The following is a 57,671-nucleotide window of genomic DNA, read 5'->3' as shown; positions in this document are numbered from 1 at the left end:
GAGCGAATCAGTGGATCATTCTTCATTTCTTCAGGTATGCCACTACCATAGTTCTCCCACTGTCTGAACTGCTCATCAAATGGCAGATGATAGTGATAGCTCAGCTTCTCTGGCTCTTGCTCGCCTTGTCTTACAGCCTCAAGACCTGACAGATAATACCGGGATACTTCAGAACCCGGATCAAGCTTGGACACATGATGCCATAAACGCTCAGCAGCATCATAACGTTCTGTATTATAAGCCGCCACGGCTGCATAGTGAGCAAGTGCCGGATCAGCAGCTGTCTCTTCGTCCTTGAGCAAACGCCGGAAGTGAACATAAGCCGTATCGTGTTGGCCCAGAATTCCCATTGTTGTCGCCAGTTTGTAGACTTGTTCGTGCTGGAATGGCACGATGACCCGCAATTTTTTGATCAGAAGCAGCACTTGATCAGCCCGGTTCTCATTTTGATGGAAAATGGCCAGATTACAGAGTGCATGCAGATTACCTGGTTCCTGTTCAAGCACTTCGGCAATGGTCTCTTTTGCTTTGGGAAACAGACCCATATAATAGTAGGCGAGTGCCAGATTGTTACGGGCAGCCAAGTAATCAGGATAATCAGAAGACATGCCTTCAAGCAATTCAGCAGCCTGTGCAAATTTTCCTTCTTCCAGCAGTTCCCGTGCCTGATCGTGCTCCACTACACCTTTGCGTGATTTGATTCGATTCAGTTTGGTCGGACGATCCAGCTCATAGTACAGAAGCTCCATCATCTCTTCGGCTTCCGTCATGAACTGACCTTGGGTGTCCTCCTCCAGATAGGTAACAAGTGCTTGCTCGGCTTCCTCAAACCGATCCATATTTGCATAATTGTTCGCCATATAGAAATAACATTCCGTCATTGACGGATCTACCACTTCCAGCACGTTAGCCAGAATGGCATTGGAGGCTTCGTAATCCCCCTTCTCCGATAATATACCCGCCATATTACAATGATTTACCGGATTTTCCGGTTCGTATTCAACAGCTTTGCGAAAATATTTTAATGCCTTGTCGACATGATTTCGGTCCAGCGAGCGGACAGCTCTTTCAAAGAAGAAAGAAGCATCCAAGTGAATCGGTATAATATTGGCAAGGTGTCCCTCAGCCCGCACTAGCTTGCCCTTCATCTTCCAAGGCACCTCCTCTTTGCATTTCATTCATACTCTTCAGTATACCACATCTTAAGGCCCACTTCTCAATATGTAGTTTCATGTCGTTTATGAAAAAAATGCAAATAAAGACGACATTCCATCATACACGGATGAAATGCCATCTTTATTTTTTGTAAACAGATATTACTCAGGTAACTACATCAATTGAAACTGCATTAGATCAACTAAAACGATAGACTTTGTTAACATCCGAAGAATAGAGTCTCAATCGCTTTAATTTTTCAACGCCATCGAAGGTGAAAGTGAAATATGAAGGGTCTTATCAAAAGGTGTCATGAAATTGACCAGCACAACCTTACACTTGTCCGGCAGTTTTGCCTCACGTACCGTTGCCGCCAGATGACCCAGTTCGCCCCCGGTGATCTCCAGCCAGTCTTCTCCGCAGGTATAGCGTAATGTACCGCCTTTCCACAAATAATGACCCTCACTCGTTTCAATCGAGTCTTCACAGATCAGCTCACCTTCGCTTCCGAATACAAAGGATAACTGCATCATAATGTCCGCCGGTTCCTGTCCAGATAGATGCATGCTCCATCCGTTTTCCGTTGGCAGTAACTCTGCTCCTACACGGAAGGTCTGCTCATGAGTAAGCTGACGACTCTGATGAGGCAACAAGTACCATGGACTGATGGCTGATGCAGCCGATTCTGGCAGCAGGTTTGCAGGGATTGGGCCGTAGTAACCTTTTTTCTGCTCACCAGTTAGTCGATACCCTTCGGACAGCCTCGTCATTTGCTGCATAGGTACATACCCTGGATTAAAGTAAGAGGCCAGTTGCACAGCCAGCAGGCGCACCTTGCCATGACGAAGAGCGAAGAAAGAAGGAACTTCTGTCATCACAGTCACACTTGTAGCGCCATCCCGAATTCGAGCTACCGGAGCACCAAAGTCCGTATGCATCCGACTGTGCGAGATACGTCCGTGATGCCCTACCGAATCCATCTGCTCCAGATATTCTCCCCGTACAAAATGTTCATTCAGCATGACCTCATACTGTTCCGGTAATGCATCACGTGTATCATTCGTCTGTTGAAGCTCCGGCTCAAGCATTAATCGAATGAGTGTATTCACCGAACATACTCCCGGATCGGTCAATGTATCTCCAGCCCAGGCTGCCATACCTGCAAAAAGTGGATCACCGTCCAGCCGAGCCAAAATGGCATAAGGCAGATAGTAAGGTGACAGATCATGAACACTGCCCAGATCCTGTCGCCCTGAATAATCCGTAACAATTTCACCCGTTGGATGGACCAGATACACCATCATGCGGAGATTAAGCCTCACTGGTTCCAGCAGTTCAGGACGATTGAGCAGGCGTGCGGCATGGATTAACATAATGTCGCTAACTGCGCTGTATATCCCATTGCTCCGTTCTGTCCACTCCCCATCGGGTGTAATATCCATGCCTTCATCTATCCACTGCTCTGCGCGCTGCACAGCTTCCTCCAGATCAAATATTTCATGCAGGAAACCAAGCGCCGCGCATAGCACCCAGCGATGATTGGGCGTATGACAACCTCCTGTAAGCATGGTTGGAATTGTACGTTCCAGAAACAGTCTCATATTGTTCAATACAGGTTGAAGCGGCTCCCATTCTTGCTGCTGAAGAAGCTGATACAACTGTGAATACCCTACAACGACAAATGCGGTATCCGGAGGGGAATGGTAATTGGTCCAGCCAGGCGATATTGAACCGTCGTCGTGCTGGAAGCGAAGTACAAATTCCGTAGCTAACAGCAGTCGATTTAACAACGACTCATCCCGGTAATAGATAGAGTCCGGATTGGAGAGCGCAGCTCCCCAGTAACACATATCCGTGGGTGTTCCAGTCGTATGGTTAACCCAGGCAACACCTGTAAAGGGATCAATTGTCCCTCCATAGTAACGGCTTTCCGGGTCAAGCATCTGCCGGGATATGCCTCTTTCTACCGCTCTGTCATTACTGTCCACCAGTTGTTTGTACATGTGCAGTTCCCCTCCATACCAATGCATTCTCCCGATGTGCGGAGTATGTTGCCTCAGCGCCTTTAATTCAGACCGGAAGCTTACTCATACCGCCCGTAGGTGAGTTCATTTTTCTCGTCAGTATATATCATATTTTTACAGTCGTTAAACACATGCTGTGAACATGCAAACTGTTTCCCACAACACCGCGCCTACTCTGTCACTCCAAGCTTCTTCATAAGCAAGTCATGACTCTCATGGATCTCCTCTGCCTTACAGGCAGACTTCAACTCATACACCTTCACCTGTGCACGGCGAATCATCGGCAGATAGGCATCATAGAAGTTCATATCCTTACTGTGTACATACGGGCACCAGTGATCCGAGAGACCAAGTGTCTCATGGATATGGACCCCTACGATATCATCCATCAGGCCTTGCATTTCTCCCACACTGTCATAAAGGCCCATTCGGTCCATCATGATGGCATGACCGGTATCGTACCAGATACCGACCGGAGCCCCTTTGAGGGCCGTAATGATGGTCTTGGCTTCGGCAAGGGTAGGAATTTGTTGTGGTCTGGATCTCGTCTCGATGCCAAAACGAACATTCAGACCCTTAGCTGCCGCCCGATTGCATACTTCATCCAGACTGGCGATAATTTTCTCCACATACCCTGAACTGAGAGCTTGCCGCCGCTCCATCAGTTCAGCCCATTTGCTGCGATACTTCGGTGAATCCGGACCTTCCTCGTTATAGATCTTTCCAAGGTCTTTGCTGATATCCTCAGGAAAAGGTACTTCTCCCGGGTGTACAACAACAGCTTCTCCCCCATAACGTTGGGCATATTCAGCCGACTCTACCAGCAATTCGATCGCCCGCTTACGTTTCACTTCATCTTCGAAACCGAGCAAGATGGAGTCCGTACCATAATCGGGATCAGGGTCATGTGGAAAAGTGTTGTGGACACTAGAAATTCCGATCTCTCCACGCTCAATCATGGGCTCAATCGTCGTGAGCATTTCCTTCGTCACGTTATAATTGAGCTCCACCCGACGAAAGCCGAGATCCGCAATCTCCCGAATCATATTTTCCCCGACATCATGTTTTCGGATATTCCAACATGTCGAGAATGAATATATGCCCTTATCTATGTGCTGCATCTGATTCCCTTCTCCTTCCCATTGGCTGGAGCTTACCCCGTTTTTAATATCAACCTTTTACCGCGCCAAGCATGGCACCGCTGACAAAATACTTTTGCAGCCACGGATAGACAAGCAGAATGGGTACAGTTGCGAATACAACTGTGGCTGCCTTGAGACTTTCCGGAGTCAGTGGTGTGCGGTTAGCACCTTCCATCAATGTAAGTTCACTCACCATGTTGTTTTGAACCATTTGGAAGAGCTTCAATTGTAGTGGATACAACTTGGGATCATTAATATACAAAAGTGAATCCTGGAATCCATTCCAGCGACCAACCGCATAGAATAGCGCTAAGGTGGCAAGTACAGGCATGGATAATGGCAGTATGATTTTGAATAACGTGTGTACATGTGAGCTGCCGTCAATTTCTGCTGATTCTTCCAGACTTTCAGGAATGCCTCTGAAGAATGAGATCAGGATAATCAGGTTAAATGGACTTACCAATCCCGGTAAGATCAGTGCCCAGACTGAATTAAGCATATTGAGATCACGAATGAGCAAATACTCGGGAATCATCCCGCCACTGAAAAACATCGTAATGATGATGACATACATGAAGAGCTTGCGCCCTTTCAATTTTTTCTTGGTTAACGGGTATGCAGCAGCAAGTGTGAATAACATGCACAACACTGTGGTTGCCACTGTCAACACAGACGTAAAGCCCAATGAGTAGAGCATAGATTGATCAGAGAATACTTGAATATACGCATCCCAGTTAAATTCTTTAGGAAAAATGGTCACTTCTCCCGAAGTAATAGCCCTGTTAGAACTTAGAGATATCGCAATGGTGTGCAAAAATGGAGCCAGACAGAATATAACAAACAAACTGATAAAGGAGATATTAACGATATCAAAAATCCGATTTGAGGTGCGTTCACTCATATGCGCACAGCTCCTTTACTGATGGTCTATAAATACAAGCCGATTGGCGTATCTTTCATGCTTTGATAACTTATAAAATGCCTTCGCCGGTTGCCTTTTTTGAAATATAGTTAGAGCCAAGTACAAAGATTAGCCCTACAACAGCCTGGAATAGTCCTACGACAGTTGCCAGCGTGTATTGTCCTGATTCAAGGCCGACCCTGTATACAAAGGTACTAAGTACATCTGAATATTCACGTACCGCTGTGTTACCGATAATATAAGGTCGATCAAAGCCAATGCTGACCATATGTCCGAGATTAAGAATGAGCAAGGTCACGATGGTTGGTTTGATACTTGGCAGCGTTATGTGCCAGATTCTCTTCAGCCGCGATGCTCCATCGATCTCAGCTGCTTCAAACAATTCCTTGTTGACGCCGGTTAATGCGGCCAGATATAGAATGGTTCCCCACCCTGCACTTTGCCAGACACCTGTGAATAGGTACGTCACAAGCCATGGATTTTTCTCTGTCAAAAATGGTATCGAATTAAAGCCCATACTCTCCAGTACACCGTTAACCATACCGGATTGATTACCGAACAATTGGTATACAATTCCCCCGATGATAACCCAGGAGATAAAGTGAGGAATGTACAGAATCGTTTGCGATATTTTCTTAAACCATTTGAATCGAACTTCATAGAGCATGATTGCCAATATAATTGGAGCAGGGAACGAAACAAGCAGGTCGAGGAAATTTAGCATGAAGGTGTTTCGCAATGTAGTGTAGAAGTCCCGCATTCCAAATACCTCGCGAAAAGCATCGAAACCGATCCACTCACTCCCGTTGATGCCCTGAAACAAGTTGAAATCCTTAAAAGCGATCTGAACCCCGTACATTGGGCCGTAACGAAAGATCAAGAAGTAGATCAGAGGCAGTGAGATGAGCGCATATAATTGCCAATACCTTTTCAAGTATGTGATGGTCAAGTCGGTTTCCTCCTATCAACAGAGAAACGGCTGTGCCGCCCATACTGGCGGCACACGTTCCTTCCAAAGTTATGCGGTAAATTACATATTGATTTAGTATTCACAAGATGAACCTGTTTATTTGATAACGCTTACTGAAGTGCTGATTCAAGCTCTTTCTTCAGTTCTGTGCCACCCAGTGACATGAAATCATTTATTTCTTTTTCATATACCGCTTCGAAGTCTGCCGGTTTAGCCATCGCAGCTTTCACAATAAGCACTTTCAACTTATCATTTAGCGCTGTACCATATTTAGATTCTGCTTCAATTGGTTTGCTGAAGATAACCGGTCCGATCGTATCCGTATTAGCGATATCAATGGACTGTCTCATCAGCTCTTGGTTTCGTTCAGGGAAGCCTGCAATCCATGCGGCTTCATTGGCTGCCTGATCTCCAACTACTTTACCGTTGGCAATGATGGCCATGTCACCACCGTTGTAGACACGATCTTTGACATCCTGTGGTGCATCATCTTTAACAACTGGAACACCATCAACCTTATCGTAATTTTCACCTTCGACACCGGTGTTCATCTCCAGCAAGTTCGTTCCAGAAGCCATCCAGTCTAGGTATTTCACTGCTTCAACCGAACGTTTGCTGCTTTTTGGAATCATGATGTACATACCGTTGCTGCCATAACGTGATTTGATGTGTTTGTTGTCCACATTTGAGTTGGTGTAAGCGTCAACTGCTACAACTTTGCTATCCGGTACATTTTTGGACAAATTATCAAGCATACCATCTGCATACAGAATCTGACCTACGTCCTCAGACATGTAGCCAATATTACCGTTCTGGAAGTCTTTGACCAATTGCGTTTTTTCTTCATCAAGACTGAAGTCTTTGCTGATCAGACCTTCATTGTAAAGCTTGTTAAGGAACTGCATCGCATCTTTGAAGCCATCATGCAACGGTAGCTCGTAACGCTGACTGTACGTAAGCCCATCTTGTACGGGTTTAATAAAAGAGTAAATCAATGTTTCGTACTGCGCTGGGGCAAGTGCCATACCCATTGGGATGTTTTTGCTGCCCAGATTGCCCGGATCTTTCTCTTTGAATGCTTTCAACGTTTCGTACAGCTCATCCGTTGTTGTTGGAGCATTCATGCCGACTTTATCTAGCCAATCCTGGCGAATATATGAGTTGTAACGAGCCGTAATGGCACGTTTACCTGGAATAGCGAATTGCTGACCTTCAAGCTGACCAAATTTCAACAGGTCTTCGCCGAGATATTCTTTTAAGTTAGGTGCATGTTCATTAAGCAGTTCACCTACTTCAGTTAGACCACCTTGCTGAGCATAACGGTAGAACACACTGGAGTCGTATACAAACACAATATCTGGAACGTCGCTTGGGCTGGCCATTAACACGTTGAGCTTGGTTGTTTCTTCTGAACGTTGAACAGGTACGAATTGCACATCAATGTTATTCGGATCGCCGAATTTCTCTTGAACAAATTTAGTTAAGTAGTTGTTCGTGATCGTATGTGGAGAAGGACTGTTACCACGATCGAAAACCTCCACTTTCAAAGTAACACGCTCACCATTAGTTGTTGCCCCGCCTTCTGCTGATTCTTTTTCTGATGCAGACGAGCACCCCGCAAGTAAGGACACTCCCATTACCATCGTAAGTGCCAGACCCATCCATTTCTTCTTACTCCCCTTGGTTGCTTTTCCAATCATTTTGTCATCCCCTTTTACTTTGCGTGAATGTTAAGGCTTGCTCCGAGTATTCCACATCTTTCCGAACTCTAGCAATAAACCAATTTCGGAAGCGCTTACAAACGGATTATGGTTTATATGCTAAGCCTATTTTCGCAGACTGCTTATTTTCTCAAAGCTGCGCGGCCCTAGGCTAAAATGGCTCTCAACGCCTCATGACTCGAAACTGCCTGTCCCCATTCGGATAAACCATTTTCACACACTGCCTATATTCGTACACGGGGAAAAACAGGAATATTAGCTTGCTATCCTGCGAAAATAGTTGCATCCGATCTCGGGCAGCAGAGAACTGTTCAACGAAAACAGGGCGAACCTCTGCAAGCCTGCTCTCCTAGTGGAAAGTGACTGCATGAAATTCACCCTGTGCTATCCTGATGTACAGATCTCAGAATATGATTACTTTTGCGTTACTCTTCGGGTTCTCGATGTTCACGTTTCAAACGACGATAATCTCCTGGTGTAATACCCGTTACCCGCTTAAATACACGTCCCAACGTAATTCCATTTGCATACCCAACCTTCAGGGCAATATCCTGCAAAGAGTAATCGGTATTGAGCAGAAGCTGCTCCGTCTCCTTCATGCGAAGCTCTGTAACAAAATCAACAAACTTCATATTGAATTCTGTCTTGAACAAATAACTCGCATGTTTGCCCGTAATCTGGAATCGATCGCTCAGATGTTTCAATGAAAGATCAGGATTCGCAAACTGTTCTTCGATATAATTTTTCATTTCGTTGACCATGGCTTTGTAACTCTTGGTTTCCGTTACCGCTACATACGTTCTGAACAAGTCCGTCAGACCATCAAACAAAAGACTTTTCACATCCGTAAGCGTCTCTGCCTCTTCCACAGCACTCAACCATCTGTTGATGTTATCTTCGGACAGCTCTTCCTGGAGTCCTTCCGACATCATGGCCACCTCTCGGCTGAGCATCTGTAACATGGCCTGAATCAGAGAACGAATCTCATCATCCGGCAGTTTGTTCTGTTCAAATGCTGTAAAGATATCCTCCAACTGTTCCCGCCACTGTCCACTCGACATCCGGAACCGCTTAACAAAGTCCGCAATCATCTGCAGATAGGTATAGGTATCCAGCAAAGGATGCTGTGTTTCACCGCAGTCCGCTAGGCCGACATCTCCATTCATCAACAGTTTACGTTGCATTACCGCTTCTGCGGCCGCATAGGAATCTCGTATTGAACCGATTCCCTGAGCAATAGGTCCAATGCCAAAGCTTAAGGAAATGCGTAGATTTTGTTCTACCCAAGATTTGCATTCCTCAGCTACAACACGAATCTGCCCAGACATATCCAAGTTGTTATCATTCTGTTCTTTCAACACAAAAAGGATTGCAATTCGATCCACACTAATCCATTCCGTCCAGCATTGGACTCCCGTATTACGTGACAGCTCTTGCAAAACGTTCATCAAGGCAAACTTCAGCGTATTTTGTTCACCTCTCGTGTACCTCTCCTGAAATCCCTTCTCATAACGGTTAATCTCTCCAACAACAACGACAAAACGCGACGAGTCATGCACATCATTCAGTGGAGAGAGCTCCTTTAATTGCTCTGCTGCATTTTCCATATGTTCACCATGCAACAGGGCATTGAACAACTTGCTGCGCTGCATGAGTACATTTTCCCTGCTTTTTTTGTCATAATCCATCATATGATTAATCAGATTCTCAAGCACACCGTCAATCATCTTCATCTCATCCGTGCGAGCACCTGAGTGTTCAAACGCCCGAATCTGATGAGACTCAATCCGGTTCATGATGATCTGAATGGGTTTATAGTTACGGCGAGTAATGTACACGATATATACAATTGCACAGATAACAGTCACAATAGCAATGATTACCCATACATAAGATATAACAGATACCCAGCCAAATAAGTTGCCGGCCTTAATTCCACTGGATACTGTCCAGCCCAGTCTTTCTAGCGATAGCCTATTCAGTTCCTGACCGTCTATCGAGCCCTCTTGGTCCGAGTGTGCATTATACACAACCTTACCGTCCCGATCCGTAATCGTCAGGAATGAGAGCTGACCATTAACCATACTATCTACACTCTGTTCAATGCTGCTCATCTTGATATTAATGACCAATGTGCCCTGTGAGCCAAAAGGCAAAGGCATGTCCTTGTTCACGGTTAATACGCGAATAGGGGTACGTTGAACAGAGTCCGCATCGAATTCCCGGACCGGCTGCCAGCCCGAACCGATAGACCCGGTACCCATCTGATCAATCCATGCCTCATCCGAGAAACCTTCCGCTTCTCTGGAACCACTTATGGTCAGAACATGTTTATTTCGCTTGTCATATAGATAGATGGATTGAATCCATGAGGACGAATTGGATAGCTCACGTAAATTCTGCGCGATTGCATACACCGTGTCCGAGCTGGTCAGGTTTGTGTTATTAAAATAGAGTTTGTATGCCTGCTGACTCTGTACCGTCTCCAGGATGGATAGTTCAATATCCCTGATTGTGCGATCCACCGTGTCGATCATATAACTGGAGGAGATCCGGTCTGCTTTTTTTGTTTCTTCTTTAGAGATGTCATTGATGAATACAAACGCAATGAAAATGAGTATGGTCACCGTAAGAAAAAAAATTGGGAAATACGAAAACAATAACCGGTAGTACCAATTACGAGACAATAGACCCCACTCCTCACTCCACGATGCCAATGTTCTCAGCCGTGGTTCTACTGTTCAGCATCCATCTCACCTTAGAGGTTGAATACTATATGATAACGCTATCATAACTGATTTTATGTTATTATAGCACAAGCCTCTGAGCAGCAAAGCAAGAATTGAATTCTAAGAGCCAAAACAAAAAAACCGTGCTGAGCAGACAACAACTCAGACACGGGACAGTTTATCTGGCAGCACACCGTTATATCCTCGATGCTCTAAATGCCAGAATCCTTAAACAATGTGGCCATGGAGCCACCATCCACAATAATGCGTACGGCGCGGGCCAGCATTGGTGCAACAGGTAACACTTTGAAGCATTCAGGATGGTCATCTGGCAATGCGATCGAGTCCGTAACGACCACCTCTTCAATTGACGGGTGATTCAATTTACTCACTGCCCCATCGGAGAACAATCCGTGTGTTGCACATACATATACATTTTTGGAGCCACGTTCCTTCAACCCTTCCACAACATTCAGAATGGTTGTTCCGGTGTCGATCAGATCCTCAATAATAATAGGTGTCCGTCCTTCTACATCACCAATGACATGGGTAATCACCGATTCATTATGGCTTGGACGTTTCTTGATCATAATGGCAAATGGAGAATCCAGACGGTTCGCTAGCTTCTCTGCCATCGATGCTCGTCCCGCATCCGGGGAGACTACAACAGGGTTCTCAATCCCTTTGCTTAACAGATAATCACTAATCAGATCCAGTGATGTCATATGGTCAACCGGAATGTTGAAGAATCCCTGAATGGCCGCTGCGTGCAAGTCGATCGTTACCACTCGATTGGCACCAGCCGTAGTTAATACATCTGCTACCATCTTGGCCGAGATCGGTTCCCGTGGAGCGGATTTACGCTCTTGACGAGCATAGCCATAATAAGGAACAATGATGTTCACCGTGCGTGCGGAAGCCCTCTTTGCGGCATCAATCATCACAAGCAACTCGACAAACAGCTCATTGATCGGATGAGACAACGACTGTACCAGAAACACATCACAATTACGGATCGTTTCTTCATAATGAACGTATATTTCTCCGCTCTTGAACCTGGACAGCTTGATCTTGCCCAGTTGTACACCCAGCTTGTCACATACCTGTTCTGCCAGCTTAGGGTTCGATGAACCGGAAAAAATACGTAACGAATGCTGCATAATGCCCTCCCGAGGGTTGAAGTCCCTATATAATCCCTTAGCTAAAAGGTTATTTCCCTCATTATACTCCACTGGCTTATACATTTAAAGGAATGAACGAGCGATGACGGCCTTCAAAAACAGCGACTTTCGTACAGCCCAACTCGTGTAAAAGTGCTTCAGCTTCAGGCAAATAATCCCCCAGCTTCAGTGGGTCATGTGCATCAGAGCCCATGGTTAATGGAATACCCAAGCGAATCGCTTCCGTCAGCATTCTGCGACTAGGGAACATCTCGGCACAAGGCTTCGATATCCCGGAAGCATTCAGCTCCATGGCGCAGCCACTTTTGGCAATAGCCTGCAACGCTGCGTTCTCCAGTGAGATACGTTCTTCTGTCTGCTCCGTTGAAGGAACAAAACCAAACCGTTTAATGACATCCGTATGGCCCATAATATCGTACATGCCCGTGGCAGCTGCTTTGCTTACGGCATCGTAGTACTGACGATATACCTCAAGGATGTCTTTGCCCTCCCAGTGATGGGTCTGGCGGAAATCCGTAATGTCCCATTCCCCGAGGAAATGAACAGAGCCAATCACATAATCCCATGGATAACGCTCAATGATTGCACGGATTTCTGTTTCCCAGCCTTCAATATAGTCACCTTCCAGACCAACACGTACGTCAATCTGACCACGGTAACGTTCTTTCAGGGAGAAACACTCCTCCACGTAACGCGGCAGTTCATCCATAGGCATCGCCATTTCCGGATAATATTGAGCCGGATCGACATGCAACAATGGCATGTGATCGGACAATCCAATCTGGGATAGTCCGATCTCCACACCACGTTGCACGTACTCTTCCAGTTTGCCAACGGCATGTCCACACCGCTCATGGTGTGTATGATAGTCTATACGCACGAAACTCGCCTCCTAATCGCGGCGAGGCCGTTCATGACGGCGGCTCAGCTCTGACATAATGTCGTCCAGCGGCAGCTTGCGCTCTTGTAACAGGACGAGCAGGTGATACATCAGGTCACTGACTTCCAGACGAAGCTCGTCATTATCTTTATTTTTGGCGGCGATGATTGTCTCGGACGCTTCTTCACCGATTTTTTTCAGTATTTTGTCTACACCTTTATCAAACAGATATGTTGTATATGCACCCTCAGGACGCTCACGTTCACGCTCTGCAATAACGGATTCCAGTTCAGCCAATACCTCAAAGCGACTTTCGGAACCGGAACTTGCAGAAGCAGATGCCGCACCCGCTTCATCCGAAGCCTTGTCTGCCGATTTCTCTGGCAAACCAATGATCTCATTATGGAAACAAGTTACCGCCCCTGTATGGCAAGCCGGACCGTTCGGTTTCACCTCAACCAACAAGGTATCGCCGTCACAATCATATTTTAGGGAAGTAATCGTCTGCACGTTGCCAGATGTTGCTCCTTTATGCCACAACTCCTGACGCGAGCGTGACCAGAACCACGTCTCACCGGATTCCAGCGACAACTTCAGAGATTCGCGATTCATATAAGCCATCATTAAGACTTCCCGAGTATCCACATCCTGCACAATGGCAGGAACCAATCCGTCACTCCAACGAATGTGTTCCACAACCTGTTCCAAGGACAACTGTTCCTTGATTTCATCGCTCACTTTAGTCACGGATCTCCACCCCTTGTTCTCTCAAATGTTGTTTTAACGCCGGTACGGCGATTTCTTTGTAATGGAAAATCGTTGCGGCCAGCCCTGCGTCCGCTTTGCCTGTGGTGAATACATCATAGAAATGAGACTCCTTGCCCGCACCGCCCGATGCGATGACTGGAATACGCACAGATTCGGATACTGCTGCCGTCAGCTTCAGATCGAAACCGTCTTTTGTTCCGTCCGCGTCCATACTTGTGAGAAGAATCTCCCCCGCGCCCAAGCTCTCAGCCTGTTTAACCCATTCCAACGCCTTGATCCCGGAGGGTTTCCGTCCACCATGTGTATAGACCTCCCACTCGCCCCAAGCTTCGTTATACTTGGCATCGATCGCTACCACGATGCACTGCGAGCCAAAGCGACGTGCACCATCTGCGATCAACTGCGGATTAAGTACCGCGGCTGTATTCACTGCAATTTTATCCGCTCCTGCACGGAGAATCCGCTTCATGTCCTCTACCTTGGAGATGCCACCACCTACCGTAAAGGGAATAGCGATCTCGCCCGCCGTCTGCCGCACGACTTCTTCCATCGTTTCGCGCCCTTCTACCGAAGCGGAGATATCGAGAAACACCAGTTCATCCGCGCCCTCGCGGTCATATAGCGCCGCCAGCTCTACCGGATCACCCGCATCGCGGAGATTAACGAAGTTGACGCCTTTGACGACCCGGCCGTCCTTCACGTCCAGACAGGGGATGATTCTTTTTGCCAGCATGCTACCTCTTCCTCTCTATCCGAATATCCCTTATTTATTTACCGCACGTACTGCTTCAGACAGATCGATGCTTCCCGTATACAGTGCTTTACCCACGATCGCTCCACCAACACCATCATCCGCGTGGCGACTCAGACGAAGCAGATCATCCATTACACTCACACCGCCGGAAGCAATAACCGTCCGTCCGCTCGCCTTGGCTAGAGATACGATTGCTTCCACATTAGGACCCTGCATCATGCCATCACGGGAAATATCCGTAAAGATAAACGTTTCTGCTCCATATGCCGCCAATTCCTTCGCGAGTACCTCTGCTTGTACTTCCGATGTTTCAAGCCATCCGCGGGTTGCCACGTAACCATTACGAGCGTCGATGCCAATTGCCACTTTGTCGCCATAACGTCCCAGTACTTCCTCTGTAAAAGCACGATCCTCAATCGCTGCTGTTCCAATGATCAGCCGGCTAACACCCAGACCCAGCAAACGTTCTACATCCGCTACCGTACGAAGTCCGCCGCCCACCTGAACAGGTACGTTCACAGCCGAGGCAATCCGCCCGATCAGCTCATCGTTAACAGGATGACCCGCTTTCGCACCATCCAGATCCACCAGATGGACATATGTACCGCCTTGTTTCTCCCAGGATAAAGCCACTTGAACCGGGTCATCGTTATACACGGTCTCCTGATTATAATCTCCCTGCACCAGTCTTACACATTTGCCGTCCCGGATATCAATCGCCGGATATAGGATAAAAGATGACATACAAGGCCTCCTGAATATGAATTAGATTTGTACGCTTTCTATAGTAAGAAGAGATGATGCTTTACCTTTGTACAGGTGCTCCTGTCAGAGCCAAAAAGTTACCGAGCAGCTTTATACCAAGCTCGCCGCTTTTCTCCGGGTGGAATTGCATGCCGAAGTTGGATCCTCTGCCTACAATGGCTGTCACCGGATGTCCGTAATCCGTTACCGCCAGCAGATCGTCCCTGTTTTCAGTAAGCGCATGATAGGAATGGACAAAATAGACGTGACCTGCCTCAAGCCCCGTAAATAGCGGATTTTCCGCGTGCAGGAATTCCAAACGGTTCCATCCCATATGAGGAACCTTCAGTTCTCCTGGTGCGAATCGCACCACTTTACCTGGCAAAATATCCAGTCCCTCATGCTCGCCATGCTCTTCACTTGAGCTGAACAACAACTGCATCCCCAGACAGATACCGAGCAGTGGCTTGGAACCGGCAGCGGCTTCCTTCACCACCGTATCCAGTCCACTCTCCCGCAGATGAACCATCGCATCACCAAAAGCACCTACGCCTGGCAGAATGACACCATCTGCGCCAAGAATCTCTTCCCGGTCACCCGTGACCAGCGCTTCGTAGCCAAGACGTTCGACCGCTTTGCCGACGCTGTGCAGGTTACCCATACCGTAATCGACAATTGCAATCGCCATCGTCTACAGCACTCCCTTCGTGGAAGGCACACCCGTTACACGTGGATCAATCATCGTTGCTTCATCCAGTGCACGTCCCAATGCTTTAAAGATCGCTTCAATCATGTGGTGGGTGTTCTGACCATAGTGCACAATGACATGTAACGTAATCCGAGCTTCCAGCGCTAATTTCCACAGGAATTCATGTACCAGCTCCGTGGAGAAACTGCCTACCTGTTGGGAAGGGTATTCTGCACGGTATTCAAAGTGAGGTCGGTTGCTCACATCAATAATGACCTGAGCGAGTGCCTCGTCCATTGGTACAAAAACACTGGCGTAACGCTTAATTCCGCGTTTGTCACCCAACGCTTCACGCAACGTCTGTCCCAGACAGATTCCGATGTCTTCAACCGTGTGATGATCGTCGATGTCGATATCTCCACGGGCCTGCACGTTCAGGTCGAATTGTCCGTGCTTTGTGAACAGATCCAGCATATGGTTCAGGAAGGGTACATCCGTTTCAATCGTGGATTGTCCTGTTCCATCTACATTAAAGGCCAATTGGATATTGGTCTCGTTTGTTTTGCGGTCAACCTCTGCTTGGCGCACTGCACCTTTGTTTTCAAGTTCCACACCATTATTTTGCTTATCCATTGTCCGATTCCGCCTTTCCTTCCTGTTGTAACCGTACAGCAATTGCACGGGCATGCCCTTCAAGACCCTCATGACGGGCCAACTCTATAATAGCCGCTCCGTTCTTCAGCAGCGCTTCTTTACTATAATAGATCAGACTCGATTTCTTGATAAAATCATCCACGTCCACTGGTGAACTGAATCGCGCAGTTCCATTGGTCGGAATAATGTGATTGGGTCCTGCAAAATAATCCCCCACCGGCTCCGAGCTGTACGGGCCGAGGAAAATCGCGCCGGCATTTTCGATCCGGCCAGCGTAAGCCATCGGCTCCTGCACCATGATCTCCAGATGCTCCGGTGCAAGTCGGTTCACCACGTCGATTCCCTCATCAATGGAATCAACCACAATAATTGCGCCATACTGCTCCACGGAAGCAGCAGCGATATCCCGCCGCGGCAGCACTTCAAGCTGCCGCTGCACTTCGCCCTGCACAGCTTCCGCCAGCGTGGCCGAATTCGTGACGAGAATGGCCGATGCCATCTCGTCATGTTCCGCCTGCGACAATAGGTCGGCGGCGACGTACACCGGATTCGCCGTATCATCGGCGAGCACCACAATCTCACTCGGCCCGGCGATACTGTCGATATCGACCGCACCGTACACCTCGCGCTTCGCGAGCGCCACGTAAATATTGCCCGGTCCACAGATCTTGTCGACCAGTGCAATACTCTCCGTGCCGTAAGCGAGGGCGGCGATAGCCTGAGCGCCGCCAACCCGGTACATCTCGCTCACGCCTGCTTCCGCAGCAGCAACGAGGATGTACGGGTTAATACCTTCGCCACCGTTCGTAGACGGCGGCGTCACGAGAACAATCTCCGGCACGCCTGCCACCTGTGCCGGAATCACATTCATCAGCACAGACGATGGATACGCTGCTTTGCCGCCAGGTACATAGACGCCGACCCGCTTCAGCGGTCGGATGACCTGGCCCAGCAGGCTGCCGTCCGGCTGCCAATCCATCCACGAGTTGCGTTTCTGTTTCTCGTGAAACGCACGAATGTTGGCGGCGGCTTGCCGAATCGCCGTCACAAAGGATGGCTCCACGGCTGCATAAGCCGCCTGCAGCTCTTCTTGCGGCACGCGCAAATCCGCGGCCGTCAGCTTTGTGCGGTCCAGCTGCTCCGTGTAACGCAGCAGTGCCGTATCACCCTCACGGCGAATGTCGCTGACAATACGTCGTACCGTTTCATTTTGCTCCGGCGTACCATACTCCACTTCCCGCTTCAGATCAAACTCCCGTGCAGGTACAATTTTCATACGTACAACCTCCTCATCCTCTGTAATACCTGCCTTCATGTGGCCGATTTGCTTCTTTATTTTGTCTCTTACTCTTAATTTTGCTTCTGCTTTGTATGTTTCTCATCTATGTTTCCAACGCAGTAATTTATCCCCGAAAGCTTCCCGCCGATATCTCATTCGATGCCGGTATGACCTGCTGAAGTGCATCACACAAAGCCTGGATTCGTGCATTTTTCATCCGATAACTTACCCGATTGGCGATAAGACGGCTGGTGATGTCCAGAATGCTTGTCATCTCCACCAATCCGTTCTCGCGCAGTGTCTGACCTGTCTCCACCAGATCAACAATCCGGTCTGCCAGACCAATCAAAGGCGCAAGCTCAATGGAACCATTCAGCTTGATCACCTCGACCTGCTGCCCCTGCTCCCGGAAATACTGTGAAGCAATCCTTGGATACTTCGTTGCAACACGTTGTTGGATGCCTGGCTTCCAGTCTGGAAGTCCGATCACAGACATACGGCACTGAGCGATTCCCAGATTCAACAGTTCGTACACGTCCCGATCTTCCTCCAGCAGCACGTCTTTACCAACAATTCCGATATCGGCAACACCGTACTCCACATATGTTGGAACATCTACTGGCTTAGCCATAATGAATTCCATTCCCGCTTCCGGTACTTCAATGACCAATCTGCGTGTATCGTCTACGTCTTCTGGAATATCCAGCCCCGCTTCACGAAACAATTTGGAGGCTTTTTTGTAGATTCGGCCCTTCGGCATGGCCACCTTCAGAATATCCGACATCTCAGCGTCCTCCTTCTTCAGATCCGTAAGTAATAACCTGCTCAGCCTGAGCGGTTCTTGCTTCAACCGATACGGCACTTGCCCCAGCCCCATCTTCAGGAAGAAGGAGTGTCACTACATTTTGTCCCATACTGCGTAATCTTGCCGCTTCTGTTAGTGCCTCAGCCCGACGTTTCGGGGTATATTGGATAAGTACCGGTTTTTTCTCTTCAATGATAATGCCATGAACACCATCAATAATCCGGTTTGTTTTCAAAGCAAATCCTGTAGCTGGCAACGAACGCCCGAATTGTTGTAACAGATTGTCATACCGTCCGCCACTACATACCGGTGAGCCCAGTTCTGCCGCATACCCTTCAAAGGTCATGCCCGTATAATAGGAGAAATCACCGATCATCGTCAGATCAATCAGCACATGCTCGGATACACCGTACGCTTCCAACACTTCAAATACGGCACACAGATGTGCAATCGACTTTGCTGCTTCAGCACTTGAACTTAGCTCTACCGCATGTGTGCATACTTCCTTGCCACCACGCAGACGTAGAATTGCTTCAAGCTGTTCTTTCAACTTCGGCTCCAGATTCAATGCTTCAATGGACTGGCGATAGCCGACATAATCACGTCCGAGCAGCCCTTCCTTCAATTGCTCCTGCTCCGCTGTCTGGCCTGGAATCACTTCCTCCAGTAATCCGTTCAGGAATCCCATATGGCCCATCGCTATTTTAAAAGAAGACACACCCGCTGCCTGCAAAGAGGCAATCGCAAGCGCAACAACTTCTGCATCCGCCTCAGGTGAGTCGTCTCCAACCAGCTCCACACCCGTCTGGAAAAATTCAGCCTCACGCCCAGCTTCCTCTTCAATAGAACGGAATACATTCGCATGATAGGATAAACGCAGCGGCAACTGCTCATCTTTGAGCATGGATGAGACTACACGTGCAATCGGAGCCGTTAGATCCGATCTGAGCACCAGCGTGGTTCCCCGGCTGTTTAGCAATTTAAACAATTTACGATCTGATGTAGAGCTTGCTACACCGACCGTATCGTAATATTCAATCGTTGGTGTAATGATCTGACGGTAACCCCAGCGTTCCATACATTCCAGTACATTGCGTTCAATCGTCCGCAGCTTGGATACTACATGTGGTGTATAGTCGCGGAATCCGGTCGGTTTTTCAAAACCTTTTGGTTTGGACATTGGTAATATTCACCCCGAGTCAGTAGTTTAAGAGTTGCACTCGTTCTATTTCAACAGGATTTATGTAGTGTAAATCCCCATTCTATCTTATAAATCTTGAATCACAGTATATCGCATAAGCCTTCAAACTATTGGTTTAGTTCAATCTTTATCATGCTTCATTTCTCCAATAATACTTTCACATGGTAAAGTGCTAATAAACTAAAGGATATGGGATATGATAACATGAAATCCGCACTACCGTCAACAATACCAAAGCTTGATTGCCCTTGGAACAACATATCGTTTTATATACACACTGTTACGCTTCCCAATCGGTATTTATATACGAAAAAAGCTGCCATAAGCAGCTTTTTACTTCAACCCATCTTCATTCATTACTTTATTGACTCAATGCACACTACCCTGAGAAGAATCATCCGTGTTAAAGACAGTTTCTTCCGTAGAAGCTGCCGCGCGGGATAAATCACGCAGTGGATTGCCTCCAACAAAAGCTCCTGGTGGAACATCCTTATGTACGACAGCTCCAGCAGCCACAACGGCTCCATCTCCTATGGTTACCCCGGGAAGAATCGTTGTGTTAGCACCAATCAGTACATTTTCCCCGATAATCACCTCACCGAGCCTGTACTCCTTAATGAGATACTCATGAGCGAGAATCGTTGTGTTGTAACCAATGACCGAGTTTTCGCCAACCGTTATTTTCTCCGGAAAAAACACATCCACCATCACCATCAGGCCAAAGGCCGTGTGTTTTCCCACTTTCATACCGAGCATTCGGCGGTAAATCCAGTTCTTCACCGATAGGATCGGACAATAGCGTGACAACTGGATCCAGATAAAATTACGAACGCCCTTCCACGGACTCACTGTCTTGTAGATATGCCAAAGTGCATTCTGGTCCTCTACCGGATAGCGGGTTACTTTTCTCATGAACGTCCCGTTTCAATACGGATGAGTTTCAACAAGTCTCTCATGTCGTGCAACATATGATCGGGTCCATATCCGTTCAGGATCGTTTCTCCTTTAAGAGACCATGCAACCCCCGCCGATAGAGCACCCGCATTTTGTGCCGATTGGATATCCACTGGACTGTCACCCACCATTAACGTTTTGGCAGGATCTGCACCCAGTTCCGTCATCGCCTTCAGTACCGGTTCAGCGTGCGGCTTTGGATTCGTCACATCGGTCACTGTTACAATTGTCTTCATATATTTCAGTAGGTCAAAACGTTCCAGCACCTTTAATGTAGATGGACGAATTTTGGTTGTGACTACACCCATCACAATGCCTGCCTGATGCAGCGCCTCTACTACCTCAATAACATGTGGAAAAGGTCTAACCATCGCTTCATGATGGATATCATTATAGGCACGGTAACCTTTCACGTACTCGGAGACTTCCTCCTGGCCAGAGAAGGTACGCATTTGCTGCTCCAGTGTGCCACCCATATGTGGAATGATCTGTTCCCGAGTCCATGGAGCTGAATGCTCCCATCCTCCCATAACATGCTGGAATGAGCTGATAATCAACTCATTGGTATCAATAATCGTTCCGTCCAGATCAAACAATACCGTGTCAATCATGTTGCATTACTCCTTTTTATCATCAACTTGCTTGGATTCATCTTTGTCTGGAGGTGTTAACTTACTCTCTTTACCAGCAACTGTTCCCGTATGCTCCATATCATCTGAGGTAACTTTGGACGATACAATCGGATCACTATAACGAACATCTGCTTTACCTGTCACTCTTCTCACCACAATGAATACAACAGCAACAATAATGATGCCAATCGCGAGTAGTTGTGAGATTCTTACGTTACCGTAAGCAGGATCAAGATATCCTTGTTCAAAGCCCATTGCAGTCATTGGAGACCATAGCCCGTTCACTAATGAAGCGACCCATTGCGGAGCTTGGAAGCCAAGACTGTCCGTACGTAGAGCTTCAATGAAGAAACGACCGATAGAGTACCAGATGAAATAAGACATGAACAATTCAGCTGAACGCAGAAACTTCTGACGACGCAGAACCAGCAACAAGACCAGACCAACGAGACTCCACATCGATTCATACAAAAACGCAGGATGGTGGAATACCCCGTCTACGTTCATTTGATTCACAATAAAGTCCGGCAGATGAAGCTTGTCTCTCAAAAATGATTCTTCTACGGGACCGCCGTAGGCTTCCTGGTTTACAAAGTTCCCCCAGCGTCCGATCAACTGTCCAACGAGCAGTCCAGGCGCACAGATATCGGCCATACGCCAGAAATTATACCCTTTACGACGGAAGAAAATAACCGCACAGATGATTGCCCCAATAAGGGCACCATAAATGGCTATACCGCCATTCCATATTTTAAAGACATCCCAAAAATTATCCTTATAATCTTCCCACTTAAATGCTACGTAGTAGATGCGGGCACCAATGATGGCAGAAGGCACGCCCAGCAAGACCATGTCCATGAACACTTCCTGTGGAATATTGTATCGTTTGCCCTCCCGGATCACGAGCAGCAGTCCTATAAGTGCAGCGGCACCAAGAATAAGCCCGTACCAGTGAACCTTTAACGCTCCAATAGAGAAAGCAATCGGGTTCAACAGTAATAATGTATCCATTCATTCACACTCCTATTTATTCAATCAATCGCACGCATGACGAATGGTTGGCATACCCTGCGCCTTAAGAGAGCAGTACATGTCAACCATTTATCAGCATGTCCTTGTATAAAATATTTCTTAATCCATGTCTTCCATATCTTCCGAGATGGTTGCTGTCAGCTTGTTCGTGAATTGCAGTGCAGCATTCAGACCCATCTGTTTCAGACGATAGTTCATACCTGCCACTTCAATAATAACCGCCAAGTTCCGTCCCGGACGAACAGGGATCGTAACCAGAGGCACATCGGTATCAATGATACGTGTAGTCTCTTCATCCAGACCCAGACGATCATATTGTTTATCTTGCTGCCATGCTTCCAGACGTACAACCAAGGTAATCCGTTTGTTATTCCGAACCGCACCAGCTCCGAACAATGTCATGACGTTGATAATACCGACACCTCGAATTTCGAGCAAGTGGCGGATCAATTCAGGTGCAGTACCGTGCAGCTGAAAATCTGACGTTTGGCGGATTTCTACCGCATCATCGGCAATCAGTCGGTGTCCACGTTTCACCAGTTCAAGCGCTGTTTCACTCTTACCAATACCGCTGCTACCTGTGATCAGCATACCTACGCCATAGACATCACAAAGTACACCGTGAATGGTTGCTGTTGGTGCCAGTTTCTTCTCCAGGAATCCTGTAATCCGGCTGGATAGAATCGTTGTTGCCATATTGCTGCGAAGTACAGCCAGATTCTGTTCTTCACTGATATCAATCAACTCTTGTGGAACTTCCAATCCACGCGTGACAACGATACAAGGCGTCTCTTCCGTACAAAGACGTTGCATACGATCGCGCCGCTCTTGCTCAGGTAACATTGCAAAGAAAGCTAACTCCGTTCTTCCGAGTAGCTGTACCCGTTCTTGTGGATGGTATTCAAAATAACCGGCCATTTCCAGACCAGGACGGTTCAAGTCATCTACCGTAATGACTCTTTTCAATCCGTGAGATCCAGAAACAACCTCCAACTGAAATTGCTGCACCAGTTCAGATACTTTCACTTTTTTCGCCATTTGTCTCTTCCTTTCAGCATTAGCTGTCCCTCTATGTACATCAGATCGTGTATCAGTTATTTCCATTATTAGCGCATTCACAACATGGGGTACAGACTGTATACCCTTCCAACAGTCGATTCTCTCAAATATATGAGAAGACAGACCTTCAAATAATCTTAAATGAATTCCGGGATGAATGCAATCGCAGCCTCCTACAACCATAAGTAAGAAAAGTCTTCTGATCGAAGCACATTCTAGGATACTACATTCATAGTTCAGTGCTGTTTTTCTTGCGATTATTAATCCTTCAGGCCCCGCCGAAACTTACAGTTCCAATAATCTTAAAAGAGCCCCTTCCAGCAATAACGGAAGGGGCTCTCATTACAATGTATAATTGCATTAACTGTCAGGTTCCCTCGTCACCGAGGAATCCAAGTATTATTTGTCTTGAAGAAGTACGTTCACTTCAGTCTCTTTGTCAAAGATATGAACCTTGTTCATGTCAATGGCCATTTTAACTGTGGAACCATCACGAGTGTTAGAACGTCCGTCTACACGTGCGATCGTTGTATCATTACCAACACCGCTCAAGTAGAGGAGCATTTCGTGACCCAGGTTCTCTGTAACATCTACGTGTGTAGAGAATACAGAGTTCGGGGATGCTTCCAGGAATACTGGCTCTTCGTGAATGTCTTCTGGACGAACACCCAGAATCACTTCTTTGCCAATGTATCCTCTAGATTTCAGCACTTGTGCTTTACCTTGCGGGATTTCAACATCCACACCAGGAGCTATGAAATGCATGCTAGTACCTTGCTCAGCGAGTTTACCCGAGATAAAGTTCATTGTCGGGGAACCGATGAAACCAGCTACGAACAGGTTAGCCGGCAGGTTATACAACTCTTCCGGAGAAGCTGCTTGTTGGATGATACCATCCTTCATAACAACGATCCGATCACCCATCGTCATCGCTTCGATCTGGTCATGCGTTACGTAGATAACAGTTGTTTCCAAACGTTTCGCAAGTTTAGTGATCTCTGCACGCATTTGACCACGCAGTTTGGCATCCAAGTTGGAGAGAGGCTCATCCATCAAGAACACTTGTGGATCACGGACAATCGCACGTCCCAAAGCGACACGTTGACGTTGACCACCGGACAATGCCTTAGGTTTACGCTCAAGCAAATGCTCGATATCCAGGATTTTAGCTGCTTCACGTACACGTTTGTCGATCTCATCTTTTTTAACCTTACGCAATTTCAAACCAAACGCCATGTTTTGATATACGCTCATATGCGGATACAAGGCATAGGATTGGAATACCATCGCGATATCGCGGTCTTTAGGTGCAACATCATTAACGACACGGTCACCGATATAGAGTTTACCTTCAGAAATTTCCTCAAGGCCTGCGATCATACGAAGTGTTGTTGATTTACCACAACCGGACGGACCTACCAGTACCAGAAATTCTTTATCTTTAATGTCCAGGTTAATGTCAACTACAGTTGCTTTATCAGAACCCGGGTATTTTTTGAAAATATGCTCTAAACGTACTCCAGCCATGATTGTTGCCTCCTCAGAGATCATTTTGTAATCGAATACAATTTGTATTTTTATAATACCCTATCTACGTGAGGTTTGACTATTCGCAAACTGCACAAAAATATCAATGCTTTTTCGTCACTTTGTACATTAGTAGTAAAAACTGCACTAGAACAGCACTTTCAAAGTGCCTCACATCATAGCCAATCTCCTGTTTGATCTTATCCAGACGGTATACCAACGTATTACGATGAATGAAAAGTCGTTTCGCTGTCTCGCTGACATTACAGTCCAGGCTAAAAAAAGTCTCCAGCGTAGCAAGTGTCTCACTGTCATTGAAGATTAACGTGTCTTTGCCTGTTTCTTGTATAAAACGTGTACGTTGGTCATCTGGAATGCTCGCTACCAACCGCTCCAGATGCAGATCCCATGGGAGATGAATATGCTGCGTAACATGGAATGCTCTCCCCAAGTGAACACTTTCTTTAAGAAGAGTTGTGACCGATACAAGTTGTTGTGCAGGGATGCATGGCAGAGATGCAGACAGATGGAAGACCCCAGCCCACTCACTGGCAACCAATTCATGCAACCCCAAACAAAAAGCGTTCAGTGAATCCTTTTTGGCTTCCGTTGTATCTTCCTCGGCTTCTTCTGTAACAATTTCTTTATCACCCATGAAAATCCACTCTTGCTCCCCCAAAGGAATCAAGACAATCTCCTCGCCAAAGTAACTCTCAAGCAACTTGTTGAGTTCCTTGGACCGCAAACGATGTGCATCCGGTGTATCTCCTTGCAGCAAGAAGAGAATCTTCTCAGCATTTAATCCTGCAGGCGCCACAAAGCGATCAGGAACCGCTTCAGATTTCTGCTTGTTTGGTTCTTCGATCTGCTCTTTAAGCCAGAGACCCAATTCAGTCAAATACTGCTCCCTATCATTCTCATATACAACAGGTTGTGCCTCATCGGGTAGAGCCGTGTTAGTACGGATTACAAGCTCGATCAATTGTCGTGTTTCCAAGGTAATAGATCTTGCAGCGCATCCCCAACATACAACGGTCTCTTCTTTCTCAATCATTCGAACCTTAAAAAATATACGCTCTCCCGTATTCAAACTGATCACATCGGATGAACTTGGAGATGTAGATTGGTCAGATAACTCCCGACGCTCAACTTCATCACTAAAGGTCTCTGAATTCTCATGATGACCAATCAGATTTTCCACGGATTGCATCCATTCTTCTATTGTAATTTCATATTCGTCCAAAGTTGTGCCAATAATGACTTCAATTTGCTGTTTTAGATCAGGTATGAGCTTCATATAATGAACGTCACCACTCTGCATGTTTTCTACTAGTTTATCATATCTTGCCGAGTATTAATAAATATCCATATTGAGTTAAAATCACATAACAAAAAAGAGCGACTAATCAAATTAATGATTAATCACTCTTTTTATTAAAGATGAGTCATGAAGGGCTCGAACCTTCGACACCCTGATTAAAAGTCAGGTGCTCTACCAACTGAGCTAATGACTCATAAAACTGGTGGAGGATGATGGATTCGAACCACCGAACCCGTACGGGAGCAGATTTACAGTCTGATGCGTTTGGCCACTTCGCTAATCCTCCAGGGATTAAAGGTGGCTCGGGACGGAATCGAACCGCCGACACGAGGATTTTCAGTCCTCTGCTCTACCGACTGAGCTACCGAGCCATATTTAATTTTTAGGATTAATGGCGGAACCGACGGGATTCGAACCCGCGATCTCCTGCGTGACAGGCAGGCATGTTAGGCCAACTACACCACGGTTCCAGGCATTAATGGTGCCGGCGAGAGGACTTGAACCCCCAACCTACTGATTACAAGTCAGTTGCTCTACCAGTTGAGCTACACCGGCGTATATGGTGGAGGCTGAGGGGATCGAACCCCCGACCCTCTGCTTGTAAGGCAGATGCTCTCCCAGCTGAGCTAAGCCTCCTGGGTAATATGGTAGCGGCGGAGGGGATCGAACCCCCGACCTTACGGGTATGAACCGTACGCTCTAGCCAGCTGAGCTACACCGCCATATTAATTGTGTCTTGATTGCTTGTCCATCTTTAGGTAAAGATGGCGGAGAGAGAGGGATTCGAACCCTCGCACCGCTTACGCAGTCTAACCCCTTAGCAGAGGGTCCCCTTATAGCCACTTGGGTATCTCTCCAAATAACAATCATCAACATCATTCAAGGATTGCTCCCTGAAAACTAGATTCGAAACGAAACACGCGAATTATCACTTGCTATTGGATAAGCCCTCGACCGATTAGTACTGGTCAGCTCCATGCATTGCTGCACTTCCACCCCCAGCCTATCTACCTCGTCGTCTTCAAGGGGTCTTACATACTGGGAAATCTCATCTTGAGGGGGGCTTCACGCTTAGATGCTTTCAGCGTTTATCCCGTCCGTACATAGCTACCCAGCGGTGCTCCTGGCGGAACAACTGGTACACCAGCGGTACGTCCATCCCGGTCCTCTCGTACTAAGGACAGCTCCTCTCAAATTTCCTACGCCCACGACAGATAGGGACCGAACTGTCTCACGACGTTCTGAACCCAGCTCGCGTACCGCTTTAATGGGCGAACAGCCCAACCCTTGGGACCTACTTCAGCCCCAGGATGCGATGAGCCGACATCGAGGTGCCAAACCTCCCCGTCGATGTGGACTCTTGGGGGAGATAAGCCTGTTATCCCCAGGGTAGCTTTTATCCGTTGAGCGATGGCCCTTCCATGCGGTACCACCGGATCACTAAGCCCGACTTTCGTCCCTGCTCGACTTGTAGGTCTCGCAGTCAAGCTCCCTTATGCCTTTGCACTCTTCGAATGATTTCCAACCATTCTGAGGGAACCTTTGGGCGCCTCCGTTACTCTTTAGGAGGCGACCGCCCCAGTCAAACTGCCCACCTGACACTGTCCCCGCACCGGATTACGGTACCAGGTTAGAACCTAGATACGATCAGGGTGGTATCCCAACGTTGCCTCCACAGAAGCTGGCGCTCATGCTTCAAAGGCTCCCACCTATCCTGTACAGATCGTACCCAAATTCAATATCAAGCTGCAGTAAAGCTCCATGGGGTCTTTCCGTCTTGTCGCGGGTAACCTGCATCTTCACAGGTATTAAAATTTCACCGGATCTCTCGTTGAGACAGCGCCCAAGTCGTTACGCCATTCGTGCGGGTCAGAATTTACCTGACAAGGAATTTCGCTACCTTAGGACCGTTATAGTTACGGCCGCCGTTTACTGGGGCTTCGGTTCACAGCTTCGGGACTAGTCCCTAACCACTCCCCTTAACCTTCCAGCACCGGGCAGGCGTCAGCCCGTATACTTCGCCTTACGGCTTCGCACAGACCTGTGTTTTTGCTAAACAGTCGCTTGGGCCTTTTCACTGCGGCCCCCTCGTGCTATTCACACTACCGGGGCACCCCTTCTCCCGAAGTTACGGGGTCATTTTGCCGAGTTCCTTAACGAGAGTTCTTCCGCGCGCCTTAGAATACTCTTCTCGCCTACCTGTGTCGGTTTGCGGTACGGGCACCATCACCTGGCTAGAGGCTTTTCTTGGCAGTGTGAGATCATGACCTTCGCTACTATAATTTTCGCTCCCCATCACAGCTCAGCCTTACAATGTGCGGATTTGCCTACACATCAGCCTTACTGCTTAGACGGACATCCATCAGTCCGCGTCACTACCCTACTGCGTCCCCCCATTGCTCATAACGGCTTACGGTGGTACAGGAATTTCGACCTGTTGTCCTTCGACTACGCCTTTCGGCCTCGCCTTAGGTCCCGACTTACCCTGAGCGGACGAGCCTTCCTCAGGAACCCTTAGGCTTTCGGCGGATCAGATTCTCACTGATCTTTTCGTTACTCATACCGGCATTCTCACTTGTATAATGTCCAGCGCTCCTTACGGTACACCTTCAACCCTTATACAACGCTCCCCTACCCCTGATGCATAGCATCAAGCCATAGCTTCGGTGGTGTGTTTAGCCCCGTTACATTTTCGGCGCAGAGTCACTCGACCAGTGAGCTATTACGCACTCTTTAAATGATGGCTGCTTCTAAGCCAACATCCTGGTTGTCTGTGCAACTCCACATCCTTTCCCACTTAACACACACTTGGGGACCTTAGCTGATGGTCTGGGCTGTTTCCCTTTTGACAATGGATCTTAGCACTCACTGTCTGACTCCCGGAAGTAAGTCTATGGCATTCGGAGTTTGACTGAGCTTGGTAACCCTTGCGGGCCCCGCACCCAATCAGTGCTCTACCTCCACGACTCTGTTTTCCGAGGCTAGCCCTAAAGCTATTTCGGGGAGAACCAGCTATCTCCGAGTTCGATTGGAATTTCTCCGCTACCCCCACCTCATCCCCGCATTTTTCAACATGCGTGGGTTCGGGCCTCCAGTGCGTGTTACCGCACCTTCACCCTGGACAGGGGTAGATCACCCGGTTTCGGGTCTACGTCCACGTACTATGTCGCCCTATTCAGACTCGCTTTCGCTGCGGCTCCGGCTCTTCACCTTAACCTTGCACGGGAACGTAACTCGCCGGTTCATTCTACAAAAGGCACGCCATCACCCCTAAAACGGGCTCTGACTTTTTGTAAGCACACGGTTTCAGGTTCTATTTCACTCCCCTTCCGGGGTGCTTTTCACCTTTCCCTCACGGTACTGCTTCACTATCGGTCGCTAGGAAGTATTTAGCCTTGGCAGATGGTCCTGCCGGATTCATACGGGGTTTCACGTGCCCCGCACTACTCGGGATCCGTCTCGGAGGGAACAGACTTTCAACTACAGGGCTTTTACCTTCTTTGGCGGGCCTTTCCAGACCTCTTCGCTTAACCGGTTCCTTTGTAACTCCATGTGAGACGTCCCACAACCCCAAAGAGCAAGCTCTTTGGTTTGGGCTTCTCCGCGTTCGCTCGCCGCTACTGACGGAATCACTATTGTTTTCTCTTCCTCAGGGTACTTAGATGTTTCAGTTCCCCTGGTATGCCTCTACACAACCTATGTATTCAGTTGTGAGTAACTGGAAATTACCCCAGCTGGGTTTCCCCATTCGGACACCCCCGGATCAAAGCTTGCTTACAGCTCCCCGAGGCAGTTTCGTTGTTCGCCACGTCCTTCATCGGCTCCTAGCGCCTAGGCATCCTCCGTGTGCTCTTAGTAGCTTAACCATTTTGTTCCGGTTTCGGTCGCTCGCTTCCCTTGTTTTGCTTGCGCAAAGCCAAAAGTCGCTCTCACCCGATACCATCACAAAAGCAATTTAACTACCTTTATACACTTGACTTGTTTGCACAAGTTTAGCTTAAAGGAATGTTCTAATTCGCGTTTGTTTCGTTTCGATATCTAGTTTTCAAAGAACAAACTTGTAAAACATTTTTGGTGGAGCCAAGCGGGATCGAACCGCTGACCTCCTGCTTGCAAGGCAGGCGCTCTCCCAGCTGAGCTATGGCCCCATATAAAGTTTAAAGGTATAGATGGTGGGCCCTGGTGGACTCGAACCACCGGCCTCACCCTTATCAGAGGTGCGCTCTAACCAACTGAGCTAAGGGCCCACATTACATATACTATTTGAACCCAAAATGGGTTACGCTTGGCGGCGTTCTACTCTCCCAGGACCCTGCGGTCCAAGTACCATTGACGCTGAAGGGCTTAACGGTCGTGTTCGGGATGGGAACGTGTGGAACCCCTTCGCTATCGCCACCAAACGTTTGAGAGTTTGAACTCTCAAAACTGAGCAACGAGTGAGTAACTAGCCGACCTGGCTAGATTTTGCAGCTGAGCTGCGTATTTGAATGTTTCCACTCGGGAAACGATTCTCCATAGAAAGGAGGTGATCCAGCCGCACCTTCCGATACGGCTACCTTGTTACGACTTCACCCCAATCATCTATCCCACCTTCGGCGGCTGGCTCCTTGCGGTTACCCCACCGACTTCGGGTGTTATAAACTCTCGTGGTGTGACGGGCGGTGTGTACAAGACCCGGGAACGTATTCACCGCGGCATGCTGATCCGCGATTACTAGCAATTCCGACTTCATGCAGGCGAGTTGCAGCCTGCAATCCGAACTGAGACCGGCTTTGTTGGGATTGGCTCCATCTCGCGATTTCGCAGCCCGTTGTACCGGCCATTGTAGTACGTGTGTAGCCCAGGTCATAAGGGGCATGATGATTTGACGTCATCCCCACCTTCCTCCGGTTTGTCACCGGCAGTCTATCTAGAGTGCCCACCCGAAGTGCTGGCAACTAAATATAAGGGTTGCGCTCGTTGCGGGACTTAACCCAACATCTCACGACACGAGCTGACGACAACCATGCACCACCTGTCTCCTCTGTCCCGAAGGAAAGATACATCTCTGCATCGATCAGAGGGATGTCAAGACCTGGTAAGGTTCTTCGCGTTGCTTCGAATTAAACCACATACTCCACTGCTTGTGCGGGTCCCCGTCAATTCCTTTGAGTTTCAGTCTTGCGACCGTACTCCCCAGGCGGAGTGCTTAATGTGTTAACTTCGGCACCAAGGGTATCGAAACCCCTAACACCTAGCACTCATCGTTTACGGCGTGGACTACCAGGGTATCTAATCCTGTTTGCTCCCCACGCTTTCGCGCCTCAGCGTCAGTTACAGCCCAGAGAGTCGCCTTCGCCACTGGTGTTCCTCCACATATCTACGCATTTCACCGCTACACGTGGAATTCCACTCTCCTCTTCTGCACTCAAGTCACCCAGTTTCCAGTGCGATCCGGGGTTGAGCCCCGGGATTAAACACCAGACTTAAATGACCGCCTGCGCGCGCTTTACGCCCAATAATTCCGGACAACGCTTGCCCCCTACGTATTACCGCGGCTGCTGGCACGTAGTTAGCCGGGGCTTTCTTCTCAGGTACCGTCACCTTGAGAGCAGTTACTCTCCCAAGCGTTCTTCCCTGGCAACAGAGCTTTACGATCCGAAAACCTTCATCACTCACGCGGCATTGCTCCGTCAGGCTTTCGCCCATTGCGGAAGATTCCCTACTGCTGCCTCCCGTAGGAGTCTGGGCCGTGTCTCAGTCCCAGTGTGGCCGATCACCCTCTCAGGTCGGCTACGCATCGTCGCCTTGGTGAGCCGTTACCCCACCAACTAGCTAATGCGCCGCAGGCCCATCCCCAAGTGACAGATTGCTCCGTCTTTCCAGTTTCCTTCAGGCGAAGAAAACAACTATTCGGTATTAGCTACCGTTTCCGGTAGTTGTCCCAAACTTGAGGGCAGGTTGCCTACGTGTTACTCACCCGTCCGCCGCTAAGTATCAAGGAAGCAAGCTTCCTATCAACTCCGCTCGACTTGCATGTATTAGGCATGCCGCCAGCGTTCGTCCTGAGCCAGGATCAAACTCTCCAATAAAGTATTGAAAAGAGCGATAAGCTCATTTTGAATCTGACGAGATTAAAAATCTCATTTGTGCTCCAGCCGATTCAAGCCAAGGCTTGTCTCAAACTTTTGCGTTCATTCTGCAAGCAGAATGTTTACTCACTCGTTGTTCAGTTTTCAAAGATCAAACTCGTTTTTTCGTCACCATTTTCTCTCAGCGGCGACTTTTATAATATATCATACTTCGTTTGTTTTGGTCAAGTGTTTTTTTGAAATTCTTTTTCGAAGTTCGTAATGAACTCCTTCATTTCATCTAAAGCATCTAACCAAGTAAGCAAAGCAACGAGATATAATGTACCATATAAATATCCTGCGAGTCAACTATCCGAACAAAGAAATTTTTAACCCTAATAATAACCCCACACCTGGCAATCCCAAAACAGTTACAGTCCCTATCGTTGCGGGGTTCAGCGGGATGTAGGTTCCTGTAATCCAGCCGGAATAATTCACGATATATATCCCTACTGCAGCCAGCACCAGATGAATTCCGAATGACGTAAAAAACGATAACCCTATCCGCTTTCTGAATAAAATAACGATAAGCCCCAGTAACGATATAACCAATACACTTCCCAGTATGATACTCTTCATATGTTACACCTCCGTGTTTAATGTAAACGTGACTACATACTAATCCCTCGCTGTGATGTAACATCATCATTAGCTCTGGCTCGCTTCGCTCTTCTCAAGTGGATCTGGTACTTTCGCTCAGCTGCCTCCAATACATAAATGGCATAATCAATCTCATCCTGCCCCTGTGCATCTTCAAACTGTCTCATAGCCCGTTCCCATTCCTGCTTAGCCATCTGAATATCTGCATAGATCTGATCCGCCTCAAGTTCCTTCAACATTCTGTTGTGTTTCTCTACCGAGTTCCGTTTATTTCGCCACAAAAACATAAACTCTCCCCCTCCTGATTAGCACAGCTATTCTCATACTTATCAGGGAAAGGACAAACTTAGAACTTGGGCATTCATTTTCTTCGCAAAAAAAGAGAGCCCTAAGGCTCTCTTTGCACATCGAAACTTATTTAGCATCCGAAGTTTCCAAGGAAGTGCACTGTGTAATACAAATTGAATACACTAACGCATCTCCCTGCGCCCTTCCAACGCTTTGGAAAGGGTCACTTCGTCCGCATACTCAAGATCGCCGCCTACAGGCAATCCATGCGCAATCCGGGTCACACTAATCTCAAACGGACGCACCAAGCGGGAGATATACATCGCTGTAGCCTCCCCCTCAATATTGGGGTTTGTCGCCAAGATGATCTCTTTTATACGTTCATCACTTAATCGAATCAGGAGTTCCTTCAAACGAATATCGTCTGGGCCAATTCCCTCCATAGGTGAAATCGCGCCCTGTAACACATGATAGTACCCATCGAATTCCTTGGTGCGCTCCATGGCCACCAGATCTTTCGAATCCTGAACTACACAGATTACAGATACATCCCTGGACTTATCCTGACAGATGCGACATGGGTCCGTATCAGTGATATTACAACATACAGAACAGTAATGAAGATTACGTTTCACACTTACGAGTGCTTTGGCAAAATCGATAACGTCATCTTCCTTCATGTTAAGCACATGAAAAGCTAAACGCGCTGCCGTCTTGGGACCCACACCCGGCAACCGGGTGAAGGCATCAATCAGCTTGGCTATTGGTTCGGGATAATACAATCGATTGTGTCTCCTTTGACAGGATCAATTTTTTAATTAAAATAATCCCGGAATATTCATGCCGCCTGTGAACTTGCCCATATCCTTGTTGGCAATCTCATCGGCTTTGGCCATTGCATCATTAACAGCTGTCATAACGAGATCTTGCAACATTTCAACATCTTCCGGATCTACCGCTTCAGGTTTGATCGTGATAGCAAGCAATTTCTTGTGTCCGTTAACTTCAGCCGTCACTACACCGCCACCAGAAGTACCTTGGACTGTTTTGTCCGCCAGTTCCTCTTGTGCTTTCAGCATTTGCTCCTGCATTTTCTTCACTTGTTTCATCATTTGGTTCATGTTGTTCATAATTGTTCATCTCCTTTGTTATAGTTATCGCGCTATGCGCATTATTCTTTGATCACTACAAGATCCTCACCAAAGAGCTGGATGGCTTCATCAATCCAAGGCTGTTTGTTGCCTGAACCACCGTCTTCATGCTCAGGTTCAAGCTTAAAGTCCTCCTTTGGCGCTTCAGAAGCTCCCTCCATTGCTCCGGTCCAATCTTTGAGCATCATCGTCACCAATCGTGCAGGACGCCCAAGCTGTTCCGACAACACTCGCTCAATGACTTCGCGGTTAGCCTGCTTCTCCGTCGTTTCACGGTGAATATTGTTTTTAAAAGCAACCAACACATTGTCTTCAAGCAATGATACCGGCTCACCATCCACAAACCAGGCGTGAACGGTAACCCTCTCTTCCTTCACTCGTTGCAGGATCTGACTCCATTTTTTGCTGATCTCTGCGAACTCAGCGGCTCCCTTGCGTGCAACATACTGATCCAACTGTGCAGGAAGCTTCGCAGGTGAATTGCCTCTCGATACAGGCGCTCTTGTTGCCGGACGAGATGGAGCACTTGATGAACCTTCTCCACCAGACAAACCACTTTTCAGTGCACGATCCAACTTCTTCTCCAACTCAGCAAGCTGCTGCTTCAAGCGGTTGATCTCTCCCCCATCAGCAGGTGCTGCATGAGCTGAAGCTCCCACCTGAACAGAAGCCTCACCTTGAGCTGGAATACTACACAGTTTAAGCAATGCAACTTCGAATAATGTCTGTGGTTGTACTGCATATTTCATTTCACTCTGGTACCGATTAAGGGTGTCTATCATGTGGAACAGTTGTTCCCTGGTGAATGACTCCGCCATATCACGGAAAGACTCGGGATTAAGTACCCGGTCCGTCAGTTTATCTGCATCAGGTACCATCTTAATCATAAGCAAATCACGGAAATAATACAGCAAATTCTCCATACACTTGTCTGCACTCTTTCCTTCATGCATGAAACCTTCAATCATCTGCAAAATATGACCAACATCACCCTTGAGCAGCGAAGCAGCCAGTTTGGCAAATTGCTCTGAAGCAATCCCACCCGTCATGTCCATGACCTGCTGGTACGTTACTCGTCCATCCGTAAATGAAGAGATCTGATCCAGCACACTAAGTGCATCCCTCATTCCACCGTCCGATAAACGGGCAATGTATTGGAGCGCATCCTGGTCAGCTTCCATGCCTTCCTGTTCACAGATCAGTGTAAGTCTTGCTGTCTGCTCTTCCAGGGATACCCGGCGAAAATCAAATCGCTGACAGCGCGATATAATGGTAGCCGGAAGGCGGTGCGGTTCCGTTGTTGCCAAAATAAACATCACATGTGGTGGTGGCTCTTCCAATGTTTTGAGCAAAGCATTGAATGCCTCCGTTGTCAGCATGTGCACTTCATCAATAATATAGACTTTCTGCCGGACCTCGGTTGGCGCATATTTAACCTTTTCCCGAAGATCACGGATTTCCTCAACGCCACGATTGGATGCAGCATCAATCTCCTGCACATCCATCACAGCGCCAGTCGTAATTCTGCGGCAAGCTTCACACTCGTTACAAGGTTCAGGCGCAGGCCCACGTTCGCAGTTCACAGCTTTGGCCAAAATCTTGGCGGCACTTGTCTTTCCCGTTCCTCTGGGCCCGCTAAATAAGTAGGCATGGGAAGTCCGCTGTTCACGAATCGCGTTCTGCAAGGTCTGAATAATATGCTGTTGCCCCACCATATCTTGAAACGACTGGGGACGCCAAGCCCGGTATAACGCGATATGCTCCATGATGCGTTACCTTCCTTCCACTTCGCATTCGAGTCCTTTGTCGTTCCCCTATTATACTATATTCTAGGGTGAATCCAAACTTTATCTGACTGATTCATGCGTGGTTTATTAAGACATATCAAAAAGACCTCTGCATACATACAACTGCAAAGGTCTCTACATTTAAAAGATAAGCCGTGCACCTGCTATCGATATTTGCGATCCAAGTGGCACCCCTGAACAATAGCTCGGGCTAGGCAACCCTCCGGCACAAGAGTGATCTCACTTATGGCTGCTTCCTTCCGGACCTGACCAGGTTCATGAGTACTCATTGCGGAGGACCCAACCGTCAACACCACGTTTAGGGACCAAACCTCACATCGGCAAAACCTCTAGCAGGAATTCAACCTCGCTATAGCGGATTGCGAGTTACAGGGCACCGCTACCTCCCCATCTAGCACGGTAAGAAATAGTATAACGTAAGGTTATCCAAATTGCAACCAGAGGAACTCGGAAGCAACCATGCTTACATATAAGATATAAAAACCCCTGCCAGATTAGCAGGGGTGTGTTGGATGCAATTAGCAGACAACTCCAAGAATTGTCCAATTAGATTCCGTATTTCTTTTTGAAACGATCAACACGGCCGCCAGCATCGATAAACTTCTGTTTACCTGTGAAGAACGGGTGGCACGCGGAGCAAATCTCTACACGAAGTCCGTCTTTAACCGAACCTGTCTCAAAAGTATTCCCGCAAGCGCAAGATACTTGACCAATCGTGTAATTAGGATGAATTGCTTCTTTCATTACCTTTCACCTCTTTCCGCCCTGAGCCTCAAGCGGACCCAGAGTAAATGGCACAACCCTGAGATTATAACACGGCCTTGTGCCTGTTGCAATCCATTATTGTTATGAGGTAATCAACCGTTTTGGACGTGCCATTCCAGCGGGTGGAACATGAGTGTACGATCCGATCACAACATCAGGCAACTCGTCTTCAAAAATCTCAATCATCTGCTTCATGCCCAAGATATCACCTTGAGCAGGAGGAATTAATTCCAGATAGCTCTCCGGATCAATATTGAGATTACGCATCTGAATCAAGCGTAGATCGGTTCTTCTCGCAAACTCAATCATCGCCTCAATCTCTTCTTCACGATCTGTTACGCCCGGGAAGATCAGATAGTTAATGGACGTGTATACACCCTGCTGCGCTGCGTATTTCATCGATTTCTCAACATTGGCTAAGGTATAACTACGCGGTTTATAGTAGGCGTTATAGTGGTCATCCAGTGCGCTAATTGTACTTACGCGCATCAGATCCAATCCAGCATCTACAATACCTCTAATATGATCGTTCAGACCGGCATTGGTATTAATGTTGATATACCCCATGTCCGTTACGGAACGCACTTCGCGAATCGCTTCAATAATCAGCTTGGCCTGCGTGGAAGGCTCCCCTTCACAACCTTGTCCAAAGCTAATAATGGACTCCGGCGTCTTCAGGTGTTCCAGCATAACCTCCACAATCTCATCCACACGTGGTCGGAAGTTCATACGTGTCTGTGGGGAAACAAAGCCGCTATCATCCGGTTGCTCGGAGATACACCCGAAACAGCCCGCATTGCATGAATAGGATACCGGCACTCCACCTTCCCAACGATTCAGGAACGTGTTCGATGAAGTTAGGCATTCATATCCAAGCGCACAGTTGGATAGATGCGTGTAGAGACGGTTCTCGGGGTATTGCTCTGTCAATCGTTTAACCCCGGAACGTACATCGTCACGATCACAGTTGAGCGGATTCCATTGGTCAGGACTATCCGACTTCGCAGCCGTGACATAGAAACCGCCATCTTTCCAAACCACTGCGGAATAACCGAATAAAGGCAATTTATACTCTTTATCCGTCTTCACATAACCAGGGAGACACAAACGAGTGAATCCCTGTGGAAGCAACGCACCTACAGCCTGTGTGTCCGTTGGCATCGGCAACATCTCACCTGTGTCCGGGTCCATACCAATGGGCCGGGTACTCGGGAGTCCAACCAACGTTGCACCCTCTGGCAAAGGGATGAGTTCGTCCTCCATAATTTCAACGATCATATCTCCACTGCGGGCAAGCCCGTACAGGGAAGGATGATCAAATACATTACCTTTTTCGTCTGCGTATACTAAATACATGATGTTCTCCTCACATCTAATGGGTTAAACCTAACGACGAGTGTATTGTAACATTCACAGCAATGCTGCAAAAAGAAAGTGATTAGTCGAACGACACTTACGTCGATGTACCTGACGTTGCTGTCTGTCTAGGTGAGCGACGGGTTGTTGTTGTCCCGGAATTGCTTGTTGGGCTATTACCAGCCGAATCAAAAGCCGCCAAAAACTCTGCATTTGTCTTACTGTTACGAAGTTTTTTCAGGAATCCTTCAACAAAGTCATGGGAATCATTCATGTTTTTACGAATCGCCCAGATTGTATCCAATTCTTCCTTGCTGAGCAACACTTCTTCACGACGTGTACCGGAACGGCGAATGTCGATCGCCGGGAATATGCGGCGCTCTGCCAGACGACGGTCCAGATGGAGCTCCATATTACCTGTACCCTTAAACTCTTCATAAATGACATCATCCATACGTGATCCAGTATCAATTAATGCCGTTGCCAAGATGGTCAGGCTTCCGCCTTCTTCCACATTCCGGGCAGAACCGAAGAAACGTTTCGGACGATGGAATGCAGCTGGGTCAATACCACCACTAAGTGTACGACCGGATGGTGGAATAACCAGGTTATATGCACGGGCAAGACGTGTAATGCTATCCAGCAGGATAACAACATCCTTTTTAGCCTCAACCAGACGAAGCGCACGTTCAAGCACCAATTCCGCCACCTTGATATGATTCTCAGGCAGTTCATCAAATGTTGAAGCCACAACTTCCCCTTTTACCGAACGCGACATATCCGTTACTTCCTCTGGACGTTCGTCAATCAACAGGACAAACAGTTCAATTTCAGGATTGTTAGTTGAGATGCTGTTGGCAATTTCTTTGAGGAGAAGCGTTTTACCCGCTTTGGGAGGTGCTACGATCAATCCGCGCTGTCCCAATCCTACCGGGGCGAGCACATCCATAATTCGTGTGGACAAATGGTTGGGGGATGTTTCGAGAACCAGTTTTTTCTGCGGATACAGTGGGGTTAGTGCCGGGAAGTGAAGTCGCTCTGCAGCCGCCGATGGATTCTCACCATTTACAGCGTTGACTTGCAACAAACCGAAGTATCTCTCGTTTTCCTTAGGCGTTCTACACTTACCTGATACGAGGTCACCTGTTCTTAGGTCAAACTTGCGAATCTGAGAAGCTGAGATGTAGATGTCTTCCGTACTTGGCAAGTAGTTGATCGGTCTTAAGAATCCGTAACCTTCAGGTAAAATCTCGAGTACGCCTTGCATGAACATCAGGCCGCTCTGTTCAGCTTGTGCACGTAGTATAGCAAAGATTAATTCTTTCTTTTTTAACGTACCATAGTAAGGTATCTGATATTTTTTGGCCAGTTTGTAAAGGTCCGTTAGTTTCATTTCTTCCAAATCGGAAATTTGTAGATCCATATAATAACCACCTATTCAATTAATGAGTCCGTGTGAAATGGATAGTTTCGCTAGATGTTCCGGCTATAGAGAGCGGCGTCTGCCACAATCTCTTCTGTCCATTGTACGGAATGTAACCGTTATAATGCAAATACTTGTCTTTGAGTGTAAGTTTCCGGGTGGGATGGCCAACATTCGGCAAGATCCGCTATTGAGTGAACGATGCATTGAGGCGATCAATCCGGATAGACCGGCTATGGAGCGCAGTTCAAACAAAACCGGGGGTTGGGGATGAGAAATGATGTTCTTACAGCCATATGAAGTTTAATTCAAAAAAAGACCCTCCGGTAAAGGAAACAGAAACATTTCGTCTTATGCCGGAGAGACTGAGAACTCTATTAAAACAGGTTTACCCAATCAACAAAAAGATATGCAGTTCAGTTAAAAACATGTGTAGGACCAAATTATGCATAACGCTTCCCGTTTAATCGGTTTCCCGCCATACATCTGCACCGAGCAGGCGCAGATTAGTCACCAGATGATCGTAACCACGATCGATATATTCGACCCCTGTTACTTCAGTCACACCTTCACTGACCGTAAGACCTGCGATCACCAGCGCTGCTCCAGCGCGAAGATCGGATGCTTTTACTTTGGCCGCGTTTAATGCACTGCCTTCAATAATCGCTGACCGTCCTTCTACTCGAATCTTTGCACCCATCCGCACTAACTCAGGCACATGCTTGAACCGATTACTGTATACAAAGTCGCTCAGGACACTCACACCGGTTGCCTGTGTTAAAACACTGGTCATGGGTGACTGTAGATCCGTTGGGAAACCAGGATATACAAGCGCCTTCACGTCAACGTGGTTATAGCTTGGTTTACCAATGACACGTATACTTTCATCCAATTCCTCAATGCCAACACCCATTTCCAGCAGCTTTGCCGTTAAAGCTTCCAGATGTTTGGGAATCACATTGTCAATCAGAACATCTCCGCGCGTCGCCGCTGCAGCGATCATATACGTACCTGCTTGGATACGGTCCGGAATGATGGAATGACGGCAGCCTTTAAGCTCCGAGACTCCTTCAATACGGATCGTTTCGGTACCCGCACCCTTGATACTGGCACCCATGGAATTCAGAAGTGTTGCTACATCTATAATCTCAGGCTCTTTAGCCGCGTTTTCGATAATTGTAGAGCCTTTGGCACGAGTAGCCGCCAGCATGATATTAATGGTTGCGCCGACACTGCTTACATCAAGATAGATTTTTGCTCCGCGCAGCTCTTTGGCATGCAAATGAATGGAGCCATGTTCGTTTGTTACGGTTGCGCCAAGCGCTTCAAACCCTTTGATATGTTGATCAATTGGACGAGGCTCAAAATTACAGCCCCCTGGTAAACCTATGGTCGCTTCTTTGAAACGCCCTAGCAATGCACCCATCATATAATACGAAGCGCGAAGCTTCTTCACGGGACCATTCGGCATAGGAATGGATTTGATGTCAGAAGGGTCAATCTTCATCTGACTGCCTTCCCAAGTCACACGTGCTCCGAGTTCCTCCAAAATTTCTGCATAAACCGCCACGTCACTCAAAAGCGGCAGGTTGTCCAACACGACTTCTGACTCGGCAAGCAATGCTGCAGGAATAAGCGCAATGGCGCTGTTCTTGGCGCCGCTTATAGTTACAGTTCCCTGTAACGGACGTCCGCCACTAATCATCAATTTTTCCATAAAGCTTAATGTCCCCCTACGTGTTTTGCAGCCGATGAACGGCAATACGTGCTGTTGGCTTCCGATGTAGAAATAAGGTGTGAAAATGGAAAGACACCGGCTAGGCGGTGTTTTTCCATTTCACAGTATGGAACTGGTAAAGATAAATTACGCTTTGTTGTTAGAACCAAACTCGCGGATTTTACCTTTAACGGTTTCTTTGATTGCTTCACGGCCTGGTACGATGAATGTACGTGGATCGTAAGCATCTGGTTTAGCTGCAAGCACTTCACGAACCACTCTTGCAAAAGCAATTTGGTTCTCTGTGTTTACGTTGATTTTGGATGTACCCAGAGAAATGGCTTTGTCGATGTCGTGTTTAGGAATACCTGTACCACCGTGCAATACGAGTGGAACTTGTACCGCGTCACGAACTTCTTCCATTTCTTTGAAGCCCAGGTTAGGCTCGCCGTGGTAAGGACCGTGTACGGAACCAAGAGCTGGTGCCAATGTATCGATACCTGTTTCTTTAACGATACGGATACACTCGTTCAGGTCAGCGTACATGATGCCGCCGATAACGTCGTCTTCTTGTCCGCCTACAGTACCTACTTCAGCTTCTACAGAAACGCCTTTAGCGTGTGCATATTCAACAACTTTTTTAGTCATTTCGATGTTCTCATCGATAGAGTGATGGGAACCGTCGATCATAACGGATGTGAATCCAGCATCGATCGCTTCTTTACACTTGTCGAAGCTTGAACCGTGGTCCAGGTGAATTGCAACTGGAACGGTGATTTTCATGTCGTGAATGAGTCCTTCTACCATTTTAACTACAGTGTAGAAGCCACCAATGTGACGTGCTGCGCCTTCGGATACACCCAAGATTACTGGGGATTTTTCTTCTTCAGCAGCACCAAGAATCGCTTGAGTCCACTCAAGGTTATTGATGTTGTATTGACCAACTGCATATTTTCCTTCAAGTGCTTTGTTCAACATGTCTGTCATAGATACTAATGGCATGGTTTCAATCCTCCTAGGGGTTTGGGTTGTGTCTATGGTTTTTAGCCGAAATCACATACGGGCTTATTATACCACATCCCATGTCAAATACTAAACAAGCATTTGCAAAAATGCTGTGCTTTGCAGCACAGTTTTCATAGACACCGCTTTATAACTTCCCCATTTCCAATATTCCCCGGATGAAGGAGTGAAATACCCCATTCTCCCACCAAGCACCTTCTATGTTCTCCACACGCAAAAAAATCCTGTATCAACAGGATTCAGCTGCATTTATTGGCAGTACCATTGCGAAGTTGCATATTCACAGCCACTCGCATCTCGTCGATATCAAACGGTTTCGTAAAGTGCATGAGCGCTCCAAGATCTGTTGCTTCCTTAATCATGTCCAGTTCACCATAAGCGGTCATCATGATCACCTTGATACCCGGATCAATCTCTTTAATATGCTTCAGGATTTCAAGACCGTCCATCCCAGGAATCTTCATATCGAGCAATACCAAGTCAGGCTTGTCATTATTCACAATCTCCAGAGCAACCTTGCCGTTGGGTGCTTGAAACGTGTTATACCCCTCACTGCTGAACACTTCCATTAACAGGATTCGAATACCATTCTGGTCATCAACAATCAAAACTTTTTTATCTTCCACTCTGTAACCTCCTAGAATTAGGAAAGCATGCACATCATCGAATCTGGATAACTATCCCATAGTCGTCATGATAAGTATTCTACCTCTTCCATTAAAATCCTGCTACCTTCACAAAATGACAAAAAGCATTTTCACCTGCTCTTTATGCAAAAAAAGGGATGTTCAGGCAGCCGCTATGGTTGCCAGGAACATCCCCAATATCTATTACGTTAACACTATAACCATATTACTTCTGCGCATTCTCCAGAGAAGCTTTTACAAACTCACGGAACAATGGTTGCGGACGGTTTGGACGGGAAGTGAATTCCGGATGGAATTGTACCGCCAGGAACCATGGGTGTCCTGGAAGTTCCACGATCTCAACCAGACGTCCATCCGGGGATGTACCCGAGATAACCAGTCCTGCTTTTTCGATCGTTTCACGGTATTCATTGTTGAACTCATACCGGTGACGGTGTCTCTCATACACCAGCTCGTCATCATAACAAGCCATCGCCAAAGAACCTTCCTGAAGCTTACAAGGATACAGACCCAGACGCATCGTGCCACCCAGATTCTCGATATCTTTTTGCTCAGGCAACAGATCGATCACCGGGAATTCCGTAGCCGGATTAATCTCGGAACTGTTCGCACCATTCAAACCAACGATGGAACGTGCATATTCAATAACGGAAACCTGCATACCCAGGCAAATACCGAAGAACGGAATTTGTTTCTCACGAGCGTAACGGATTGCCGATACTTTACCTTCAATACCACGATCTCCGAATCCGCCAGGAACAAGGATACCGCCAATACCATGCAACAGGTCGCCTACATTCTCATCCGTAATATCTTCAGAAGGAACCCAGCGGATTTTCACATCGGCATTGGATGCAAATCCTGCATGAGACAACGACTCAACAACACTCAGGTATGCATCATGCAGCGCTACATATTTACCAACAATAGCGATCTCAACTGTATGCTCCAACTTGTTGATCCGGTCAACCAGCCCTTCCCACTCGCTCATATCCGGTGCAGGAGTAGTCAGTTTCAGGTGATTTACCACGATCTCATCCAAGCCTTCTTCACGCAGGTTCAGAGGTACTTGATACAACGTGTCTGCATCACGACATTCAACCACGGCATTTTCATCAATGTCGCAGAAGAGAGCGATCTTGGCTTTCATATCTTTAGACAATTCATACTCTGTACGGCATACAATCACATTTGGTTGAATACCGATGCTTCTTAATTCCTTAACACTATGTTGTGTTGGTTTTGTTTTCACTTCACCAGCTGCTTTGATATAAGGAATAAGTGTTACGTGGATATACATCACATTGTCGCGACCTACATCACTCTTGATCTGACGGATAGCTTCCAGGAAAGGCAAACTCTCAATGTCGCCCACTGTTCCGCCAATTTCCGTAATAACCACATCCGAACCCGCTTCACGTCCAGCGCGGAATACACGCTCTTTGATCTCGTTCGTAATGTGTGGGATAACTTGTACCGTTCCGCCCAGATATTCCCCGCGCCGCTCTTTGCTGATGACGGAAGAGTATACTTTACCAGTCGTGACGTTGCTGTTTTTAGAGAGATTGATATCAATAAAACGTTCATAGTGGCCAAGATCCAGATCCGTTTCCGCGCCATCATCCGTTACAAAAACCTCGCCATGCTGATAAGGGCTCATTGTCCCTGGGTCGATGTTAATATATGGATCAAATTTCTGGATCGTTACCTTAAGCCCTCTGTTTTTCAGCAATCTGCCCAGAGAAGCAGCCGTAATCCCTTTGCCCAGGGAGGACACAACTCCGCCCGTCACGAAAATATACTTTGTCACTGTTATTACCCTCCTAATATAAGTACAGAAATTCAGGCGATATATGATGTTATCGTAACCTGTTTCCCAGGTAATCATCGTTAAAAAGAGCAATGGCAGAAATTCCCTGCATCTGCGAACTGCTCTTTCTGCGAAGACGGTTTAAATAAACATTGTTTTACAGCAAAAAATGGTGCAAACATTCCGGTAGCCTTCATTCCATTTCGTGTTTTTGATATACAAAAACGGGCCACGAAATGTTGGCCGGGAGCATGTGGAATTGAAAACATTTTGCAAAATTATGCCTCTAAAAATACAAAAAAAAGTACTCCCGCAGGACGGGGCACCTTCTATAAAAAACATAAATATATTGTCGCTCATTCATAAGCCCATGCAATAGTTTACCCGTTACCCCGTCTGCTGTCAAGGCTGACTATTCCGGGGAAACGGGTAAATTATAGACGTCAAAAATGACTACCGATTATCAGAATCGTCGTCAAATTCATCCTCGTTTTCGGACTCTTCTTCGTCTTCTTCGAGGTCTTCATCTTCCAGATCATCATCTTCAACCAGCACTTCTTCTTCGCTGTCTTCTTCGTCAAAGATGTCGTCTTCGTCTTCATCTTCTTCGTCTTCTTCTTCGTCTTTATCAGTGCTGTCGAAGCCTTCATCGCTGCTATAGCTGTCTTCTTCTTCACCGAAGTCTTCATCTTCCAGATCATCGTCTTCATCGTTGATGATACGCGGACGCTTCGCACCCGTCATGGAATCTTCTGTTCCAGCTACCGGATACCAGCGCTTTAAGCCCCACAGACTTGTACCGACGCAAGCAAAACGGCCATCGATATTAATCTCGGTATATAGCTGGGCGATAAACTCGTTGATTTCTTCATCAGTCATTCCGCGCTGCTTCGCTACCTCATTCATTAAGTCACGATAGTAATACGGCGTATTAGCCGCTTTCAGCACCATAAAGGCAAGGTCCACCAAAGGGATCTCTTTTACCTTTTCTTTATCAATTTTCAAATTGAGCGAGGTACTCACTGCAGACACTTCCTCTCACACAAAATTCACTTTTTAACCCCTACGAACTGGACTGTTACGTATAACATATCCATTAACAAACCTAAGTAAAACCTATTTAGCGTTAAAAAGCAAGTTTTTATGTACGGATGTGACGCAAATGCGGAGAGCAGCAACAATATGTCCACATATTAAACGTGAAGTGACATCAAAACCCACAGGAATATCCTCTTTGCCAAAGAGACAACTCCATCATAAAAAAGACGGAGTCCCCTCCGCCTTCTGACTGTATACCCTTGGAGGATTACTCCTCACCAGGTTCCCCGCAAGAGCCCTCTAGCTCTCCATCCATCATATGTCCCTGCGCCCGTTTTGACACGAAGAGAATGTGTTTTTGTAAAAAAAGGGCAAGTTCCCCATGCGGCGGGATGAGCGCATTCATAGAATACCTCAGCATGTTCATCCCGAAGGGGGCTGCCCATTATGGACTATACTGGTTTATTGCATCAATTGATTGACGGAATGCGACGCCCTGAACCAGAACAGGGAGGGCGATATTTGATCCGATTTGCCAAACCGCAGCAGTACGAGGCCTGTCTCGTAGAATTGTCCCGAATGCGGAATGAATTCACCGACCTTGGGGCTGTACGTTCCTCGCGACTGGCTCGTTCCATTATCGCTCCAGTCCAACGCCCGGAGGACCTATACCGCTATGGGGATGAAATTACGATTGAAGAAGACGTTCCCATCTCCCTTCATGCCACTGCACTCCACAGCAAACCAAGCAATGCTCAAGGCATACCCTGGGGAGTGAAGCAGATTCGGGCGCCCAAAGTATGGTCTGTGTCTACCGGACACCGGATTAAAATCGGTGTGATTGATACAGGTGCTGATTATCATCATCCTGATCTTCGTTATTCCCTGGCACGCGGAATCAATCTGTTAAACCGCAGCCTGCTTCCTCATGATGATAACGGACACGGCACCCACATTGCAGGGACTATCGCTGCTGCCAACAGTACCGCCGGCATGATTGGTGTTGCTCCACGCTCCCTGATCTATCCGGTGAAGGCATTTGACCACAACGGATCGGCTTATGTATCCGATATTGTACTTGGCATCGACTGGTGTGTACGCAACAAGGTCGATATCATCAATATGAGCTTTGGCATGAAAACACGCAGCAAGGCGCTTCTTGACGTTGTCAATCGTGCATACCATGCTGGAATCGTTATTGTTGCTTCGTCAGGAAATGACGGCAAACGCCGCAGTATTGATTACCCTGCACGGTATCCCCAGACCATATCTGTTGGGGCAACCGACAAAAACAGACGTATTGCGTCCTTCAGCAATCGTGGCGCATATGTGGATGTCTATGCACCCGGTGATAAAATTGTCTCCTCCTGGGTACAAGGAAAGCATCACGAGATGAGCGGCACATCCATGGCGACGTCCCATGTGAGTGGCGCTATCGCCTTGCTACTCTCCAAACATCCGGGGTTATCCCCTAGTGAAATCAAGACACTCGTCAAACGTGCTACGATCCCTTTGCGTGCTCGCAAGACTACCACAGCAAAGAGCAAGGTGCGTGGTGGTGAGATTGATGCCCTGAAGCTAATGCAGGAGGGCGGGGAGTGAGCCAGCTCTGTCAGCCGTCAGCAGAATTTGATTGAGGCTTAGCGAAACGCAGTAGCCCGGCCCAGGCAGTACGCACGAGGAAGTATTACGTAGCGGCTGAAACTCTAGGTTACGCCCACTGTGATGTCAGAGCAGGCTAGTGTGCCTTGGATGGGTCAGGCATTTCGTTTTCTTAAGCTAGGGCACAGAACAAAAAAAGTCTCCATGTACCACGTTGAAGGCACTCAACATGGACATGGAGACTTTTTGCCTTAGGCAGAGCGGCGGATAGGCCGCGATCCTGGAATTTACATTTTGTCAGGAGCGGTTACGCCTACCAGACGAAGCGCTGTTGCGATAACGGTACGTACAGCACCGATCAGTGCCAGACGTGCTTGAGTTTGCTGCGCGTCTTCCGTAATGACACGTTCTGCACGGTAGTAGCTGTGGAACAGGGATGCCAGCTCGTATACATAACGGATGATACGATGAGGCGCATATCCTGTTGCTGCTGCCGAGATTTCCTCAGGCAGCTCTCCCATTTTGCGGAGAAGGTCATACTCGTGCTCTGTTGTCAGCTTGGACAGGTCAATCTGTGCCAGTGGCAGCAGTTCAATACCTTGTTCTTCAGCCTGACGGTATACGCTGCATACACGTGCATGCGCGTATTGTACATAGAATACCGGATTCTCATTGGATGTCGAAATCGCAAGGTCCATGTCAAAGTCCAGATGGGAGTCCATGCTGCGCATTGTGAAGAAGTAACGGATGGCATCAATGCCGACTTCATCCATCAGATCTTCCATCGTTACAGCTTTACCTGTACGCTTGGACATCTTCACTTTTTCACCGTTCTGGAACAAGCTCACCATCTGTGCAATCAAGACCACCAGTTTCTCAGGGTCATTACCCAGTGCTTGCATCGCGGCTTTCATCCGTGGAATATATCCATGGTGATCGGCACCCCAGATGTTAATCATCGTGTCGTATCCACGAGCATATTTGTCGCGGTGATAAGCAATATCTGGCGTCAGGTAAGTATACGTGCCATCGTTCTTGATCAATACACGTTCTTTGTCGTCACCGTACTGCATCGTCTTCAACCAAGTTGCTCCATCTTGCTCATAGATCTCATTGCGGTCACGCAATTCATCAAGCACTCGCAGCACTTCTCCGTTGTCGTACAGTGAAGTTTCGCTGAACCAGATGTCAAAGTTAACACGGAAGCGATTCAAGTCACGTTTGATCTTGTCCAGTTCCTTCTCCAGACCAAAGTCACGGAAATAAGCCGCACGGTCACCCGGATGCATGGACAGCAATTCGTCACCCTTTTCAGCAACAAGCTGCTTGGCGAATCCTTTAATATCTTCACCGTGATAACCGTCTTCAGGCATCTCAGCATCCTGACCCAGCTCTTGCAGATAACGAGCTTCAATGGAACGAGCCAGATTAAACACCTGATTACCTGCATCATTAATGTAGTATTCACGGGTTACATCATATCCTGCGTAGTCAAGGATGTTACATAGCGCATCACCTACAGCTGCTCCACGGGCATGGCCCAGATGCAGGCTGCCTGTCGGGTTGGCACTGACAAACTCCATCTCGACTTTGCGTCCTTCTCCGATGTTAATTCTTCCGTAATCTTCACCCTGCTCCTGCACAAGCGCAAGTACTGGATAGAGGTAACTCTTGTCCAATTTGAAGTTAATGAATCCTGGGCCCGCAATCTCAGCCTTCTCGATTCCGGCTTCAGCCAGATTCAGATTGGCAATGATCTCTTCAGCAATCTGACGAGGATTGCGCTTGGCAATCTTGGTCAGCTGCATGGCAGCATTGGTCGCCAAATCCCCGTGTGTCTTCTCACGCGGCACTTCCAATGTGATGGCTGGCAATTCGTCCTGCGTAACAATTCCGGCCGTCACAATGGCGTTGCCGATGGCCGTACTTACCCGTTCGTTAATCGTATCTAGTGGATTACGTGTCATGAAATTGGTTCCTCCTGTAAATGCAAACTAATCGCGAAATGTCCAGATTCTTCATCAAAGCGGTAAAAGTCGTAGCTCCACGCTGCGCGTGCGCTCAATCCCTGAATGGAAAGTTCCAGCTTCTGTGTATGCGTGGACAGGGCAAACGACATGTATGGTGATCGGTAGAAACCAGGAAGCTTCCGATTCAACTCAAAAGTCTGCTCCGATTCCACCTCACCATGACGTATAATCTTGATGGATTGTCCGCCCAGCTTCAATGTTGTACGGGTTGTACCTCCCTCAGGTCCAACCTGTGGTTCTTCATAACGAACATAAAGAACAGACCCTTTTAACACGGCTTCACCCTGCATTTCCTGCAGCACATCTTCACCTTCATAACGGCTGTGCAGCCGGATGTGTACCGGTCGCATGTTCGACATGAATGTTAACCTCCATTATATTCGAGGCGACGCAAAATCAGGCACGGCTGGTGAGAACAGCCCTTCCCGTATTGTTGTGTCGCTATACGCGCTCATATTCCCGGATAGCTCGCTATCCTACACTCTACTGTATAACTATATCCAGTTCCCTCGCTCAATTCAAATCCAAATTCAGAGTTTTTTCCTCATCAAGCCAAAAAAGAAGAGCCGCACCTGTAAAGTGCAACTCCCTTTTGCTTCATTATAATAAGATTCGTTCCTCCGATCAGGCCCATTGGGATTCATAAGGAAAAGGACATGTCGACTCACTCAGCTTCGCTCGCACCTGTACGAGACAACCACAATGCCGACAAGTTGTGCCATATTGCAATCCCGGACAAGCAGAGCAGATGGATAGCCGACGTTCATATTCCTCATCCTGTACCGTCGGACGCGAACGTGAGGCAATCTCCACAAGTCTGGCCATTTTGGCATCGCTAATCTTCACATCGTACTGATCATTACAGCCCTTGCAAGGTTCCTGCCTTTTCATCATTAACCCTCGACAGCGATGACCCCAACCGATGCTGGTGGAAGGACAAAACGCAAGGTGTTATTCTCCAGTGTGAGTCCTTCCCACGCCACAGGCTGAACATGATTCGGCTGTTCAAAGGTATTGAATGCACCAAAATCAGTATGGTGCAGAATCTGCCCGGTTACTTTAGCCGCTTGAGCTGCGTCCAGCTGGCATACAACTTCCAACTCATCCGTGTGGCTTAGATTACAAGCCGTCACGTGAATGACCCCATCCTTGTTGCGGGAGGCTGACAAGCTGAGCTGAGGAATGGTTTCTTCTCCGAAGGTATAACCAGGGCTTTCATAATTCAAATCCAGTCGCTGCGCATCCATATGAACCTGATACATATCAAATACATGATACGTAGGTGTCAGGAGCATTTTGTCCCCTTCCGTGAGCACAAGCGATTGAAGCACATTGACGATCTGCGCAAGATTTGCCATGTGTACCCGTTTATTATGTTGGTTGAAAATATTCAGGTTAACACCTGCAAGCACAGCGTCCCGCATCGTGTTCTGTTGATACAGGAACCCTGGATTGGTTCCCGGCTCAACGTTATACCACGTGCCCCATTCATCCACAATAATGCCGACTCTGCCCTCTGGATCATATTTGTCCATAATCTCGGAGTGTTTCACCAGTAATTCATCCATATGGAGCGTCTTTTTCAAGGTGGTGAACCATTCAGCCTCACCAAATCCTGTAGCTGCGCCTTTATCATTCCACTCTCCTGTAGGGATAGTGTAATAATGAAGACTGATCCCATCCATAAAGCGAGCAGCCTCCCGCATCAAGACTTCCATCCATTCATAGTTGCCTTCGTTCGGTCCACAAGCGATTTTATAAATCTCGTTCCCGGAATAGTTACGTACATATGTAGCATACCGGCGATATTCATCCGCATAATATTCAGGACGCATATTGCCGCCGCATCCCCAGTTCTCATTTCCCACGCCAAAATACTTCATTTTCCACGGTTCTTCCCTACCATTACTCTTACGCCAGTTCGCCATCGGGGATTCGCCGTCAAATGTGATGTACTCCACCCATTCCTGCATCTCCTGCACTGTACCGCTACCCAGATTGCCACTGATGTATGGCTCCGTGCCGAGTAGCTCACATAATCTCAAGAATTCATGTGTACCAAAGAGATTGTTCTCTTCCACACCGCCCCAGTGTGTATTGATCATACGAGCACGCTCACTCTTCGGACCTACACCATCTTTCCAGTGATATTCATCGGCAAAACAACCACCTGGCCAGCGAAGTACTGGAATATTAAGCTTCTGCAAGGCCGTTAATACATCATTTCGAATCCCATCCGTATTTGGAATGGGTGAATCTTCTCCTACCCAAAGCCCCTCATAAATACAACGTCCCAAATGTTCGGAAAAGTGACCATATATATTGCGATTTATTAATCCTTGATCTGAATCCGCCTTTAAAATAACATCAACCATAATTTCAACCTCCATTTAATGTATTGTTATCGCTTACAATAACTCGTTTTAGAGTAGGTTTCAACCGTTTTTATTTCTACACAAACAAGCCCCTTCCTGTGTAATTGATTAGGAAGAGGCTTGTTTGTTATAGAAATTCATACAGAGACATACCAAATTGATTATCATTCATTTCTAATTTGGATTTGCCCCGTTGTTATTTCAGAACAACAGGCTATTTAATCCTGCTCTGAAGGCAACAACATTTTTTGTTTCCAGGTCGTTCCACCATCTGTAGTCTGATAGATCGCAGGAGAGTTATCACTTGTGACTACGAGCCAACCCGTCTTGGCCGATGGGAACGAGATACGGGAACTGTATCCCGGATCTTTCAGGTCAATATTTTTCCACGTGGAACCTGTATCATAAGAACGTCCAATACCCACTTTGCCAGCTGCGGGTGAACCTGCAGACAGATACGCCGTCTGATTACCAATCAACGCCATGTTGCCGGGATGACCACCCGGGTTGGCTGGTCCGCTTCCTTTGCCCGTACTGTTTGTACCCGGTGCAGGACCTCCCCCTGCTGTGGATTGCGCAAATACTTGGGTCCAGTTCTTGCCTTGATTACCGCTTGCATAGAGGGAGTACGATTGTTGGGACATGCCTGCATCACCATACAGAAGGGCCCATACTTGTTGGCCATGTGCATACAGATCTGCTCCGCTCCATGTGTCTGAGACAACTCGAAGAGAGGTTGTCCAGTTCTTGCCGCCATCACTCGTTTGCTTCAGATGATATCCCGATCCAGGTACAACCACGACGGCATACCCTTGTTTCTCTGTTGCAAAGGCAGCTGCACGCGTGTTGGCAGGTGTATTCAATTTACTCCAGGTTACCCCGCCATCCTTCGTCTGATATGCACCATTATAGGTGTAACCATAACCTACATCTTTATTGCGAAAATCGATTCGCTTGAATTGAATGCCTGGCGTATCGAGCCGCGTCCAGTGCGATCCCCCATCATGGGTACGGATCAGGTAGGTTGAAGGTGAATCCTTCACTCGCGCCAGCGCATATCCGTTCACATTATTCGGAAAATCAAGCTGTGTGAATTGCCACTGCCCGGTATATATGGACTGCCACGTACATCCTGCATTCGAGGTACCGATCAGGAAGCCTTCACCCCCAGCTCGTCCAGTCGTATCATTAAGAAAATCAATGTCAGTAAATTGCAGGTGTTGCTCTTCCACACCGCTGCCCTTTTTCAATGTAGCAGATAGTCCATGATCTCCCTTTCCACATGCCTGTGAGGATGCGGCGTTAGCACCTGATAGCGTATGTACCGGACCCATCCCCCAAGCCAGCGTTAACGATAATGCGAATGCACCAATCCGTTTCCATGTCATTGTACTCTTGGTTGTCATCGTAACACCTCCTTCTATGGTTTTACCCAAATATGATGGTTCTAACGTAACAATCTGATTAACCCCGATGACAATTTCGCAAGAAAAAAACCACCTTTACCCATGATTAGATCATGTAGGAAAGGGTGGTTGTTTACTAAACGTTGTGTACTCTAAATTAAATGGGAAATGTCCTGATACCAAGGATAACAAAACTGATACTTAATAAAAGGCATAAACTAAAATATATTTTGTTGTATTTATATTCCCGAATACTATACGCAGCAAAAAGCATAGCCAGATCAGCCACCATCAACGTAAAGTTGAGAAATATCGTCACTGCTAATACAAAATTGATGACAAACACTATAAAAACTGCAGTCAGCCACTTGGGGTACATACTCAATTGAGTCCGAATCACACGCATTCACATTCACCTTTCCCTTCCTCTATTTCCATATTATACACAAATATTAAGATAGAGTCATACCAAGGCACGATATCTGCGTAAGAGGAGAGTCCACACTAACACATGAAATAAATGGTAGAGACAAGGGAACATACGTGCTATAATTAGTGTTATGGACTTTTGAATATCGGTGGATGTTTTCCAGACCACGGCGCAGCTTCCCGAAAGGGGGTGACGTCGATGGTCAAACTTGTAGCGTTGCTTGATGTAATCCGATGGATTGCTGCGATCCTCAGTATTGTACTGAGTGGGCGAAAGCTTTACCGTTGGTTGCGCAAAAAGTTTCGTAGCAAGCGAAAACCCACCTCATAAGGTCGGAAGCCTGACGGTGGGTTTCGCTTGAATAGCATTATTTAGTTCATGCACGCCGTGGCAATCCACAGCCTTTCGGGTCCTAAGAGTCTTTACCGTTGGCAGCGGTAAAGGCTCTTTTTAGTATATGACCGAACCCGATCACCATATACTTCACGAATGTAATATATCAATTAATATACTACTGAATACTTATGTAGTCAGTATAGCACAGCTCTGCATAAAAGTTAAATTAAGTTAATTTAGCTCAACTAAATTTAACTTCGTTGTTTGTTTGGCAGCATAATTTTGGCTCTATCATCCAGTCCGTTCCTTAAGCTGGAATAGTTGAGGACACAGGGATAAACGTTAGTAATAAAAAACGCCCTCCCCTGCGCAAAGTTGAACCCGCGCAGACAGAGAGCGTTATACTTATCGATTATTCAGTAATTATTTCACGAATCCAAGCAGCATTTCACGAATCAGCTTTGCAGCTACAATCTGTGTCTGTTGTGTTGGATCATAGATTGGTGCAACTTCAACCAAGTCACAGCCAACTACATTTACATCAGATCCAGCGATCATATGAATGGCTTCCAGCAGTTCCTTGGACGTAATGCCGCCCGCTTCTGCTGTACCTGTTCCTGGTGCTGCTGACGGATCAAGTACATCGATGTCGATGGTCACATACACCGGACGGTTGCCCATCTTCGGAAGAGCTTCCTTCATCGGAGCTGCCACTTCAAATGGATAGAAGTTGATGTTCTCGCGACCATACTGGAACTCCTCACGGGAACCGGAACGGATACCGAACTGATAGATATTTTTGCCACCCATCAACTCAGCTGCTTTACGTACTGGTGTGGAGTGGGACAATGGCTCGCCTTCATAGTTTTCACGAAGGTCAGCGTGTGCATCAATATGAATCAGGATAAGATCCGGGTATTTCTTGTACATCTGTTGGATGACTGGCCAAGTAACCAGATGCTCGCCACCGAGACCAACTGGGAATTTGTCGTCAGCGAGCAGACTGCCGATGTATTCATGAATTACCTCAAGGCTGCGTCCCGCGTTACCAAAAGGCAAGAGCAGGTCTCCAGCGTCAAAGTATGTCATGTCTACAATGCTTTTGTCGAGATATGGGCTGTACTCTTCAAGTCCAACCGATGCCTGACGGATATGAGATGGGCCGAAACGGGAACCCGGACGGAAGCTGACGGTGTAGTCCATCGGCATGCCATAGATAACCGCTTTGGAGTTCTCATAATCCTCAGAGCTGTAAATAAATACGTTTCCTGAATAAGCTTGATCCAGTTTCATTAATGATTTCCCCTTTTATTTCGTTAAATCTTCCACGAATTTAGGAAGTACAAATGCTGCTTTGTGCAGACGCGGAGAGTAATACTTGGTATCCATCTCCGGGATTTGAGTCTCATCCACTTCGAGCGGGTCATGTTTCTTACTACCCATGGTGAATGTCCACAAACCACTTGGATAGGTTGGAATATTACAGCCGTACACATGTACGATCGGGAAGATTTCTTTGACGTCTTTGTTCACCTTCTGGATCAGATCCGCCTTGAACCAAGGGTTGTCCGTTTGGGCAACGAAGATTCCGTCTTCTTTGAGTGCTTCGTAGATGCCTTGGTAGAAACCACGCTCAAACAATGGGGCAGCCGGGCCTACAGGCTCCGTGGAGTCTACGATAATCACATCGTATTCATTTTTATGTTCAATAATATGCATGTAGCCGTCGTTTACAAGCACTTCAACATTAGGCTCGTCCAACTTGCCGGCAATTTCAGGCAAATATTTTTGGGAGTATTCAATAACTTTACCGTCAATTTCGACGAGAACTGCTTTTTCTACAGCTGCATGTTTAATGACTTCACGAATGACTCCGCCATCGCCGCCACCGACAACCAGAACTTTTTTCGGATTCGGGTGAGTGTTCAGCGCAGGGTGTGCCGCCATTTCGTGATATACGAATTCGTCTTTTACAGTCGTCATCACCATGCCATCAAGAAGCAACATGTTACCGAATTCTTCGGTTTCTACCATGGCCAAATCTTGAAAATCCGTTTTCTCTGTAACATAGGTCTGCTTAATCTTCGCGGTGATCCCGAATACCGGGGTCTGTTTCTCCGTAAACCACAATTCCATAATCTCTACCTTCTTTCCGTAAAGTTAATGATCAGCCATACCCGACCAAGTGCTATGCACTATAATCGGTTCGCCCAAGCACGTCCAGCGTTCGGCGCCATATCGCGTTATCATTGCTGGCCTGCGGGAAAGGTCCGCGGTTCACTTCATTATATAGATAGTATATCTTGTACCGAATCTTACCTTTTCATTACCCTTTTGCATTATACGCGATTGACGTTTATACTGCAAAACGGTTTTTAAGGCGAAAATGCTACATTTTGTTTGCTTATGCACCCGATTGAATATCCCTGCCAATCAAGTCCCATACTGGAAGAAAAGAGAGGAGCCCGTTCCATGACCAAGCCAAATCAAAAGACCCGCAAACGCGGGTTCCGTGTACGTAAATTGTTTAAAAACCTGTCTCTGCTCGCTGTGCTCGCCATACTTGCTACCGCTGCAGGATTGGTCTATCTATACGCAACCAGCCTTCCCCTAGCAGACTCTGATCGGAATTCCAGATTACTGGACAGTCAGGGTGAAGTCATCGCTACCTTCTCCGCAGGTGGCAAAGACTCTGTACCCGTTCAACTGGAGGATATCGCTCCAGATTTGGTCAATGCCACTCTGGCTGTAGAGGACCGCAAATTCTATAATCACTACGGGTTCGACGTGCAAGGGATGGGACGGGCTGTGCTCGTTAACCTCGAACATATGCAGATGTCGCAAGGTGCAAGTACATTGACTCAACAGCTGGCGCGTAACCTGTATCTATCTCATGAGAAAACATGGACTCGCAAAGCCAAGGAAGCCATGTACACGGCGCAATTGGAGATGAAATACAGCAAGGATGAAATTTTGCAGATGTATCTTAACGAAATCTATTATGGGCATGGTGCGTACGGAATCGAAGCGGCTTCACGAATGTATTTTGGCAAATCAGCCAAACAGCTGGATCTTGCAGAGAGTGCCATGCTGGCAGGAATCCCGAAAGGACCTACCTACTATTCACCCTATAACCATATGAAGAATGCCAAAGACCGACAGAAGATTGTGCTGAATGCCATGGCTGATATCGGCAAGATCACCCAAGCTGAAGCGGATAAGGCCTATGAGAAAATGCTTTCGTTCAAACCGGAAAGTGAGCGTAAAACGGTGGAAAGTGCCCCGTATTTCCGTGACTATATCCGGAATCTGGCCATCAAAGAGCTGGGAATCAGTGAAGCGATGCTGGATCATGGGGGATTGAATATCTACACCACCCTGGATCTGCGTGTGCAAAAAGCGGCTGAAGACGCCATAGCGAAGGGTATGGATGCCAAAAGTGAGCTGGAGACGGCCCTCGTGTCCATCGACCCTCGGACGGGCTACATCAAAGCCATGGTAGGCGGCAAGAATTACCGCACCAATCAGATTAACCATGTACTGGCGACAACGCGCCAGCCAGGTTCGGCGTTTAAACCCATTATGTATCTGGCAGCCTTGGAATCCAAGCAACT

General features: G+C 47.3%; 46 protein-coding genes, 10 tRNA genes, 3 rRNA genes and 1 other RNA gene (2 of these 60 running past the window's edge). 3 read left to right on the top strand and 57 right to left on the bottom strand.

Annotation, left to right across the window (positions count from 1 at the left end):
* The 50 genes from MKY66_RS00845 to rpoE all read right to left on the bottom strand — a co-directional run.
* Positions 1–1,148, bottom strand: the 5' portion of a protein-coding gene (locus MKY66_RS00845; RefSeq protein ID WP_076216881.1) for a tetratricopeptide repeat protein. It extends 586 nt beyond the left edge of the window; 1,148 of the gene's 1,734 nt are visible here — the first part of the coding sequence; it begins with the start codon at positions 1,146–1,148; its stop codon lies off the left edge, out of view.
* A gap of 258 nt (positions 1,149–1,406) precedes the next feature.
* On the bottom strand, positions 1,407–3,158 hold the full coding sequence (locus tag MKY66_RS00840) for a hypothetical protein (RefSeq protein WP_076216880.1): 1,752 nt from the start codon (positions 3,156–3,158) through the stop codon (positions 1,407–1,409).
* A 191-nt stretch (positions 3,159–3,349) separates the two neighbouring features.
* Positions 3,350–4,300: a TIM barrel protein gene (locus MKY66_RS00835; protein ID WP_076216879.1), complete on the bottom strand. Its 951-nt coding sequence runs from the start codon at positions 4,298–4,300 to the stop codon at positions 3,350–3,352.
* Between the two features lie 49 nt (positions 4,301–4,349).
* The gene (locus MKY66_RS00830; RefSeq protein WP_076216878.1) at positions 4,350–5,222 is read right to left on the bottom strand and encodes a carbohydrate ABC transporter permease; all 873 of its coding nucleotides are present in this window, start codon (positions 5,220–5,222) and stop codon (positions 4,350–4,352) included.
* A 70-nt stretch (positions 5,223–5,292) separates the two neighbouring features.
* A complete protein-coding gene (locus MKY66_RS00825) occupies positions 5,293–6,192 on the bottom strand; it encodes an ABC transporter permease subunit (RefSeq protein WP_076216877.1) in 900 nt (299 codons plus the stop codon).
* 131 nt (positions 6,193–6,323) lie between these two features.
* Entirely contained in the window at positions 6,324–7,913 is a 1,590-nt protein-coding gene (locus MKY66_RS00820; RefSeq protein ID WP_076216876.1) for an extracellular solute-binding protein, read from the bottom strand.
* A 446-nt stretch (positions 7,914–8,359) separates the two neighbouring features.
* Positions 8,360–10,561: a helix-turn-helix domain-containing protein gene (locus MKY66_RS00815; protein ID WP_339806685.1), complete on the bottom strand. Its 2,202-nt coding sequence runs from the start codon at positions 10,559–10,561 to the stop codon at positions 8,360–8,362.
* 314 nt (positions 10,562–10,875) lie between these two features.
* On the bottom strand, positions 10,876–11,823 hold the full coding sequence (locus MKY66_RS00810; protein WP_036616184.1) for a ribose-phosphate pyrophosphokinase: 948 nt from the start codon (positions 11,821–11,823) through the stop codon (positions 10,876–10,878).
* Positions 11,824–11,899: 76 nt separating this feature from the next.
* Positions 11,900–12,724, bottom strand: coding sequence for a histidinol-phosphatase HisJ (gene hisJ / locus MKY66_RS00805; protein ID WP_076216874.1), 825 nt, complete (start codon positions 12,722–12,724; stop codon positions 11,900–11,902).
* 12 nt (positions 12,725–12,736) lie between these two features.
* A complete protein-coding gene (gene hisIE / locus MKY66_RS00800) occupies positions 12,737–13,462 on the bottom strand; it encodes a bifunctional phosphoribosyl-AMP cyclohydrolase/phosphoribosyl-ATP diphosphatase HisIE (RefSeq protein ID WP_076216873.1) in 726 nt (241 codons plus the stop codon).
* A gap of 1 nt (position 13,463) precedes the next feature.
* Complete coding sequence (hisF, locus tag MKY66_RS00795) at positions 13,464–14,225, bottom strand: imidazole glycerol phosphate synthase subunit HisF (protein WP_017691268.1); 762 nt, start codon at positions 14,223–14,225, stop codon at positions 13,464–13,466.
* Positions 14,226–14,255: 30 nt separating this feature from the next.
* Positions 14,256–14,990, bottom strand: a complete 735-nt coding sequence (gene hisA, locus MKY66_RS00790) for a 1-(5-phosphoribosyl)-5-[(5-phosphoribosylamino)methylideneamino]imidazole-4-carboxamide isomerase (protein WP_047841450.1) — start codon at positions 14,988–14,990, stop codon at positions 14,256–14,258.
* A gap of 61 nt (positions 14,991–15,051) precedes the next feature.
* Positions 15,052–15,678, bottom strand: a complete 627-nt coding sequence (gene hisH / locus MKY66_RS00785) for an imidazole glycerol phosphate synthase subunit HisH (RefSeq protein ID WP_076216872.1) — start codon at positions 15,676–15,678, stop codon at positions 15,052–15,054.
* Positions 15,679–15,681: 3 nt separating this feature from the next.
* Positions 15,682–16,311: an imidazoleglycerol-phosphate dehydratase HisB gene (gene hisB, locus MKY66_RS00780; RefSeq protein ID WP_036674766.1), complete on the bottom strand. Its 630-nt coding sequence runs from the start codon at positions 16,309–16,311 to the stop codon at positions 15,682–15,684.
* Positions 16,304–17,608 carry a histidinol dehydrogenase gene (gene hisD / locus MKY66_RS00775; RefSeq protein ID WP_076216871.1) on the bottom strand — a complete coding sequence of 435 codons (1,305 nt, stop codon included), beginning with the start codon at positions 17,606–17,608 and terminating at the stop codon, positions 16,304–16,306. Before hisD ends, hisB begins: the two co-directional genes overlap by 8 nt.
* Before the next feature lie 127 nt (positions 17,609–17,735).
* Positions 17,736–18,395: an ATP phosphoribosyltransferase gene (gene hisG, locus MKY66_RS00770; RefSeq protein ID WP_036616167.1), complete on the bottom strand. Its 660-nt coding sequence runs from the start codon at positions 18,393–18,395 to the stop codon at positions 17,736–17,738.
* Position 18,396: 1 nt separating this feature from the next.
* Entirely contained in the window at positions 18,397–19,596 is a 1,200-nt protein-coding gene (locus MKY66_RS00765) for an ATP phosphoribosyltransferase regulatory subunit (RefSeq protein ID WP_076216870.1), read from the bottom strand.
* A gap of 390 nt (positions 19,597–19,986) precedes the next feature.
* Positions 19,987–20,529: a DapH/DapD/GlmU-related protein gene (locus MKY66_RS00760; protein WP_076216869.1), complete on the bottom strand. Its 543-nt coding sequence runs from the start codon at positions 20,527–20,529 to the stop codon at positions 19,987–19,989.
* The gene (ppaX, locus tag MKY66_RS00755) at positions 20,526–21,182 is read right to left on the bottom strand and encodes a pyrophosphatase PpaX (protein ID WP_017691276.1); all 657 of its coding nucleotides are present in this window, start codon (positions 21,180–21,182) and stop codon (positions 20,526–20,528) included. Before ppaX ends, MKY66_RS00760 begins: the two co-directional genes overlap by 4 nt.
* Before the next feature lie 6 nt (positions 21,183–21,188).
* Complete coding sequence (gene lgt, locus MKY66_RS00750; RefSeq protein ID WP_076216868.1) at positions 21,189–22,214, bottom strand: prolipoprotein diacylglyceryl transferase; 1,026 nt, start codon at positions 22,212–22,214, stop codon at positions 21,189–21,191.
* A 120-nt stretch (positions 22,215–22,334) separates the two neighbouring features.
* Entirely contained in the window at positions 22,335–23,273 is a 939-nt protein-coding gene (hprK, locus tag MKY66_RS00745) for an HPr(Ser) kinase/phosphatase (RefSeq protein ID WP_017691278.1), read from the bottom strand.
* Positions 23,274–23,693: 420 nt separating this feature from the next.
* The gene (gene ugpC / locus MKY66_RS00740) at positions 23,694–24,821 is read right to left on the bottom strand and encodes a sn-glycerol-3-phosphate ABC transporter ATP-binding protein UgpC (protein WP_017691279.1); all 1,128 of its coding nucleotides are present in this window, start codon (positions 24,819–24,821) and stop codon (positions 23,694–23,696) included.
* A gap of 103 nt (positions 24,822–24,924) precedes the next feature.
* Positions 24,925–26,118: a helix-turn-helix domain-containing protein gene (locus tag MKY66_RS00735; RefSeq protein ID WP_179088596.1), complete on the bottom strand. Its 1,194-nt coding sequence runs from the start codon at positions 26,116–26,118 to the stop codon at positions 24,925–24,927.
* Between the two features lie 144 nt (positions 26,119–26,262).
* A tRNA-Lys gene (locus MKY66_RS00730) sits at positions 26,263–26,335 on the bottom strand.
* Positions 26,336–26,342: 7 nt separating this feature from the next.
* A tRNA-Tyr gene (locus MKY66_RS00725) sits at positions 26,343–26,428 on the bottom strand.
* Positions 26,429–26,440: 12 nt separating this feature from the next.
* Positions 26,441–26,513, bottom strand: a tRNA-Phe gene (locus tag MKY66_RS00720).
* Positions 26,514–26,534: 21 nt separating this feature from the next.
* Positions 26,535–26,612, bottom strand: a tRNA-Asp gene (locus MKY66_RS00715).
* Positions 26,613–26,621: 9 nt separating this feature from the next.
* Positions 26,622–26,697, bottom strand: a tRNA-Thr gene (locus MKY66_RS00710).
* Between the two features lie 5 nt (positions 26,698–26,702).
* Positions 26,703–26,778: transfer RNA gene (locus tag MKY66_RS00705), tRNA-Val, on the bottom strand.
* Between the two features lie 9 nt (positions 26,779–26,787).
* Positions 26,788–26,864: transfer RNA gene (locus tag MKY66_RS00700), tRNA-Met, on the bottom strand.
* A gap of 43 nt (positions 26,865–26,907) precedes the next feature.
* Positions 26,908–26,999: transfer RNA gene (locus MKY66_RS00695), tRNA-Ser, on the bottom strand.
* A gap of 81 nt (positions 27,000–27,080) precedes the next feature.
* Positions 27,081–30,008, bottom strand: a 23S ribosomal RNA gene (locus MKY66_RS00690).
* 206 nt (positions 30,009–30,214) lie between these two features.
* Positions 30,215–30,290 (bottom strand) — tRNA-Ala (locus MKY66_RS00685).
* A 22-nt stretch (positions 30,291–30,312) separates the two neighbouring features.
* Positions 30,313–30,389 (bottom strand) — tRNA-Ile (locus MKY66_RS00680).
* A 36-nt stretch (positions 30,390–30,425) separates the two neighbouring features.
* A 5S ribosomal RNA gene (rrf, locus tag MKY66_RS00675) occupies positions 30,426–30,542 on the bottom strand.
* Between the two features lie 118 nt (positions 30,543–30,660).
* Positions 30,661–32,213: ribosomal RNA gene (locus MKY66_RS00670) — 16S ribosomal RNA — on the bottom strand.
* The 16S, 23S and 5S rRNA genes sit together here with 10 tRNA genes alongside, the layout of an rRNA operon.
* A gap of 348 nt (positions 32,214–32,561) precedes the next feature.
* Positions 32,562–32,831, bottom strand: coding sequence for a pro-sigmaK processing inhibitor BofA family protein (locus tag MKY66_RS00665; protein ID WP_036607241.1), 270 nt, complete (start codon positions 32,829–32,831; stop codon positions 32,562–32,564).
* 32 nt (positions 32,832–32,863) lie between these two features.
* Positions 32,864–33,139: a DUF2508 family protein gene (locus MKY66_RS00660; RefSeq protein WP_076217013.1), complete on the bottom strand. Its 276-nt coding sequence runs from the start codon at positions 33,137–33,139 to the stop codon at positions 32,864–32,866.
* A 183-nt stretch (positions 33,140–33,322) separates the two neighbouring features.
* Positions 33,323–33,922 (bottom strand): recombination mediator RecR, encoded by a 600-nt coding sequence (gene recR, locus MKY66_RS00655; RefSeq protein ID WP_062838113.1) that lies wholly within the window; start codon positions 33,920–33,922, stop codon positions 33,323–33,325.
* A gap of 36 nt (positions 33,923–33,958) precedes the next feature.
* Positions 33,959–34,270 (bottom strand): YbaB/EbfC family nucleoid-associated protein, encoded by a 312-nt coding sequence (locus MKY66_RS00650; protein WP_036607248.1) that lies wholly within the window; start codon positions 34,268–34,270, stop codon positions 33,959–33,961.
* A gap of 41 nt (positions 34,271–34,311) precedes the next feature.
* Positions 34,312–36,057, bottom strand: coding sequence for a DNA polymerase III subunit gamma/tau (dnaX, locus tag MKY66_RS00645; protein ID WP_076217012.1), 1,746 nt, complete (start codon positions 36,055–36,057; stop codon positions 34,312–34,314).
* Positions 36,058–36,231: 174 nt separating this feature from the next.
* Positions 36,232–36,499, bottom strand: an RNA gene (gene ffs, locus MKY66_RS00640) — signal recognition particle sRNA large type.
* A 146-nt stretch (positions 36,500–36,645) separates the two neighbouring features.
* Complete coding sequence (gene rpmE, locus MKY66_RS00635) at positions 36,646–36,843, bottom strand: 50S ribosomal protein L31 (protein ID WP_036607255.1); 198 nt, start codon at positions 36,841–36,843, stop codon at positions 36,646–36,648.
* Positions 36,844–36,945: 102 nt separating this feature from the next.
* Complete coding sequence (locus MKY66_RS00630; protein WP_076217011.1) at positions 36,946–38,220, bottom strand: radical SAM protein; 1,275 nt, start codon at positions 38,218–38,220, stop codon at positions 36,946–36,948.
* A gap of 97 nt (positions 38,221–38,317) precedes the next feature.
* Positions 38,318–39,643: a transcription termination factor Rho gene (gene rho, locus MKY66_RS00625; protein ID WP_036607258.1), complete on the bottom strand. Its 1,326-nt coding sequence runs from the start codon at positions 39,641–39,643 to the stop codon at positions 38,318–38,320.
* 463 nt (positions 39,644–40,106) lie between these two features.
* Positions 40,107–41,360, bottom strand: a complete 1,254-nt coding sequence (locus MKY66_RS00620; RefSeq protein WP_017691290.1) for a UDP-N-acetylglucosamine 1-carboxyvinyltransferase — start codon at positions 41,358–41,360, stop codon at positions 40,107–40,109.
* A gap of 147 nt (positions 41,361–41,507) precedes the next feature.
* Positions 41,508–42,362, bottom strand: coding sequence for a class II fructose-1,6-bisphosphate aldolase (fba, locus tag MKY66_RS00615; RefSeq protein WP_036607263.1), 855 nt, complete (start codon positions 42,360–42,362; stop codon positions 41,508–41,510).
* 260 nt (positions 42,363–42,622) lie between these two features.
* A complete protein-coding gene (locus MKY66_RS00610; protein ID WP_017691292.1) occupies positions 42,623–43,009 on the bottom strand; it encodes a response regulator in 387 nt (128 codons plus the stop codon).
* 226 nt (positions 43,010–43,235) lie between these two features.
* Entirely contained in the window at positions 43,236–44,840 is a 1,605-nt protein-coding gene (locus MKY66_RS00605) for a CTP synthase (RefSeq protein ID WP_076217010.1), read from the bottom strand.
* Between the two features lie 453 nt (positions 44,841–45,293).
* Positions 45,294–45,863 (bottom strand): DNA-directed RNA polymerase subunit delta, encoded by a 570-nt coding sequence (gene rpoE / locus MKY66_RS00600; protein ID WP_076217009.1) that lies wholly within the window; start codon positions 45,861–45,863, stop codon positions 45,294–45,296.
* A gap of 462 nt (positions 45,864–46,325) precedes the next feature.
* On the opposite strand from rpoE, the gene MKY66_RS00595 reads away from it, so the two are divergent.
* Positions 46,326–47,480: a S8 family peptidase gene (locus MKY66_RS00595; protein ID WP_036607270.1), complete on the top strand. Its 1,155-nt coding sequence runs from the start codon at positions 46,326–46,328 to the stop codon at positions 47,478–47,480.
* 287 nt (positions 47,481–47,767) lie between these two features.
* Here MKY66_RS00595 and argS read toward each other — a convergent pair whose 3' ends face one another.
* The 5 genes from argS to MKY66_RS00570 all read right to left on the bottom strand — a co-directional run bounded on the left by argS (position 47,768) and on the right by MKY66_RS00570 (position 53,291).
* Entirely contained in the window at positions 47,768–49,447 is a 1,680-nt protein-coding gene (argS, locus tag MKY66_RS00590; protein WP_036607272.1) for an arginine--tRNA ligase, read from the bottom strand.
* The gene (locus MKY66_RS00585) at positions 49,444–49,869 is read right to left on the bottom strand and encodes a DUF1934 domain-containing protein (RefSeq protein ID WP_076217008.1); all 426 of its coding nucleotides are present in this window, start codon (positions 49,867–49,869) and stop codon (positions 49,444–49,446) included. The genes argS and MKY66_RS00585 overlap by 4 nt, the downstream gene beginning before the upstream one ends.
* A gap of 265 nt (positions 49,870–50,134) precedes the next feature.
* Entirely contained in the window at positions 50,135–50,404 is a 270-nt protein-coding gene (locus MKY66_RS00580; RefSeq protein ID WP_237178610.1) for a DUF6171 family protein, read from the bottom strand.
* A complete protein-coding gene (locus MKY66_RS00575; protein ID WP_076217007.1) occupies positions 50,404–51,885 on the bottom strand; it encodes an alpha-N-arabinofuranosidase in 1,482 nt (493 codons plus the stop codon). The genes MKY66_RS00580 and MKY66_RS00575 overlap by 1 nt, the downstream gene beginning before the upstream one ends.
* Positions 51,886–52,103: 218 nt before the next feature.
* Positions 52,104–53,291: a hypothetical protein gene (locus MKY66_RS00570; RefSeq protein WP_076217006.1), complete on the bottom strand. Its 1,188-nt coding sequence runs from the start codon at positions 53,289–53,291 to the stop codon at positions 52,104–52,106.
* A gap of 628 nt (positions 53,292–53,919) precedes the next feature.
* Between MKY66_RS00570 and MKY66_RS00565 the strand changes: the two genes are divergently transcribed.
* Positions 53,920–54,051, top strand: a complete 132-nt coding sequence (locus MKY66_RS00565; protein ID WP_017691304.1) for a hypothetical protein — start codon at positions 53,920–53,922, stop codon at positions 54,049–54,051.
* A 429-nt stretch (positions 54,052–54,480) separates the two neighbouring features.
* Here the strand turns inward: MKY66_RS00565 and speB are convergent, their stop codons facing one another.
* Positions 54,481–55,350: an agmatinase gene (gene speB / locus MKY66_RS00560; protein ID WP_076217005.1), complete on the bottom strand. Its 870-nt coding sequence runs from the start codon at positions 55,348–55,350 to the stop codon at positions 54,481–54,483.
* Between the two features lie 15 nt (positions 55,351–55,365).
* The gene (gene speE, locus MKY66_RS00555) at positions 55,366–56,193 is read right to left on the bottom strand and encodes a polyamine aminopropyltransferase (RefSeq protein WP_076217004.1); all 828 of its coding nucleotides are present in this window, start codon (positions 56,191–56,193) and stop codon (positions 55,366–55,368) included.
* Between the two features lie 336 nt (positions 56,194–56,529).
* Between speE and MKY66_RS00550 the strand changes: the two genes are divergently transcribed.
* On the top strand, positions 56,530–57,671 hold the 5' portion of the coding sequence (locus tag MKY66_RS00550) for a PBP1A family penicillin-binding protein (RefSeq protein ID WP_036607282.1). It continues 937 nt past the right edge of the window; only the first 1,142 of its 2,079 coding nucleotides appear in the window; it begins with the start codon at positions 56,530–56,532; its stop codon lies off the right edge, out of view.

This window comes from Paenibacillus sp. FSL R5-0766, assembly GCF_037971845.1.
Taxonomy (GTDB): domain Bacteria; phylum Bacillota; class Bacilli; order Paenibacillales; family Paenibacillaceae; genus Paenibacillus.
Note: the sequence above shows the minus strand (reverse complement) of the source record. Positions and strands in the feature narration are given on the sequence as shown.

Bases quoted from the DNA above. Each gene is read 5' to 3' on its own strand.
- MKY66_RS00840 (WP_076216880.1), bottom strand. From the start codon at position 3,158: ATGTACAAACAACTGGTGGACAGTAATGACAGAGCGGTAGAAAGAGGC.
- MKY66_RS00835 (WP_076216879.1), bottom strand. From the start codon at position 4,300: ATGCAGCACATAGATAAGGGCATATATTCATTCTCGACATGTTGGAAT.
- MKY66_RS00830 (WP_076216878.1), bottom strand. From the start codon at position 5,222: ATGAGTGAACGCACCTCAAATCGGATTTTTGATATCGTTAATATCTCC.
- MKY66_RS00820 (WP_076216876.1), bottom strand. From the start codon at position 7,913: ATGATTGGAAAAGCAACCAAGGGGAGTAAGAAGAAATGGATGGGTCTG.
- MKY66_RS00810 (WP_036616184.1), bottom strand. From the start codon at position 11,823: ATGCAGCATTCGTTACGTATTTTTTCCGGTTCATCGAACCCTAAGCTG.
- hisF (WP_017691268.1), bottom strand. From the start codon at position 14,225: ATGCTGGCAAAAAGAATCATCCCCTGTCTGGACGTGAAGGACGGCCGG.
- hisA (WP_047841450.1), bottom strand. From the start codon at position 14,990: ATGTCATCTTTTATCCTATATCCGGCGATTGATATCCGGGACGGCAAA.
- hisH (WP_076216872.1), bottom strand. From the start codon at position 15,678: ATGGCGATTGCAATTGTCGATTACGGTATGGGTAACCTGCACAGCGTC.
- hisB (WP_036674766.1), bottom strand. From the start codon at position 16,311: ATGGATAAGCAAAATAATGGTGTGGAACTTGAAAACAAAGGTGCAGTG.
- hisD (WP_076216871.1), bottom strand. From the start codon at position 17,608: ATGAAAATTGTACCTGCACGGGAGTTTGATCTGAAGCGGGAAGTGGAG.
- hisG (WP_036616167.1), bottom strand. From the start codon at position 18,395: ATGTCGGATATTCTGAAGGTGGCCATGCCGAAGGGCCGAATCTACAAA.
- MKY66_RS00765 (WP_076216870.1), bottom strand. From the start codon at position 19,596: ATGTCCAAACCAAAAGGTTTTGAAAAACCGACCGGATTCCGCGACTAT.
- MKY66_RS00760 (WP_076216869.1), bottom strand. From the start codon at position 20,529: ATGAGAAAAGTAACCCGCTATCCGGTAGAGGACCAGAATGCACTTTGG.
- ppaX (WP_017691276.1), bottom strand. From the start codon at position 21,182: ATGATTGACACGGTATTGTTTGATCTGGACGGAACGATTATTGATACC.
- lgt (WP_076216868.1), bottom strand. From the start codon at position 22,214: ATGGATACATTATTACTGTTGAACCCGATTGCTTTCTCTATTGGAGCG.
- hprK (WP_017691278.1), bottom strand. From the start codon at position 23,273: ATGGCGAAAAAAGTGAAAGTATCTGAACTGGTGCAGCAATTTCAGTTG.
- ugpC (WP_017691279.1), bottom strand. From the start codon at position 24,821: ATGGCTGGAGTACGTTTAGAGCATATTTTCAAAAAATACCCGGGTTCT.
- MKY66_RS00735 (WP_179088596.1), bottom strand. From the start codon at position 26,118: ATGAAGCTCATACCTGATCTAAAACAGCAAATTGAAGTCATTATTGGC.
- MKY66_RS00665 (WP_036607241.1), bottom strand. From the start codon at position 32,831: ATGAAGAGTATCATACTGGGAAGTGTATTGGTTATATCGTTACTGGGG.
- MKY66_RS00660 (WP_076217013.1), bottom strand. From the start codon at position 33,139: ATGTTTTTGTGGCGAAATAAACGGAACTCGGTAGAGAAACACAACAGA.
- MKY66_RS00650 (WP_036607248.1), bottom strand. From the start codon at position 34,270: ATGAACAACATGAACCAAATGATGAAACAAGTGAAGAAAATGCAGGAG.
- dnaX (WP_076217012.1), bottom strand. From the start codon at position 36,057: ATGGAGCATATCGCGTTATACCGGGCTTGGCGTCCCCAGTCGTTTCAA.
- rpmE (WP_036607255.1), bottom strand. From the start codon at position 36,843: ATGAAAGAAGCAATTCATCCTAATTACACGATTGGTCAAGTATCTTGC.
- MKY66_RS00630 (WP_076217011.1), bottom strand. From the start codon at position 38,220: ATGTATTTAGTATACGCAGACGAAAAAGGTAATGTATTTGATCATCCT.
- rho (WP_036607258.1), bottom strand. From the start codon at position 39,643: ATGGATCTACAAATTTCCGATTTGGAAGAAATGAAACTAACGGACCTT.
- MKY66_RS00620 (WP_017691290.1), bottom strand. From the start codon at position 41,360: ATGGAAAAATTGATGATTAGTGGCGGACGTCCGTTACAGGGAACTGTA.
- fba (WP_036607263.1), bottom strand. From the start codon at position 42,362: ATGCCATTAGTATCTATGACAGACATGTTGAACAAAGCACTTGAAGGA.
- MKY66_RS00595 (WP_036607270.1), top strand. From the start codon at position 46,326: ATGGACTATACTGGTTTATTGCATCAATTGATTGACGGAATGCGACGC.
- argS (WP_036607272.1), bottom strand. From the start codon at position 49,447: ATGACACGTAATCCACTAGATACGATTAACGAACGGGTAAGTACGGCC.
- MKY66_RS00585 (WP_076217008.1), bottom strand. From the start codon at position 49,869: ATGTCGAACATGCGACCGGTACACATCCGGCTGCACAGCCGTTATGAA.
- MKY66_RS00580 (WP_237178610.1), bottom strand. From the start codon at position 50,404: ATGATGAAAAGGCAGGAACCTTGCAAGGGCTGTAATGATCAGTACGAT.
- MKY66_RS00575 (WP_076217007.1), bottom strand. From the start codon at position 51,885: ATGGTTGATGTTATTTTAAAGGCGGATTCAGATCAAGGATTAATAAAT.
- MKY66_RS00570 (WP_076217006.1), bottom strand. From the start codon at position 53,291: ATGACAACCAAGAGTACAATGACATGGAAACGGATTGGTGCATTCGCA.
- MKY66_RS00565 (WP_017691304.1), top strand. From the start codon at position 53,920: ATGGTCAAACTTGTAGCGTTGCTTGATGTAATCCGATGGATTGCTGCG.
- speB (WP_076217005.1), bottom strand. From the start codon at position 55,350: ATGAAACTGGATCAAGCTTATTCAGGAAACGTATTTATTTACAGCTCT.
- speE (WP_076217004.1), bottom strand. From the start codon at position 56,193: ATGGAATTGTGGTTTACGGAGAAACAGACCCCGGTATTCGGGATCACC.